Source organism: Pseudomonas sp. MN1F (genome assembly GCF_009391885.1).
Lineage (GTDB): Bacteria > Pseudomonadota > Gammaproteobacteria > Pseudomonadales > Pseudomonadaceae > Aquipseudomonas.
On record NZ_VZII01000011.1, the window covers coordinates 57,672 to 103,758 of the forward strand.

Sequence of the window (46,087 nt, forward strand, 5' to 3'; positions counted from 1 at the left end):
GCCCGGCCTCTTCGCGGGTAAACCCGCGAAGAGGCCGGAACAGGAAGACTCAGAGCTCGCTGACGAAGGTGCCCGTGCCTTCGAGGATGTTCTTCAGCGTCAGCGCCACTTCCTCAAGGTCGGTCCCCGCCGAAGTCAGCACGATCTCCAGCGCCTCATCCCCTTTCAGCGCATCGCGATCCCCGGCCGCCACTTCGATCAGCAGGCGCTGTGCACTCAAGGTCACCTTCAGCCCATCCAGCGTCGACGGCTCGTCATCCAGGGTCAGGTCGACGGTGTCTTCATCCGGGTAGCGTGTCAGCAGAAACATCTGCCCCTTGTCGCTGTGGCAGCACAGGGTCGCCATGTTGTCTTCCTCGTCATCGCAAGGGGTGGCGAACAGCAGGGCGGTCTTGATTTGCATGGCAACGGCTCGGGCTTCTGGAAATGAGAGGGAATTCTGACAGCCTTGCACACATCCATAAACGTAAAGTTGCCAGCCCTTGACCGAAATTGTCGCAGCCTCGCAAGCGGCAATGACCGCTCAGTCGTTAAGCTTCCGCGAGCCCTGAACGTACCTGTCACGTTCTACGTCTGGTTTTTACCGTCCGGCTTGCCATGGGTTGGCTATCGTTGATCCGTACATGGCGGACGTGCGCGACGCTTCAACTATTACAAAGCCCAAGCGGAGTACCACAGATGGCCTTCTTCACCGCAGCCAGCAAAGCCGACTTCCAGCATCAACTGCAAGCGGCCCTGGCGCAGCACATCAGCGAACAGTCCCTGCCACAAGTGGCGCTGTTCGCCGAGCAGTTCTTCGGCATCATCTCTCTGGACGAACTCACCCAGCGCAGGCTTTCGGACCTGGCCGGCTGCACCCTGTCGGCATGGCGCATCATCGAGCGCTTCGACCCCGAATACCCGCAAGTGCGGGTGTACAACCCCGATTACGAACGCAATGGCTGGCAATCGACCCACACCGTGGTCGAAGTGCTGCACCACGACCTGCCGTTTCTGGTCGACTCGGTGCGCACCGAGCTGAACCGCCGCGGCTACAGCATCCACACCCTGCAGACCACGGTGCTCAGCGTGCGCCGGGGCGCCAAGGGCGAGCTGCTCGAACTGCTGCCCAAAGGCACCCAGGGCGAAGGCGTGCGCCATGAGTCGCTGATGTACCTGGAGATCGACCGCTGCGCCAATGCCGCCGAGCTGACCGTGCTGACCCGCGAGATCGAGCAGGTGCTGGCCGAAGTGCGCGTGGCAGTGGCGGATTTCGAGCCGATGAAAGCCAAGCTGCGCGAAGTCGTCGCCGAGGTGGAAAACACCGCCTACGGCCCGGCCCAGCATGAGAAGGGCGAGGTCAAGGCCTTCCTCGAATGGCTGCTGGACAACCACTTCACCTTCCTTGGCTATGAAGAATTCACCGTCCAGGCCGACAGCGACGGTGGCCAGATGGTCTATGACGAGCAGTCGTTCCTCGGCCTGCCGCGCCGCCTGCGGGTGGGGCTGACGGCGGAAGAACTGCGCATCGAAGAATATGCCGTGGCCTATCTCAACGAGCCACTGCTGCTGTCGTTCGCCAAGGCCGCACATCCCAGCCGCGTGCATCGCCCGGCCTATCCGGATTACGTGTCGATTCGCCAGCTGGACGCCGATGGCAAGGTTATCAAAGAGCGCCGCTTCATGGGCTTGTACACCTCGTCGGTGTACGGCGAGAGCGTGCATGCCATCCCTTACATCCGCGTGAAAGTCGCTGAAGTCGAACGCCGTTCCGGCTTCGACCCGAAAGCGCACCTGGGCAAGGAGCTGGCCCAGGTGCTCGAAGTGCTGCCGCGTGACGACCTGTTCCAGACGCCGATCGACGAGCTGTTCAATACCGTGATGTCGATCGTGCAGATTCAGGAGCGCAACAAGATCCGCGTGTTCCTGCGCAAGGACCCGTACGGGCGCTTCTGCTACTGCCTGGCCTACGTGCCGCGGGAGATCTACTCCACCGAAGTGCGGCAGAAGATCCAGCAGGTGCTGATGGAGCGCCTGAAGGCCAGCGACTGCGAGTTCTGGACCTTCTTCTCCGAATCGGTGCTGGCGCGCGTGCAGCTGATTCTGCGGGTCGACCCGAAGAACCGCATCGACATCGACCCGCAGCAACTGGAAAACGAAGTGATCCAGGCCTGCCGCTCGTGGCAAGACGACTACTCGGCGCTGGTCATCGAGAACTTCGGCGAAGCCCAGGGCACCAATATCCTCGCTGACTTCCCCAAAGGCTTCCCGGCGGGCTACCGCGAGCGCTTCCCGGCGCATTCGGCGGTGGTCGACCTGCAGCATGTGGTGGCGCTGTCCGAGAACAAGCCGCTGGCGATGAGTTTCTATCAGCCCCTGACCCGCCTGGGCGACCGCCTGCTGCATTGCAAGCTGTACCACGCCGACACCCCGCTGGCGCTGTCGGATGTGCTGCCAATCCTGGAAAACCTCGGCCTGCGCGTGCTCGGCGAGTTCCCTTACCGCCTGCGCCACGCCAGCGGGCGCGAGTTCTGGATCCACGACTTCGCCTTCACCTACAGCGAAGGCCTGAACCTGGACATCCAGCAGCTCAACGACACCCTGCAGGATGCCTTCATCCACATCGTCAAGGGCGACGCCGAGAACGACGCCTTCAACCGCCTGGTGCTCACCGCCGGCCTGCCATGGCGTGACGTGGCGTTGCTGCGTGCCTATGCCCGGTACCTCAAGCAGATCCGCCTGGGCTTCGACCTTGGCTACATCGCCAGCACCCTGAACAACCACACCGACATCGCTCGCGAGCTGACCCGGTTGTTCAAGACCCGTTTCTACCTGGCGCGCAAGCTCACCAACGAAGACCTGGACGACAAGCAGCAGCGCCTGGAGCAGGCGATCCTCACCGCCCTGGACGATGTCCAGGTACTCAACGAGGACCGCATCCTGCGCCGCTACCTGGACCTGATCAAGGCCACCCTGCGCACCAACTTCTACCAGCCGGATGCCAACGGCCAGAACAAGTCGTACTTCAGCTTCAAGTTCAACCCCAAGCTGATTCCCGAGCTGCCCAAGCCTGTGCCGAAGTTCGAGATCTTCGTCTATTCGCCACGGGTCGAGGGCGTGCACCTGCGCTTCGGCAACGTCGCCCGCGGCGGCCTGCGCTGGTCGGACCGCGAGGAAGACTTCCGCACCGAAGTGCTGGGCCTGGTGAAAGCCCAGCAGGTGAAGAACTCGGTGATCGTGCCGGTCGGCGCCAAGGGCGGCTTCCTGCCGCGCCGGCTGCCGCTGGGCGGTACCCGCGACGAGGTCGCTGCCGAGGGTGTGGCGTGCTATCGCATCTTCATCTGCGGCCTGCTCGACATCACCGACAACCTCAAGGACGGCGGCGTGGTGCCGCCGGCCAACGTGGTGCGTCACGATGACGACGACCCGTACCTGGTGGTGGCGGCCGACAAGGGCACCGCGACCTTCTCCGACATCGCCAACGGCATCGCCATCGACTATGGCTTCTGGCTCGGCGATGCGTTCGCCTCGGGCGGCTCGGCCGGTTATGACCACAAGAAAATGGGCATCACCGCCCGTGGCGCCTGGGTCGGCGTGCAGCGCCACTTCCGCGAGCGCGGCATCAATGTGCAGCAGGACCCGATCACCGTGATCGGCGTCGGCGACATGGCCGGTGACGTGTTCGGCAACGGCCTGCTGATGTCCGACAAGCTGCAACTGGTGGCGGCGTTCAACCACTTGCACATCTTCATCGACCCGAACCCGGACCCGGCCACCAGCTTCGTCGAGCGCAAGCGCCTGTTCGACCTGCCGCGCTCGGCCTGGAGCGACTACGACAGCAGCATCATGTCCGAAGGCGGCGGGATCTTCCCGCGCAGCGCCAAGAGCATCACCATCAGCCCGCAGATGAAGGAACGCTTCGCCATCGAAGCCGACCGCCTGACCCCGACCGAACTGCTGCACGCGCTGCTCAAGGCGCCGGTCGACCTGCTGTGGAACGGCGGTATCGGCACCTACGTCAAGGCCAGCAGCGAAAGCCACGCCGATGTCGGCGACAAGGCCAACGATGCACTGCGGGTCAACGGCAACGAACTGCGCTGCAAGGTGGTGGGCGAGGGCGGCAACCTCGGCATGACCCAGCTCGGCCGTGTCGAATTCGGCCTGCATGGCGGCGCCACCAACACCGACTTCATCGACAACGCCGGTGGTGTGGACTGCTCCGACCACGAGGTCAATATCAAGATCCTGCTCAATGAAGTGGTGCAGGGTGGCGACATGACCGAGAAGCAGCGCAACCAGCTGCTCGGCAGCATGACCGACGAAGTGGCCGGCCTGGTGCTGGGCAACAACTACAAGCAGACCCAGGCGCTGTCGCTGGCTGCCCGCCGCGCCCGCGAGCGGATCGCCGAATACAAGCGCCTGATGGCTGACCTCGAAGGCCGTGGCAAGCTGGACCGGGCCATCGAGTTCCTGCCGTCCGAGGAGCAGCTGGCCGAGCGCCTGGCTGCCGGCCAGGGCCTGACCCGCGCCGAGCTGTCGGTGCTGATCTCGTACAGCAAGATCGACCTCAAGGAACAGCTGCTCAAGTCGCTGGTGCCGGATGACGACTACCTGACCCGCGACATGGAAACCGCCTTCCCGCCGTCGCTGGTCAGCAAGTTTGCCGAAGCCATGCGCCGTCACCGCCTGAAGCGTGAAATTGTCAGCACGCAGATCGCCAACGACCTGGTCAACACCATGGGCATCACGTTTGTCCAGCGCCTGAAGGAGTCGACCGGCATGAGCCCGGCCAACGTCGCCGGCGCCTATGTGATCGTGCGCGACATCTTCCACCTGCCGCACTGGTTCCGCCAGATCGAGGCACTGGACTACCAGGTGCCGGCGGAAATCCAGCTGACCCTGATGGACGAACTGATGCGCCTGGGCCGCCGTGCCACCCGCTGGTTCCTGCGCAGCCGGCGCAACGAACAGGATGCCGGGCGCGACAGCGCGCACTTCGGGCCGAAGATCGCCCAGCTGGGGCTCAAGCTCGACGAGCTGCTGGAAGGCCCGACCCGCGAGCGCTGGATGGTGCGTTACCAGGGCTTCGTCGATGCCGGTGTGCCAGAGCTGCTGGCGCGGATGGTTGCCGGTACCACCCACCTGTACACCCTGCTGCCAATCATCGAGGCCTCGGACGTGACGGGGCATGACCCGGCGCAGGTGGCCAAGGCGTTCTTCGCCGTGGGCAGCGCGCTGGACCTGACCTGGTACCTGCAGGAAATCAGCAACCTGCCGGTGGAAAACAACTGGCAGGCCCTGGCCCGCGAGGCGTTCCGCGACGACATCGACCTGCAGCAGCGGGCGATCACCATCTCGGTCCTGCAGATGGCCGATGCGCCGGAAGACATGGACGCCCGGGTGGCGCTGTGGGCTGAGCAGCACCGGGTGATGGTCGAGCGCTGGCGCGCCATGCTCGACGACCTGCGCAATGCCACCGGCACTGACTATGCGATGTACGCGGTGGCCAACCGCGAGCTGGTCGACCTGGCGATGAGCGGGCAGGCGGCGGTGGTGCCGTCCTGAAACTTTTAGTGAGGTAAAACAAAGCCCCGGCAGCGATGCCGGGGCTTTTTGTATTCCTGTGCTGGCCTCTTCGCGGGTGCAGGCTTACTTGAACCGCCGCTCCACACCTTTCTCGACGAGGATCTTCGCCGAAATCTCTTCCACCGAGAAATGCGTGGAGTTGATGTTGGGAATGTTCTCCCGGCGGAACAGGTTCTCCACCTCGCGCACCTCGAATTCGCACTGGGCAAAGCTCGAATAGCGGCTGTTGGGCTTGCGCTCGTGGCGGATGGCGGTCAGGCGGTCGGGGTCGATGGTCAGGCCGAACAGCTTGCTGTGGTGCTTTTTCAGCACCGCCGGCAACTGCAGGCGCTCCATGTCGTCCTCGGTCAGTGGGTAGTTGGCGGCGCGAATACCGAACTGCATGGCCATGTAAAGGCAGGTCGGGGTCTTGCCGCAGCGTGACACGCCGACCAGGATCAGGTCGGCCTTGTCGTAGTAGTGGGTGCGTGCGCCGTCATCGTTGTCCAGGGCGAAATTCACCGCCTCGATGCGTTCCATGTAGTTGGAATTGCCACCAATGGAGTGCGATTTGCCCACGGAATACGACGAATGGGCAGTCAGTTCCTGCTCGAGCGGGGATAAAAACGAAGAAAAGATGTCGATCATGAAGCCGTTCGACGTCGCCAGGATCTCACGGATGTCCTGATTGACGATGGTGTCGAAGATGATCGGCCGCATGCCGTCGCGCTCTGCGGCAGCGTTGATCTGCTGCACCATGGTCCGCGCTTTTTCCGGGCTGTCGATGTACGGGCGGGTGAATTTATTGAACGGAATGCTCTCGAATTGAGCGAGCAGGCTCTGGCCCAGAGTTTCGGCGGTGATGCCGGTGCCGTCGGAGATGAAGAACGCGGTTCGTTTCATTTGCGATCTGGGCCTTAAGCTGATGTCGTTTCTTGGATATGATAAGTTCGGTTTGCCGAATGCGGCTGTCGGCATTCTGCCATATTTTGCGAACCTATTTTCCAGGTACAGGCCACAAGCGTCCGGCCCAGTCAACGAAGGCAGGCGGGCGCCCTTGAGCTTTTCCAATACAGTTAGTGGAGAGATCACCTTGGTAGAGTACGTAGTTTCCCTCGATAAGCTCGGCGTCCACGATGTGGAGCATGTGGGGGGCAAGAACGCATCCCTCGGCGAGATGATCAGTAACCTCGCTGGTGCCGGCGTGTCGGTGCCGGGCGGCTTTGCCACTACGGCTCAGGCGTACCGTGACTTTCTCGAACAGAGTGGCCTGAACAACCAGATCCATGCGGCCCTCGACGCCCTCGACGTGGATGACGTCAATGCCCTGGCCAAAACCGGCGCGCAGATCCGTCAGTGGGTGATGGAGGCCGAATTCCCGGCCCGCCTGGATGCGGAAATCCGCACCGCCTTCGCCGAAATGTCCCAGGGCAACGACAACATGGCCGTGGCCGTGCGTTCCTCGGCCACCGCCGAAGACCTGCCGGACGCCTCGTTCGCCGGTCAGCAGGAAACCTTCCTCAACATCCGTGGCGTCGATAACGTGATCCGCGCGGCCAAGGAAGTGTTCGCTTCGCTGTTCAACGACCGCGCCATCGCCTACCGCGTGCACCAGGGCTTCGACCACAAGCTGGTGGCCCTGTCCGCCGGCGTGCAGCGCATGGTCCGTTCGGAAACCGGCACCGCCGGCGTCATGTTCACCCTCGACACCGAGTCGGGCTTCCGTGACGTGGTGTTCATCACCGGCGCCTACGGCCTGGGTGAAACCGTGGTGCAGGGTGCGGTCAACCCTGACGAATTCTACGTGCACAAACAAACCCTGGAGGCTGGCCGCCCGGCCATCCTGCGCCGCAACCTGGGTAGCAAGGCGATCAAGATGGTCTATGGCGACGAAGCCAAGGCCGGCCGTTCGGTCAAGACCATCGAGGTCGACCGCGCCGAACGTGCACGCTTCTGCCTGAGCGACGACGAAGTCAACGAGCTGGCCAAGCAGGCGATGATCATCGAGCAGCACTACCAGCGCCCGATGGACATCGAGTGGGCCAAGGACGGTGACGACGGCAAGCTGTACATCGTCCAGGCTCGCCCTGAGACCGTGAAGAGCCGCGCCAGCGCCAACGTCATGGAACGTTACCTGCTGAAAGAGAAGGGTACCGTACTGGTCGAAGGCCGTGCCATCGGCCAGCGCATCGGCGCCGGCAAGGTCCGCGTGATCAACGATGTGTCCGAGATGGACAAGGTGCAGCCAGGCGACGTGCTGGTTTCCGACATGACCGACCCGGACTGGGAACCGGTGATGAAGCGCGCCAGCGCCATCGTCACCAACCGTGGCGGGCGTACCTGCCACGCGGCGATCATCGCCCGTGAGCTGGGCATCCCGGCCGTGGTCGGTTGCGGCAACGCTACCCAGGTGCTGAAAGATGGCCAGGGCGTGACCGTGTCCTGTGCTGAGGGCGATACCGGCTTCATCTTCGAGGGCGAGCTGGGCTTCGACGTCAAGCAGAACTCGGTCGATGCCATGCCCGATCTGCCGTTCAAGATCATGATGAACGTCGGCAACCCGGACCGCGCCTTCGACTTCGCCCAGCTGCCCAACGCCGGTGTCGGCCTGGCGCGTCTGGAGTTCATCATCAACCGCATGATTGGTGTGCACCCCAAGGCGCTGCTGAACTACGCTGGCCTGCCGCCGGAGCTGAAAGAGAGCGTCGACAAGCGTATTGCCGGTTACAACGACCCGGTCGGCTTCTATGTCGAGAAGCTGGTCGAGGGCATCAGCACCCTGGCGGCGGCCTTCTACCCGAAAAAGGTCATCGTGCGCCTGTCGGACTTCAAGTCCAACGAGTACGCCAACCTGATCGGCGGCAAGCTGTACGAGCCGGAAGAAGAAAACCCGATGCTGGGCTTCCGCGGCGCCTCGCGCTACATCAGCGAGTCGTTCCGTGACTGCTTCGAGCTCGAATGCCGTGCGCTGAAGCGCGTGCGCAACGAAATGGGCCTGACCAACGTCGAGATCATGGTGCCGTTCGTGCGCACCCTGGGCGAAGCCAGCCAGGTCGTCGACCTGCTCGCCGAAAACGGCCTGGCCCGTGGCGACAACGGCCTGCGTGTGATCATGATGTGCGAGCTGCCGTCCAACGCCATTCTGGCCGAAGAGTTCCTCGAGTACTTCGACGGCTTCTCGATCGGTTCCAACGACCTGACCCAGCTGACCCTGGGCCTGGACCGTGACTCGGGCATCATCGCCCACCTGTTCGACGAGCGTAACCCGGCGGTGAAGAAGCTGCTGGCCAACGCCATCCAGGCGTGCAACAAGGCTGGCAAGTACATCGGCATCTGCGGCCAGGGCCCTTCGGACCACCCGGACCTGGCCAAATGGCTGATGGAGCAGGGCATCGAGAGCGTGTCGCTGAACCCGGACTCGGTCCTGGAGACCTGGTTCTTCCTGGCCGAAGGCCAGGGCGCGGCCTGATGCGGTAAATTGCGGGGGTGCGTCTGGCGCGCCCCCGCCTGGTTTTTTCCAGGGCGAGTTCCAGTGATGGATCCCGCCCTTTTTTGTGCACCAAGCAACCTTATGCAAAGCAGCAGCAATCTTTTTCCCGTGGCCTTGCTCAGTGCCGAGCGCCGCGGCGACCTCAGCGAAGACGTGTACCGGATCAAGGCCGGCAACAGCGCTGACCCCAGCGTCGAGCTGGCTATTACCCGCCTGGGCCTGGCTGATCAAGGCCGGGCTGTGGGTGTGCCGGTGATTCTGCTGCATGGCAGTTTTTCCAACCGGCGCTTCTGGTATTCGCCCAAAGGTATCGGCCTTGGGGCCCACTTGGCGCGGGCCGGGTTCGACGTGTGGATCCCGGAGATGCGCGGCCATGGCCTGTCACCGCGTAACCGCAACTGGAAACACAACAGCGTGGCTGACTACGCCCGCGACGACCTGCCGCTGATCGCGGCATTCGTGCACGAGCAGTCTGGCCAGGCGCCGCACTGGGTCGGCCACTCCCTGGGTGGCACCACCTTGGTAGCAGCCTTGGGCGGCGGCTTTCTCAAGGCCGAGCAGGTGGCCAGCGTGGCGCTTTTCGGCACCCAGATCAGCCGGGTCTACTGGCCGCTCAAAGTGCCACCGCTGACCTGGGGGGCAAAATGGCTGCTCAAGCGCTGGGGGCAGATTTCCGGGCCGCGGTTCAAGCGTGGCCCGGAGGACGAGCCGATCGGCCTGGCCCTTGAGAGCATGCGCTGGCATGGCCTGTTCGGGCGTTTTGGTGACAAGCAGAACGACTGGTGGACGGGGCTGGCCGAAGTGGATGTGCCGTTGCTGGCGGTGGCGGGTGCGGGGGACTTCCAGGACCCGGTGTGGGCCTGCCGCAAGCTGTTCGATCAGCTTGGCGGGGAGCGCAAGCAGTTCCTGCGCCTGGGGCGTGAAGAAGGCTTCGAGGCCTTTGGGCATGTCGACATGCTGGTGAGCAAGGCGGCGCAGGCGCAGGTCTGGCCGTTGGTGGAGCGCTGGTTGCGCGATCCGCTGCTGCCGGTGCATGAATCGACGGTGGTGCAGGAGCCTGTACCGGTCAGGTGAATGCAAATGACTGCCCGGTCCCGGATGACTGCAACAGCTTGTACGGTGTAGCCTTGGCCGATACCCGCTTTCGTTGTGACTGACAGGAGCTTACCATGCAGCATTACGTAACGCCCGACCTGTGTGACGCCTACCCGGACCTGGTTCAGGTGCTGGAGCCGATGTTCAGCAACTTCGGTGGCCGCGATTCCTTCGGTGGCCAGATCGTCACCATCAAGTGCTTCGAAGACAACTCGCTGGTCAAGGAGCAGGTCGAGCTCGATGGCAAGGGCAAGGTCCTGGTGGTCGACGGTGGTGGCTCGCTGCGCCGTGCGCTGCTCGGTGACATGCTCGCCGAAAAGGCCGCCAAAAACGGTTGGGAAGGCCTGGTGATCTACGGCTGCGTGCGTGACGTCGACGTACTGATCCAGACCGACGTCGGTGTGCAGGCGCTGGCCAGCCACCCGATGAAAACCGACAAGCGCGGCATCGGCGACCTCAACGTGGCCGTGACCTTTGCCGGTGTCACCTTCCGCCCGGGCGAGTACCTGTATGCCGACAACAACGGCGTGATCATCTCGCCAAGCCCGCTGAAGATGCCGGAGTGACGCGCGGTACGCGCTGATGGAGCTTTGATGTTCGAGGAAGACAACGCGCAGTGGGGGCTGGTACATGCCCTGGTGCTCGATGGTAAAGGCGGCGCGCGTTCGATTGCCCGGACCGAGCTGGACGACCTGCAATTGCAGCAACAGGAAAGCCTGTGGCTGCACTGGGATCGCAGCCATCCGCAAACCCGCACCTGGCTACTGCAGGACAGTGGCCTGAGCGAGTTCGCCTGCGACCTGCTGCTGGAGGAAAACACCCGGCCACGGCTGTTGCCGCAGGCCGGTGAGCAGATGCTGCTGTTCCTGCGCGGGGTCAATCTGAACCCGGGCGCCGAGCCCGAGGACATGGTTTCGGTACGCATTCATGCCCAGGCGCAGCGGGTCATTTCGCTGCGTTTGCGGCCATTGCGTGCCAGCGATGAAGTCCTTCAGCAGCTGGAAGAGGGCAGGGGGCCGAAATCGGCGTCCGAGCTGCTGCTGTTGATGGGCGAGCTGCTGACCGAGAAGGTCCAGAGCCTGGTCAGCGACCTCTCGGAACTGGTCGACCTGGAAGAAGAAAAGGTTGAATCCGACGAACGGTACTCTCCGGAGCATGACAGCCTGCAGCAGATTCGCCGTCGCGCCGCGGGCTTGCGCCGGTTTTTGGCGCCACAGCGGGAGATCTATGCCCAGCTGTCGCGCAGCAAATGGAGCTGGTTCTGCGATGCCGACGCCGATTACTGGAACGAGCTGAACAACAGCCTGATCCGTTACCTCGAAGAACTTGAGCTGACCCGCGAGCGGGCGGCGCTGGTGCTGGAAAGCGAAGACCGCCGGCGCAGCGAGCGGATGAACCGGACCATGTACCGCTTCGGCATCATCACCTGCATCTTCCTGCCCATGAGCTTCATCACCGGGCTGCTCGGCATCAACGTCGGCGGCATTCCGGGGGCGAGCAACCCGTATGGCTTCCTGCTGGCCTGCATCGTCGTGCTGGGCCTGGCGGTGGGGCAGTGGTGGTTGTTCCGGCGGTTGCGCTGGGTATGAACATGCCGAGTCATCTCGAAACATTCGTTCCACTGCGATGTGTGACCCATCGCCCGGCCACCTCGTCTCTGAGTGACACTGCGCGAGGTGCCCATGCACGATCCGTTTGAAGAATCCCTGCGTGACCTGCTCAAGGCGTCGCCCTCCGGTGAGGAGCGAGACGATGCCGCGTGCCTGGGGCGCGTGCTGAAAACCGCCAACCGCCAGGTCGGTGCCGGTGATCTGTTCAGCCTGCTTGGCCGCTGGAGCCAGGCGCTGCTGATCGCCGTGAACAATGGCTCGGCGCACGTTGCACCGGTGCGTCGACACTCTACCCGCAACGCTGCCAATGGCAGCAAAGCAGATAAGGCCGATTGAATATGGAACTCGATCTCTGGACCCAGAGCCTGGTCACTGCCATGACCGCCCTATGGACCAAGGTGGCGAACTTCATCCCCAACCTGTTCGGCGCGCTGGTCGTGGTGCTGCTCGGTTTTGTGGTGGCCAAGCTACTCGATACACTGCTTTCCAAGCTCCTGGCCAAGGTCGGCCTGGACCGCCTGATGGCCGGCACCGGGCTGACCAAGATGCTTGGCCGGGTTGGCATCCAGGTGCCGATCTCGACCTTGATCGGCAAGGTCGTCTACTGGTTCGTGTTGCTGATCTTCCTCGTCTCTGCCGCTGAATCGCTGGGCCTGGAGCGGGTTTCGGCCACCCTCGACATGCTTGCCCTGTACCTGCCCAAGGTGTTCGGCGCAGCCCTGGTGCTGCTGGCCGGGGTGCTGCTGGCGCAGGTGGCCAACGGCCTGGTGCGCGGCGCGGCCGAAGGTATCGGCCTGGAATATTCTGCAGGCCTGGGGCGCATCACCCAGGGCCTGGTGATCATCATCAGCATCTCGGTGGCCATCAGCCAGCTGGAGGTCAAGACCGACCTGCTCAACCACGTAATCGTCATTGGGCTGATTACCGTTGGTCTGGCCGTTGCGCTTGCCATGGGCCTGGGCAGCCGCGAAATCGCTGGGCAGATCCTGGCCGGCATCTACGTTCGCGAACTCTACCAGGTCGGCCAGCAGGTGCGGATTGGAGAGGTTGAAGGGATGATCGAAGAGATCGGCACGGTCAAGACGACGCTGTTGACCGATGATGGCGAACTGGTGTCGCTGTCCAATCGCGTGCTCCTTGAGCAGCGAGTCAATAGCCGCTAACCGCACAAAAGCTGTTAATGTATGCCGCCGCGAAAATCGCCCCATGGGGCTGAGCGGCGACATTGACCTGACTGTCGGCCAGATCCGTTTTGAATAAAGTTCATTCGCCGCCCATGCGTTACGACCCCCGCGAACTCACCGACGAGGAGTTGGTGGCGCGTTCGCATGAGGAGCTGTATCACGTAACCCGCGCCTATGAGGAACTCATGCGGCGCTACCAGCGGACCCTGTTCAACGTCTGTGCGCGTTATCTGGGGAACGACCGCGACGCTGATGATGTCTGTCAGGAAGTGATGCTGAAGGTGCTGTACGGTCTGAAGAACTTCGAGGGCAAGTCCAAGTTCAAGACCTGGCTCTACAGCATTACCTACAACGAATGCATTACCCAGTACCGCAAGGAGCGTCGTAAACGCCGGTTGATGGATGCCTTGAGCCTGGACCCTGTCGAAGAGGCGTCCGAAGAGAAGGCTCCGAAACCGGAAGAAAAGGGCGGGCTGGACAAGTGGCTGGTGCATGTGAACCCGATCGACCGGGAAATCCTGGTGCTGCGTTTTGTCGCAGAGCTGGAATTTCAGGAGATCGCCGATATCATGCACATGGGCTTGAGCGCAACGAAAATGCGCTACAAGCGCGCGCTAGACAAGCTTCGTGAGAAATTTGCAGGCCTGGATGAAACTTAGTCCCTTGTAAATATCTCTAACGGATCGGCGAGTTCTGCTAGACTTGCCGTCGAGTTGTCCCCCGGATGTTGGTGGGACTGCTTAACTATCACCAGATGGGGATTTAACGGATGAAATTGAAAAACACCTTGGGCTTGGCCATTGGCTCGCTCGTCGCAGCTACTTCGTTCGGCGTTATGGCTCAGGGCCAGGGCGCAGTCGAAGTCGAAGGCAACGTGACCAAGCAGTACTACGACAGCGAACGTAACTTCAAGAACGACGGCACCAACCCTGGTGTTCGTCTGGGTTACTTCCTGACTGACGACGTATCCCTGGACCTGGGCTACAACGAGACTCACAACGCTCGTGGCGAAGTCTTCAACAAAGACATCAAAGGTTCCAAGGCCAAGCTGGACGCTACCTACCACTTCGGTACCGTCGGCGACGCTCTGCGTCCGTACGTTTCCGCTGGTTTCGCTCACGAGAGCCTGGGCCAGGCCACTCGTGGCGGCCGTGACCACTCCACCTTCGCCAACGTTGGCGCTGGCGCCAAGTGGTACATCACCGACATGTTCTTCGCCCGTGCCGGCGTTGAAGCCATGTACAACATCGACAACGGCAACACCGAGTGGGGCCCAAGCGTTGGTGTTGGTCTGAACTTCGGTGGCAGCGGTGGCAAAGTTGCTGCTGCTCCGGCTCCAGTTGCTGAAGTCTGCTCCGACTCCGACAACGACGGCGTTTGCGACAACGTCGACAAGTGCCCAGACACCCCAGCCAACGTTACCGTTGACGCTGATGGCTGCCCGGCTGTTGCCGAAGTCGTTCGCGTTGAGCTGGACGTCAAGTTCGACTTCGACAAGTCGGTCGTCAAGCCAAACAGCTACGGCGACATCAAGAACCTGGCTGACTTCATGAAGCAGTACCCACAGACCACCACCGTGGTTGAAGGTCACACTGACTCCGTCGGCCCAGACGCCTACAACCAGAAGCTGTCCGAGCGTCGTGCCAATGCTGTCAAGCAGGTTCTGACCCAGCAGTACGGTGTTGAATCCAGCCGCGTTCAGTCGGTTGGCTACGGCGAAACCCGTCCGGTTGCCGACAACGCCACCGAAGAAGGCCGTGCTGTCAACCGTCGCGTTGAAGCTCAGGTAGAAGCTCAGTCCAAGTAATTGGCTTGAAGCTTCAATGAAAAACCCGGCCTCGGCCGGGTTTTTCTTTGCCTGTCATTTGTGCAGGCAGCGCATCACACGGCCTCAGCCAGCCATTCCTGCATCACCTGTTCCCCAACCACCTCGCCGATTACCAGAATTGCCGGGCTGCACAGCCCGAATGCCTGGGCGTCTTCGAGCATTCCCGATACATCGCTGCGGCACTCCCGTTGCTGCGGCAATGACGCATTCTCGATCATTGCCACCGGCATCCCTGGCGCCATGCCGCCCTCCAGCAGCCCCCGGCGGATCTGCTCCAGCCGCGCCACGCCCATGTACACCACCAGGGTCGTGCCGCCTTGCGCCAGTGCTGCCCAGTTTAGTTCGCTGTCATCCTGGGTGTGGGCCGTCACCAGCGTGACCCCGCGGCTGACCCCACGGGAGGTCAGCGAGATCCCGCATTGGGTCGCACCGGCCAAGCCTGCGGTAATGCCGTTGACCAGCTCCACCTCGATGCCATGCCCTTGCAGCCACGCGGCCTCCTCGCCACCACGGCCAAAGATGCATGGGTCTCCGCCCTTGAGGCGCACCACGCAACGCCCCTGCCGTGCATGGCGTAGCATCAGGCGCTGGATGAAGGCCTGGGGGGTGGAGCGACAGCCGCCGCGCTTGCCCACGGCAATCACCCTGGCTTGTGGGCAATGCACGAGCACCTGCGGATTCACCAGGTCGTCGATCATCACCACCTCGGCCATTTGCAGTGCACGCACGGCCTTGAGGGTGAGCAGTTCAGGGTCGCCGGGGCCTGCGCCGACCAGCCAGACTTTTGCATTCATCAGTGTTTCCTCATCGGCAAGGCGCGTTCAGCCCTTGAGCAGGGCGAACAGCAGAATCAGGTTGAGCAACAGGGACAGCAGCGCCAGGGTGCGCCACACCTTCAACGGTTCACGCTCCAGCAGCGGGCGTGGGCGGCTGGGCAGCTCCTGGCGGTCACCGCGTTCGAGCAACAGCAACCATTGCTCGGCGGTTTCGAAGCGTTGTGCCGGGTCCGCCACAACGGCTTGCAGCAGGTTGTGCTGCAGCCATTCGGGCAGGTCGGGGCGGTAGCGGGAGGGGTTTACGGCCTGACCAAAGCGCGGGCGCTGGAAGGCCTCGATCTCCCCGTAAGGATAGTGCCCGGTCAGCAAGCGATAGAGCGTGACACCGACGGCGTACAAGTCCTGGCGCGGGCTCGGTGGCTGGCCTTCGAAGGCCTCGGGGGCGATGTACGAGGGCGTGCCGGGCAATTCGTGCAACGGGTCCTGGGACAGGCCTGGGCAATACGCCAGGCCAAAGTCCAGCAGGCGCACCTGGCCATCATCACCCAGGTGCAGGTTTTCCGGTTTGATGTCGCGGTGCAGCAGGTTGCGCCGATGCAGCACGCCGACGGCCTGGAGCAGCTGGCGGGCGATTTCCAGCCACTGTGCCAGCGCTAACGGGCCATGGTCGTCGAGGTGCGTGGCGAGGGTCTTGCCGCTGTGCTCGCGCATCACGTAATACAGGTGCTGGCGCTGGCTGGCGGCATGCAGCTCGGGGAAATGGCGGCCAGCGACCCGGCGCAGGAACCACTCTTCCAGCAGCAGGCCCTGGGCGGCCCCCGGTTCCTGTTCGCGCTCGCCGGGCAGGGTTTTCAGCAGCCAGGGTTGGCCTTGGGCATCGCGTACGCGGTAGAGCAGTGACTGGCGGCTGTGTGCCAGGCGCGTCTCGACCTGCCAGCCATCGAGCGCCTGGCCCTCGCGCAGCGGGCCAGGCAAGGGCCACTGCTGCAGTTGCGCGAGGGTGTCGCCGAGGTTGGCCGGGCCCAGTTGCTCGACCCGCACCAACAAGGCGCTGGCGTTGTCCTGGCTGCCGTTGTGGTGGGCGCTGGCAACCAGGGTGTCGGCGACCGACTGCAGGTCGGGCTGCTCGCGCAGCACAGCCTGGATGTGCTGGTCGCCAAGGCTGGCCCAGACGCCGTCGCTGAGCAGCAGGTAGCACTCGCCGGCTTGCAGTTCACCGTCCAGGTAGTCGACCAGCAGGTGCTGGTCCAGGCCCAGTGCGCGCTTGAGCACGTGCTGCATGCCGGGCTGGTCCCAGACGTGGTCTTCGCTCAGGCATTGCAGGTGACCGGCGTGCCAGCGATAGGCCCGGCAATCGCCCACGTGGGCCAGAGTAAAGCGGCGCCCGCGCAGCACCAGGGCGCTCAGGGTGGTCAGCAGCGGCTGGCTGCCTTGGGCGCGCAACCAGCGGTTCTGTGCCAGTAGCAGGCGGTCCAGGGCCTGGGCCACGCCCCAGGTGGCGGGCGTGGCGTAATAGTCCATGGCCAGCGCCTGCAGGCTGGCGCGGGCTGCCAGGCCACCGTCGGCACACTGGCTGACGCCATCGGCGAGGGCGAACAGGTAGCCCTTGCTGGCGGCCAGCTCCGGCGCCGGGGTGACCAGGCGCAGGGCGTCCTGGTTCTCCGTGCGTGGCCCGGTGGCGCTGGCCTGGGCGAAGCTGAGCTGCAGGCTCATCGTCATGCCTCAGACCCGTGCAGCGGTAACCGCTGCCGAGCCCCAAGTGGTGCGCCAGCGTTGCTTGACCCCGTGCAGGCCGAACCAGGCGAGCAGGCCGAGGCTGGCGAACAGCCACAGGCCCAGCTGATAGTCGCCGGTGTGCTGCTTGATGGCGCCGAGCCCTGCCGCCAGCAGGAAGCCGCCGATGCCACCGGCCATGCCGATCAGCCCGGTCATCACACCGATCTCCTGGCGGAAGCGTTGGGGTACCAGTTGGAACACCGCGCCATTGCCGGCACCGAGGCCGAGCATGGCACTGACGAACAGTGCCAGGGCGGCTGCGGCGCTCGGCAGGTTGAAGCCGACTGCGGCGATGCAGATGGCGGCCACGCTGTACATGCCGAGCAGGGTGCGGATGCCGCCGAAGCGGTCGGCCAGGGCGCCACCCAGCGGGCGCATCAGGCTGCCGGCGAACACGCAGGCGGCGGTGTAGTAGCCAGCGGTGATCGGGCTCAGGGCGTACTGGTCGCTGAAGTAGCCAGGCAGGGCGCTGGCCAGGCCGATGAAGCCGCCGAAGGTGACACTGTAGAAGAACATGAACCACCAGCTGTCACGATCGCCCAGGGCCTTGAGGTAGTCGGCTGCCGCCTTGGGCTTGGGCCGCTGCGGGGCATTGCGGGCAAGCAGGGCGAACAGCGCCAGGGCCAGCAACAGCGGGAGCACGGCAAAGCCGAATACGTTGTTCCAGCCAAACCCGGCGGCCAGCACCGGGGCGAGCAGGGCGGCGAACACCGTACCGGAGTTGCCTGCGCCGGCGATGCCCATGGCCTTGCCCTGGTGTTGTGGCGGATACCACTGCGAGGCGAGCGGCAGCGACACGGCGAACGAGGCGCCGGCCACGCCGAGGAACACACCCAGCAGCAGGGCTTGCTCATAAGTGTGCACACCCAGGTACCAGGCGCAGGCCAAGGCGAGGATGACGATCACCTGGCCGATCAGGCCAGCGGTCTTCGGCGACAGGCGATCGACCAGTACACCCATGATGAAGCGCAGCACTGCACCGGCAAGGATTGGCGTGGCCACCATCAGCCCGCGCTGCTGGGCGCTCAGTTGCAGGTCGGCGGCGATCTGCACTGCCAGCGGGCCAAGCAGGTACCAGACCATGAAGCTCAGGTCGAAATACAGGAACGCGGCGAACAGCGTGGGCACATGCCCGGATTTCCAGAAGCTGGTACTCATCGAACACCTCACTCGGCAATGCAACGGAAACGAAAAAGACGCCGCTACCCGGTCCACTGGCGTGGAGGGGAGAGCGACGTCTTTGTCGGGAGTTTTATGAGGCAACCGCCGTTGGCTACCGGTGGATTATCTTCAGCAAGAGCTGGGCCAACTTTTTGGATCTGGCAGCCCTGTCGATACTGCCGGGCTAGCCGAGCATTTCATGCATGGCGATGATCTGCTCGGCCACCTGGATCAACTTCTGCTGCCGGCTCATGGCCTGCCGGCGCATCAGGGTGTAGGCCTGTTCCTCGTTGCAGTCCTTCATCTTCATCAGCAGCCCCTTGGCCTGCTCGATGCGCTTGCGCTCGGCCAGTTGCTGGTCGCGGGCCAGCAGCAGGGCCTTGAGCGCCTGGTCGCTCTCGAAGCGCGCCATGGCTACATCGAGAATGGGCTGCAGCCGCGCCGCATGGATGCCTTCGACGATGTAAGCGCTGACCCCGGCCTGGATCGCCTGGCGCATCACCGCCGGGTCGTGCTCGTCGGTGAACAGCACGATTGGCCGTGGCTGGTCGCGGCTGACCAGCACCACCTGTTCCATCACGTCACGGTCGGGTGAGTCGGTATCGATCAGCACCACGTCCGGACGCACTGTTTCGACGCAGGCCGGCAAGTCGATGGTCAGGTCTGGGGCCTCGATCACTTCGAACCCGGCTTCGCGCAGTGCGGCCTTGAGACGGCCAAGTTTCTTCTGGGTGTCGTCGATCAGCAGTATGCGCAGCATGGCGAAGGCCCTCACAGACCGATCCGGGCATCGGGCGTATCGCCCAAGGCGTGCAGGCGGAAGCTGCGGGCGTAGGCATACGGATCACTGCCGTCCCAGCGTATGCCGTCGATCAGCAGGCTGCTGCGCATGGCTGACTCGGGGCAGGGCACGCCGAGTGCGCTGGCGGCCTCGCGGTACAGCTGCAACAGCTGCACCTGGCGAGCCACACCGAGGTAGTCGGGGTCGTCGCGCAGCAGGCCCCAGCGGCGGAATTGGGTCATGAACCACATGCCATCCGACAGGTAAGGCAGGTTGGCGCGGCCTTGGTCGTATAGGCGCAGAGCGTGCCGGTCATGCCAGGCATTGCCGAGGCCGTCCTGATAGTCGCCTAGCAGGCGCGGCTCGACGTTTTCCAGCGGTGTGTCGAGGTAGGCACTACCGCTGAGCAGTTGCGCGGTGCTGCGCAGGTTCTCCGGGCTCTGCTCGATGAACCGGCTGGCAGCGAGTACCGCCTTGACCAGTGCGCGTGCGCTATTGGGGTAGTGCTCGACAAAGGCGCGGGTGCTGGCCAGTACCTTCTCCGGGTGGTCGGGCCAGATCGACTGGCTGGTGGCCAGGGTGAAGCCCTGGCCCTGGCTGACGGCGGCAGCCGCCCAAGGCTCGCCCACGCAGAAACCGTCGATGCGCCCGGCCTGGATATGTGCCGCCATCTGGGCCGGCGGCACCACCACGCTGGTGACGTCATGCAACGGGTGGATGCCCTGGCTGGCCAGCCAGTAATACAGCCACATGGCGTGGGTGCCGGTGGGAAAGGTCTGGGCGAAGGTCAGCCGTGCGCCATGCTGGTGCACCCGTTGCGCCAGTGCCTCAGGGCTGGTCACACCCTGGTGCTGCAAAGCCGGCGACAGGTTGATGGCCTGGGCATTCTGGTTCAGCCCCATCAGCACCGCCATGTCGCTGGCCGGAACACCGCCGATGCCCAGGTGCACGGCGTAGACCAGGCCGTACAGGCAATGGGCAGCATCCAGCTCGCCGCTGGCCAGCTTGTCGCGCAGGCCGGCCCAGGAGCCCTGGCGTTTGAGGTTGAGGGTCAGGCCGTGCTGCTGGGCGAAGCCCTGAGTGGCGGCGACTACCACCGAGGCGCAATCGGTCAGGGCCATGTAGCCGATGTTGAGGCTGGGTTTTTCCGGTGCATCGCTGCCGTTTACCCAGGCTAGAGGTGCTGTATTCACGAAGGTCCTCGCCCGTACTGAATAGGCTGTAGGCAAGGGAAGTTGCAACCCATGTGCCAAGCCCCTGTCATGCCGGGCGCGCGCTGGCTATAATCGCTGCCTCACTCACCCCGAGCCTTGCCCGCCCATGTATACCCTGGCCCGCCAGCTGCTGTTCAAGCTTTCCCCGGAAACCTCCCATGACCTGTCCCTGGACCTGATCGGCGCCGGTGGCCGGCTTGGGCTCAACGGTGTGCTGTGCAAGCAGCCGGCCGCGCTGCCGGTGACCGTGATGGGCTTGAACTTCGCCAACCCGGTGGGGCTGGCGGCGGGCCTGGACAAGAACGGCGCGGCCATCGACGGCTTCGCCCAGCTGGGCTTCGGCTTCGTCGAGATCGGCACGGTGACCCCGCGTCCGCAGCCGGGCAACCCCAAGCCACGGTTGTTCCGCCTGCCGCAGGCGACGGCGATCATCAACCGCATGGGCTTCAACAACCTGGGCGTCGATCACCTGCTCGAGCGCGTGCGTGCTTCGCGCTACGACGGCGTGTTGGGCATCAATATCGGCAAGAACTTCGACACCCCGGTCGAGCGTGCGGTCGACGATTACCTGATCTGCCTGAACAAGGTCTATACCGAGGCCAGCTACATCACCGTCAACGTCAGCTCGCCGAACACCCCGGGCCTGCGCAGCCTGCAGTTCGGCGACTCGCTCAAGCAACTGCTCGATGCCTTGGCCGAACGCCGTGAGCAACTGGCCACCGAGCATGGCAAGCGGGTGCCGCTGGCGATCAAGATTGCGCCAGACATGAGCGACGAGGAAACCGCGCTGGTGGCAGCGGCCCTGATGCAATCGGGAATGGATGCGGTGATTGCCACCAACACCACCCTGGGCCGCGAGGGCGTCGAAGGGCTGGAGCATGGTGGCGAGGCCGGTGGCCTGTCGGGTGCGCCGGTGCTGGAGAAGAGCACACACATTGTGAAGGTGCTGGCGGGCGAGCTGGGTGGCAAGCTGCCGATCATCGCCGCCGGAGGCATTACCGAAGGCCGCCATGCGGCAGAGAAGATCGCCGCTGGGGCGAGCCTGGTGCAGATCTACTCGGGCTTCATTTATAAAGGCCCGGCGCTGATTCGTGAAGCGGTGGATGCGATCGCGGCAATGCCCAAGGCCTGAAGGCGGCCATAAAAAAGGGCCCCGTCAAGGGGCCCCTGGGCCGAAGCCCGCCGCCCGGATAGGGCGCGCATGGTAACTCGAATTCAGTGTCCTCGTTCAGCCAACGGCGTGATTTTCGTTGAGTCTATGGATGCCAGCGGTGCCAGTCATTCCGTCCCAGTTATCACCGCGACCTTCGCGCCAGCCGTTGATCCAGGCTTGGCGAACAGAAGGAAGTGTAAAGGGGCAAAGTTCGCGGGATTTGCCGGTGACCCCGTATTGGTAGCCACGTGAATATGCTCTTTCCAACGGATCACGCTTAAGTCTTCTCATAGGGTGTTGCCCTCACTTGTTGACTGTAATGTCCCGTCGGCCTCTCCGAGGCCGGGCAGAGTCTTTCTGCCGGTTTTGCGCTCGCTGCCGGCGTGGCGAGCTGAAGGTGCCGCCTCGTTGCGAAGCGGCCTGAGACCAGTTCTAACGAATGCAGGTCACCCTGTGAATGATCGATTTGTCATAAGCACGTAACCTTTCCAAGGGTGAAGGGATAAGTAAATAAATGCGACTCAACCTTGTTTGGCGTTGAGCCCGCTATGATCAGGGTTTGCCGAACCTTGACGTCATTTCGCCAGCGTTGCGACGAGATGGCAGAAATATCTGGTAATGCGACGAAGGGTCACACGGGCTCTGAAGTCGACGGAAATTATTGGTACTGCCTGATGATCTAAGCTGTTTTTGCCACCTGGTGAGCGGCAGATCGATCAGGCGGCCCGGCCCCCGGCTGCGATGACGCAGTCGGGAAGGCCACTCGGACGCTTGCTGGAAGGGCGTTCGGGCAAACATCGGCAAGGCGATGCGTCGCCTCGTCACTTACATAGCCCAAGGCGCTGGAAAACTCATGTCGGACCGTTTCGAACTCTATCTCACCTGCCCCAAAGGCCTGGAAGGCCTGCTTGCCGAAGAGGCCCGAGGCCTCGGCCTGGATGAAGTGCGTGAGCACACCTCGGCCATTCGCGGCGCCGCCGACATGGAAACCGCCTACCGCCTGTGCCTCTGGTCACGCCTGGCCAACCGCGTGTTGCTGGTGCTCAAGCGCTTTTCGATGAAGAACGCCGACGACCTCTACGATGGCGTGAACGCTGTCGATTGGGCTGACCACCTGGCCGCCGATGGCACCCTGGCCGTGGAATTCAGCGGCCATGGCTCGGGCATCGACAACACCCATTTCGGTGCGCTCAAGGTCAAGGACGCAATCGTCGACAAGCTGCGCAACCGTGAGGGCCTGCGCCCTTCGGTAGAAAAGGTCGACCCGGATGTACGCGTGCACCTGCGCCTGGACCGTGGCGAGGCGATCCTCTCGCTCGACCTGTCAGGCCACAGCCTGCACCAGCGTGGCTACCGCCTGCAGCAAGGCGCCGCGCCGCTGAAGGAAAACCTGGCGGCGGCGGTGCTGATCCGCGCCGGCTGGCCGCGCATTGCCGCCGAAGGCGGCGCCCTGGCCGACCCGATGTGCGGTGTCGGTACCTTCCTGGTGGAGGCGGCGATGATTGCCGCCGACATCGCGCCCAACCTCAAGCGTGAGCGCTGGGGCTTCAGTGCCTGGCTCGGCCATGTGCCGGCCACCTGGCGCAAGGTCCACGAAGAGGGCCTGGCCCGCGCGCAAGCGGGCCTTGCCAAGCCGCCACTGTGGATTCGCGGTTATGAGGCCGACCCACGGCTGATCCAGCCGGGGCGCAACAACGTCGAGCGTGCTGGCCTGGGCGACTGGGTGAAGATCTACCAGGGCGAAGTCAGCACCTTCGAGCCACGCCCGGACCAGAACCAGAAAGGCCTGGTCATCAGCAACCCGCCATACGGTGAGCGCCTGGGTGACGAGGCCAGCCTGTTGTACCTCTACCAGAACTTTGGCGAGCGCCTGCGCCAGGCCTGCATGGGCTGGGAAGCGGCGGTGTTCACTGGCGCACCGGAGCTGGGCAAGCGCATGGGCATCCGCAGCCACAAGCAATATGCCTTCTGGAACGGCGCCTTGCCGTGCAAGCTGCTGCTGTTCAAGGTCCAGCCTGACCAGTTCGTCACCGGCGAGCGCCGCGAGGCCCAGGCCGACAATGGCGAGACGCGTCGCCCAGCGGCGGTTGCCAGCGAGCCGGCACGCCTGTCGGAAGGCGCGCAGATGTTCGCCAACCGCCTGCAGAAGAACCTCAAGCAGCTTGGCAAGTGGGCCCGCCGCGAGCAGGTCGACTGCTACCGCCTGTACGATGCCGACATGCCTGAGTATGCCCTGGCAGTCGACCTCTACCAGGACTGGGTGCACGTGCAGGAATACGCCGCCCCGCGCTCCATCGACCCGGACAAGGCCCAGGCACGCCTGCTCGATGCCCTGGCGGCAATCCCCCAGGCACTGAACATCGACCCGCAGCGCGTGGTGCTCAAGCGCCGCGAGCGCCAGAGCGGCACCCGCCAGTACGAGCGCCAGGCCACCGAAGGTCGCTTCCAGGAAGTGAACGAAGGCGGCGTCAAGCTGCTGGTCAACCTTACCGACTACCTCGATACCGGGCTGTTCCTCGACCACCGCCCGATGCGCATGCGCATCCAGCGCGAGGCCAACGGCAAACGCTTCCTCAACCTGTTCTGCTACACCGCCACGGCTACCGTGCACGCGGCCAAGGGCGGTGCCCGCAGCACCACCAGCGTCGACCTGTCGAAAACCTACCTGGACTGGGCACGGCGCAACCTGTCGTTGAACGGCTTCTCCGAGCGTAACCGCCTGGAGCAGGGCGATGTCATGGCCTGGCTGGAGGCCAACCGCGACAGTTACGACCTGATCTTCATCGACCCGCCGACCTTCTCCAACTCCAAACGCATGGAAGGGGTGTTCGACGTCCAGCGCGACCATGTGCAACTGCTCGACCTGGCCATGGCCCGCCTGGCGCCCGGTGGCGTGCTGTATTTCTCCAACAACTTCCGCAAGTTCCGGCTCGATGAGCATGTGAGCACGCGCTATGCGGTGGAGGAGATCAGCGCCCAGACCCTGGACCCGGACTTCGCCCGCAACAACCGCATCCACCGCGCCTGGCGCCTGCAGTTGCGTTAATTCGACGAGGCGCATTGCGCGCCTAATGGCCAATAGCTATAACTCAGCACAGGGCCAGAAGATTCGCAGGACGCTGACGTGATGAGATCGATCTATGTCGAAGTGGGGCGTGCGTGCGAAGGTGCTGGGCCTGTGCAGCGAGGCGATGGCTGCCTGGGCGGTGGCGCTGGTCGCGTTGGTGGCCGGCGTCCTGCTGTCGGCGGGCCTGGCGCTGGCCGCGCAGGCGTTCTACAAGCAGCAGTTGCGTCAGCGCTTCGAGCTGCTGGCCAGCGAGCGCCATAGCCGCATCGCCGAGCGCTTCGACGACCAGGAGCAACGCCTGGATGGTTTGCGGCGCTTCTTCACCTACTCCAGCGAAATCACCCCGAGCGAGTTCAATGGCTATGCCCGGCCCTTGCTGCAGCGGACCCAGGCCTATTCCTGGGCGCCGCGGGTCGAGGCCGCGCAGCGGCGCGAGTTCGAGCGCCAGGCCAGTGCCTGGCTGGGGCAGGATTACCAGATCCGCGAGGAGGACGGCGCCGGTAACTGGCACCCTTCGCCACAGCGCGCCTATTACTACCCCGTGCTCTATACCCAGGCCGGCGATATGCAGGGGCAACCCTACGGGCTCGACCTGCGCAGCCAGCCGGCCCGCGAGCAGACCTTGGCCCGGGCACTGCAGCCAGGCAGCATGGCGGTTTCCGAACCGCTGGACATGCTCAACGTCGCCCCCGACTTCAGCCGCGGGCTGCTCATGGTCGCACCGGTGTTCTCCGATGCACGGCCGAATGACCCGCCAGCGGGTTATGTCATGGCCTTGCTGAACATGCGCCAGTTGGTCACTGAAGGCCTGCCTGTCGTTGCGGATGACAACCTGGTGGTGCGCATCATCGACCCGAGCGGGCGCGATGGCCATGAAGTGCTGTTTGATTCGCAGAACCCGGTGGCGGCACTGGCCTTGGTCAGCACCCAGTTGCTGCGCCTTGCCGACCACCACTTCCAGCTCGACATTCGCCCTAGCCAGGCATTCCTGCAGGCCAACCAGTCCACCGCCGCCTTGGCTGTGGGGTTGCTCGGCGGCTTGCTGAGCCTGTTGCTGAGCACGTTGCTGTACAACCTGTTCAGCCAGCGCCAGCGAGCCTTGACCCTGGTCGAGCAGCGCACGGCGCAACTGCGGGTCAGCGAGCAATCGTTGCGTGAGACCCACAACCAGTTGCGCAGCGTACTGGATGCCGCGACCCAGGTGGCGATCATCGCGACCAGCCTCAAGGGCGAGGTCAGCACCTTCAACGCCGGTGCCGAACGCATGCTCGGCTATTCGGCCAGTGAAGCCATCGGGCACCTGCAGCTGGAAGATCTGGTGATGCCTGAAGAGCTCAGCCAGCGCGCCCATGCCTTGAGCCTGCGCTATGGGCGGCATATCGCTGGAGGCCAGGCGATGTTCGCCGAGACCATTCAGGAAAGTGGCGGCGAGCCGGGCGAGTGGACCCTGGTGCGCAAGGATGGCAGCCATTTGCTGGCCAACATGCTGGTCACTGCCGTGCTCGATGAGCAGGGGCTCTGGGTCGGCTACCTGGCGATCTGCATCGATGTGACCGAGCGGCGCCGGGTGCACGAGGCCCTGGCCCTGCGTGATCGCTTGCTGGAGAAGCTCAGCGCGGAAGTGCCGGGCGGGATCTATCAATACCGTCTGGACGCCGATGGCCACTCGTGCTTCCCCTATGCCAGCCAGGGGCTGTTCGACATCTACGAGGTCGACCTGCAGTTGCTGCGCGAGGATGCCTCGGTGGTATTCGAGCGCATTCATCCTGATGACCTGGAGCGGGTGCGCCGTTCGGTGCGTTATTCCGCCGAACACCTTTCACCGTGGCGCGAAGAGTACCGGGTGCGCCTGCCGCGTGCCGGGTTGCGTTGGGTGCGCGGCGAGGCAACGCCGGAGGTCGGCGAAAACGGCTGCACGCTGTGGCATGGCTATCTGACCGATATCTCCGACCTCAAAGGGGTGGAGGAAGAGCTGCGAGCGCTGTCGGTGACCGATGCGCTGACCGGCATTCATAACCGCCGCTATTTTCAGGAACGACTTAAGGTCGAACTGGATCGCGCCCAGCGTGATGAGCTAGACCTGGCCGTGATCATGCTCGACATCGACCATTTCAAACGGATCAACGATCAGTACGGTCATGCCGTGGGTGACCATGTGCTGCGCTGTTTGTGCCAACGGATTGGTCAGCGCTTGCGCCGCACCGATGTGTTCTGCCGGTTGGGTGGGGAGGAGTTCATGGTGCTGTGCCCGGGCAGCAATGCCGAGCAGGCGCGGATGCTGGCCATGGAATTGTGGCAAGGGGTGCGCAGCGTGCCGGTCGATGGGGTGGGCAAAGTGACTGCGAGCTTTGGCGTGGCCGGGTGGCGGTTGGGGGAGGGGGCGGATGCCTTGTTGCTGAGGGCGGACGCGGGGGTGTATGCAGCCAAGCAGGCAGGCCGGGACCGGGTTGAGGCAGAACTGACCTGAAGCCTGTACCGGTCGCTGCGCGGGAAGCCCGCGAAGAGACCGGTACAGGCTATCGAAGCATCAAGGCGCTGCAGCCGTCGCGCTGTTGTTCAGCTTCGGCTGGCGATACAGGTCCAGCAGCACCTGATCAAGCACCTGCGAGGCACCCCACGGCTTCGGATCATTGAGGATCGCCGCCACCGCCCAGGTATTGCCGTTGCTGTCGCGGCTGAAGCCGGCAATCGCCCGCACGGTGTTCAGGGTGCCGGTCTTGATGTGCCCTTCGCCGGTCATGGCGGTGCGCTTCAGGCGTTTGCGCATGGTGCCGTCCATGCCCACCAGTGGCATCGAGCTCATGAACTCGGCGGCATACGGGCTGTTCCACGCCGCCTGCAGCAGCGCTGCCATCTCGCGGGTGCTGACCCGCTCGGCGCGTGACAGCCCTGAGCCGTTTTCCATTACCAGGTGCGGCGCGGTGATGCCCTTCTTCGCCAGCCACTGGCGCACCACGCGCTGGGCGGCACGGGCGTCGTCACCATCGGCGTCGGTACGGAACTGCGCACCCAGGCTCAGGAACAGCTGCTGGGCCATGGTGTTGTTGCTGTACTTGTTGATGTCGCGGATGACTTCCACCAGGTCGGGCGAGAAGGCCCGGGCCAGCAGGCGAGCGCTTTTCGGTACGTTCTCGATGCGGTCACGGCCCTGGATGCTGCCACCCAGCTCGTTCCAGATGGCCCGTACGGCGCCGGCAGCGTAGGTCGGGTGGTCGAGCAACGACAGGTAGGTCTGCGAGTTGCAGCCATCGCCCAACTGGCCGGTGACGGTCACGCTGATGCCGTCGGCTTGCTGCACCGGGTTGTAGCGCACGTCGCCGCTGCACTGCTTGGAGGCCACGGCCTTGACCTGGTTGTCGATGTGGATGCTGGCGATCGGTGGCTCGACCGCGACGGTGACCTTGCCGCCGTCGTTGCGGGTAACGAAGCGCAGGGCCTTGAGGTTGATCATCAGCGAGTCGGGCTTGACCAGGAACGGCTTGTTGACGTCGCCGCCGTCATCGTCGAACTGCGGTAGGTTGGGCTGCACGAAGTGGCTGCGGTCCAGCACCAGGTCGCCGGTAACGGTGCGTACGCCATTGGCGCGCAGGTCACGCATCAATAGCCAGAGCTTTTCCATGTTCAGCTTGGGGTCGCCGCCGCCCTTGAGGTACAGGTTGCCATTGAGCACACCGTTGCTCAGGGTGCCATCGGTGTAGAACTCGGTTTTCCACTGGAAGGTCGGGCCGAGCAGTTCGAGGGCGGCGTAGGTGGTGACCAGCTTCATGGTCGAGGCCGGGTTGACCGATACATCGGCGTTGAACACGGTGGCCGAGCCTGGGCCGTTGAGCGGCAGCATGACCAGCGACAGTGCACTGTCCTGCAGCTTGTTGGCCTTGAGCGCCTGCTGGACTTTCGGCGGCAGGGAGGTATTGACGGCAGCTGCGTGGCTGGGCAAAGCAAGCGGCAGCAGCAGGCCGGCGAGAACGAGGGGGCGGAGCTTTTTGATCATATGGATTAAATACCCTACGGACGAGGGGAAAAGACAATGGGGCTGTAAGAGATGATCACCCCAGGGTGAAATATAGAGCGCATTATGCCCCAAGCGCAGCGTTCATGCGCCACGTTCGACGGAAAAGCGCCTTTATAGCGCGGAAACTGGTAAAGTGCCGCGCGTTAATACTCAAGAGGATTGTTTCATGGCTACCAACCGTTCCCGTCGTCTGCGCAAGAAGCTGTGCGTTGATGAATTCCAGGAGCTGGGTTTCGAACTGAACCTGGGTTTCAAGGAAGACCTGTCCGACGAAGCCATCGATGCCTTCCTCGACGCGTTCCTGGCAGAAGCCATGGATGCCAACGGCCTGGACTACGTCGGCGGCGATGACTTCGGTCTGGTTTGCCTGGCCAACCGTGGTTCGGTCAGCGAAGAGCAGCGTGCCACTGTTGAAGCCTGGCTCAAGGGCCGCAGCGAACTGACCACCATCGAAGTCAGCCCGCTGCTGGACGCATGGTATCCGGAAAAGCCGATCAACCCGGCTTCCTGATCTGTGCTTGAGCGGCGCCCTGCGCGGGCGTCGCTCAGTCAAGCCTGGGTCAATTCGCTGGCCAGCGCTTTCTCCACTCGGCGCATATGCCGAGCCAGTACCTGCCGCTGCAGTTTGATGCAGGCTGCAGGCGACGTTGCTACCTCCAGGGCCTCGCAGGCCTTCATCATGCCCTTCGCTTCCAGCAGCCGTGCCGCGCTGAGGATCTTGTGCGCCTGCTCGCGAATCTCGGCGGCCTGATGCTGGGGATCAAGGCTCATGAGCAATGCCAGGTCTTCCTGCAGGCTTGTGTGCACGGCGGTGAGAAAACGGGTGCGGCTGCTGGCATTGTTGCCGACGATGCCGGCCAGGCCCGCCAGGCTGAACGGTGGGGCATTGGCTTGCCGTCGCCGGGGTGCGATCTTGGCCAGGCATTGGCTGAGGGTGCGCAGGCTGATGGGCTTGAGCAGGCAATCGTCCATGCCGGCGCTGAGGCACTTTTGCCTGACTTCAGGTTGCGCGTTCGCTGTGTAGCCCAGGATGACGCACCGCGGGCGCCCGCGCTTGCGTTCCTCGCTGCGTACGGCAGTGGCTAGCTGGTAGCCGTTCATGTGCGGCATGTTGCAATCGAGCACCAGAACGTCGAACGGCGCTTGCCGCCATTTTTCCAGGCCTTCGCGGCCATTGCTGGCGCTGGCATGGTTGAGCCCCAGGTAGCCCAGTTGTTGAGCCATCAACATCAGGTTGGCAGGGTGATCGTCGATGACCAGCACCTTCAGGTCGGGGGCAGGGGCCTCGAGTTCTTCAACTTCCGGTACCGGGGACGCCGGGGCATCGACGCGCTCCAGCGGCATCATCAGGCGAACCTGTGTGCCCAACCCCGGCAGACTCTTGATGCTCAGGTTTCCACCCATCATCTCGCTCAGGCTGCGGCAGATGGCCAAGCCCAACCCGGTGCCTGCACGTGCACCCTCGCTGTGCAGGTTGGCCTGGACGAACGGGTTGAACAGCCGCTGCAGGTCATCTTCATGAATGCCCATGCCACTGTCACGCACCTCGAGCTCCAGCGTAGGGGGGATGCCAGGGCCTTCCTCGCGCAAGCCGAGCGTGACGTGGACCTGCCCTTGCTCGGTGAACTTGATGGCATTGCTGACAAGGTTGGACAAGATCTGTTTGAAGCGCAGTGGATCGAGCATTCCATGGCCGCGGGCACTGGGGCTGATACTGATGTCCAGGGCCAGGCCCTTCTGCCGGGCCTGGCCATCGAACACGCGGCCAACCGCCTCGACCAGTGCTGCGGGATCGACCGCTTCCGGGCTGAGGGACAGGTGGCCTGACTCGATACGCACGATATCCAGAATATCGCCGATCAGGCCAAGCAGGTCCCTGGCCGAGTGATGGGCGACCTCCAGTGAGGTGGGGTCCACCTGCCCCTGCAGGGCACGCCTCAACGCCAGTTCGAGCATGCCGATGACCGCGTTCATCGGTGTGCGGATCTCGTGGCTGATGGTGGCGAGGAAGGTGCTCTTGGCGCGGTTGGCGTCGTCGGCCAGGCGCTTGGCATCGCGCAATTCCTGAACCAGCTTGCGGCGCTCGCTGATGTCGATCCAGCCGCCGATGATCCCTTGCACTTCACCCAGCGAATCACGATAGGGCAGGATCCAGTGGTAGAGGGTGATTTCCCGACCCCTGACGCGCAAAGGACGGTCGATGATCAGCGGCATGCCGGCAGCCATCACCTGTTGGTAGTCGGCCTGGATCTGGCGCGTGTGCTCGGCGTCGGCGAACAGGCTCTCGTCCAGGCGCTTGCCAATCACGTCTTCAAGGCGGGACTGGACGGCTTCCAGGTAGCTGGCGTTGCAGCTTTGCAAGTGGCCTTCCCGGTCGCGCACGTACATCGGGTGCGGGGTGCCGTTGAGCAGCGCTTCCATGAACTTCAGCTGATCGCTCAGCGCGCGCTCGGCGCTTTGGCGCTGTTTGATCTGCCCCCGCAGGCGGGCGTTCCAGATCAGCGCCAGCAACAGTAACACGCCGGTGCCCAGCAGCACCTGCAGGATCAGGCGGCGCAAGGCTCGCCAGCTGGCATCTTCATGCAGATCGTAGCCGCGCCAACGGTTGTTGATGACCCCCAGCTCTTCCGGCGAAATACTCAGCAGGGCCTTGTCGAGGATCGAGGCAAGTGGCATGTCCTGTTCGCGGGTGGCCATGGCGAAGATCGCCGGCTCGCTGCCTACCGTGTTGCGAATGATCAGGTCGGTATTGCCGGCCAAGGCGTGGTTGGCATCGATCAAGGGGGTGATCATCGCGTCAACGGCGCCACTGTTGAGCAGCGCGACGGAAAAATAGGGGCTTTCGGTCTCGATCCAGCCAACCTGCGGGTAGCGGGTTGCCAGCAAGTCGTCCAGATTGCTGTAACGGGAGATGGCAACGCGGTGCCCGTTCAGTTGCATCAGTGAACCGTACTGTTCATCTGCGGCGCGGGTAACCAGCACATGTGGGCTTTCGAGGTAGGGGCGGCTCAGGTGCAGGTGTTTGTTGGTGGTACCGTCGCTGGCAAGTGCGGCGATCATGTTCACGTGGCCGGTTTCCAGCCGGGCGAGCATGTCGGCGATGCCATTGGCCCGCTGTACCTCAAAGCGCAGGCCGGTACGCAGGCGTATCAGGTCAAGCAGGTCGGCGGTTATCCCGCGAAAATGGCCATTGCCGTCGAAATAGGACAGGGGAGCCGCCGTTTCGTCGACGGCGACCTGCATCATCGGATGGCTGGCCAGCCACTGCTCCTCCTCGGGTGTCAGCCGCAGCTGACGATCACTCAGCAGCAGGTCACTGCCAGCACTCCAGCGCTTGAGGATGCTGGTGCGCACGGCGCCCGACTGGCGGTCGAGGGTTGCATTGACCAGCTCCTTGAGCTGCACGTCCTCGGCGCGCATGGCAAAACTGAAGCCGAAGTGCTCGTGCTGGCCGAAACTGGCCATGCGCAGGCGTGGCAGGTGCCCGCGATTGAGCTGGTAGTGGGTCGAAATGGTGTCGCCGATGAACACGTCGGCCTGGCCAAAAGCCACGGCGTTGAGGGCCTGGGTGGAGGAGCCGAAAACCAGTACTTCGGCGTTGGGGTAGGCGGCATGGACTTCCTCCTGGGGCAGGTAGTGGTAGAGCATGCCCAGGCGCATGCCATTCAGGCCGCCATTGAGGGCGCGCGGTTCATCCTCCCGCGTGACCAGCACAGGCTGGTCAACGGCATAAGGGTGTGAAAGCGTCAGCCCTTCGGTTGCCGCTTCGTATCCATTGGCGCTGCCGAGCAGGTCGATGTCGCCACGCTTGAGCGCCTGCAGCGCCGCCTGCCTGTGGGGGTAGCGCATGACCTGAATCGGCAGGTTCAGTGCCCTGCCGATCAGGTTGGCATATTCGGCGGTGAGGCCTTGGTAGATCTGCCCGCCACTGGTGATGTCGAAGGGCGGGTAGTCGGGCGCCGAGGTGCCCAGGACCAGGGCATGACGGCCCTGCACCCATTGCCGTTGCTGTTCCGTCAGTTGCGGGTGCAGCGGCATCGTCGCAGAGCGAGCCAGCAGGGTGTAGGGCACCACTTCATGGGATGAGGCCTGCGCCAGGTCGCAGGCCAATGCCAGGACTAGCGCCAGGCAGGCGATCAATTGCACCATCGAAAACCTCAGACCAGGGCGTTGCGTTTGGCCATTTCAATCAGGTCGACCAACGTATCGACCTGTAGTTTCTGCATGAGCCGCTTCTTGTAGGTACTGACGGTCTTGTTGCTGAGGAACATGCCTTTGGCGATCTGCTGGTTACTGCGGCCTTGGGCGAAAAGTTGCAGAACCATAAGTTCGCGATCGTTAACGAGTCGGAAAAGTCGCAAATCGGAGTCCGCTGTTTCGTGATTGCTATGGATCGCCTGACTGGGGAAGTAATTGTATCCGGCGAGTACGGCCTTGATTGCGCTGAGCAGTTCGCTCAGGTCCTCCTCCTTGCAGACATAACCTGCTGCGCCCGAGTGCATGCAGCGCACGGCGAACAGCGCCGGAGACTGTGCAGTGAGGATCAGGACTTTCAGCGGCAGGGCCATGGCCTGGAAGCGCGAAAGGACCTCAAGGCCGTCGAGCTTGGGGATGCTGATGTCCAGAATGACCAGCTCAGGCTGGGTTTCACGAATCAACTGCATGGCTTCCACGCCGTTGTCCGATTCGCCCACGACCTTGTAGTTCTGGTTTTCAAGCAACATGCGGACAGCCAGGCGGATGACAGGATGGTCATCGACAATAAATACAGTATTCATGTTCAGGTTTCCTGCGGCGGATGACGGAGGCAGGAGGCACCTTACCCCAGTTACAAGTCGGCAGGGATACGTAGCAGGGAGATTCGCTATATATGGGAAACGGCTTACAGCTGAGTACAAATTTGGCTACGAAGTGTAAGAGCATGCTTCGTTGTCAAAGCTGTTTTGGTAACTTTTTATCAGCTTGTTTAGTTGGCGTTTAATGAGCAGGTGTTGTTTGTAGGAAGTTTCCTAAGGTCAAGCGTCGCTCGGTATTGCACCGGGCGACGCTGCCGTGTCTTCAGGTCGGGCTTGAGCGCCCGGTCATTTCCCGGGCCATCTCGCTGGCATAGCTGTCGGTCATGCCGGCGATGAAATCGATCATCCGCAGGAACGCCTTGTGCAGCGAGTCTTGCGGGGTGGGTGCATTGTTGCCGATCAGATCGAGCACGCGGCGGCTCTTGAACGAAGGGGTACCTCCGCCGTGCTGTTCCAGGGCGGCACCGCAGAACGTGTTGAGGAGGATTTCCAGTGTGGTATAGGCGCCTATCTCATGCAGCGTCTTGCGCTTGTCCTGGAAAATCTTGTTGCGTGCCATGTCCTTGGCCTGCAGTACGCAGCGCTTGGCCGGGCCGTGCATGTGCTCGACCAGGTCACCGCTCAGGCGCCCGCTCAGCAGTGCTTGCTGCTGCTCGACGAAGGCGCGCGCAGCGGCATTGGTCAGATGCTCGATAGCCTTGCCACGCAGGATTGCCAGTTTGCGTCGCCGGGAATCGGCAGGGCCAAGCTGGCGATAGGTTTCCGGCAAATCGTCACCGACCAGGTCGAGCAACAGCGCCTCGACTTCTGCGTAGTCCAGCAGCTCCATTTCCAGGCCGTCTTCCAGGTCGATCAGGGCGTAGCAGATGTCATCTGCCGCCTCCATCAGGTAGACCAGCGGGTGGCGCGCCCAGCGTTGTTCTTCGAGCAGCGGCAGGCCGAGCTTGCGGGCGATCTGTTCGAGCAGCGGCAACTCGCTCTGGTAGCAGCCGAACTTGTGCTTCTTGTACCCGAGGGCATCGGCATGCCGGGCCGTCCAAGGGTACTTGAGGTAGGTGCCAAGAGTGGCGTAGGTGAGCCGGGTGCCGCCATCGAACTGGTGGTATTCGAGTTGGGTGAGCACGCGAAAGCCTTGGGCGTTGCCTTCGAAATTGAGGAAGTCGGCGCGCTCGTCGTCGCTCATGTCGTCCAGCCAGCCACGCCCGGCGGCCTGCTGGAACCAGTGGCGAATGGCATCTTCGCCGGAGTGGCCGAACGGCGGGTTGCCAATGTCGTGGGCCAGGCAGGCCGACTGCACGATCATGCCCAGGTCGCTGGGCTCGCACCACTCGGGCAGGCTGGCGCGCAGTGTTTCGCCCACGCGCATGCCCAGCGAGCGGCCAACGCAGCTGACTTCCAGTGAATGGGTCAGGCGCGTATGGATATGGTCGTTGCTGGAAACGGGATGGACCTGGGTCTTGCGCCCGAGGCGGCGAAAAGCCCCTGAGAAGATGATCCGGTCATGGTCTTTGTGGAAAGGGCTGCGGCCCAGTTCTTCGGCGCTGTAGAGGGCTTTGCCGAGGCGTTCGCGGGTGAGCAGGGTGTGCCAGTCCAAGGCGCGGTCTCCTTCGATCGAAGGGTATAGCTTCCGGTGTCGTGAGCAGGCGTGCAAGGGGCAGATCGAGACCGGCCCTGTGGGATCAGGGCCGGTGAGCGTTCAAGGGCGACGATTGCCCTGCAGGTAGAGGCGCACCAGGGGTAACAGGCTGGTTCCCAGGCGGACCAGGCGGTGCAGGTTACCGCTGCGCACTCCCTTGCCGGTCAGAAAGCCCAACGCCACGACGGCGCCGATGCCCCACAACGGCGCGTGTTTGATACCCAGCCCGTCATGCAGCGAGCTGCCCATGCCGCGCAGGCGCTGCAAGGGTTGCAGCAGCTGCCCGGACTCATGGCGAATCTCCTGGCGGTGCATTTCCATGCGCAGGCGCAGCAACGCTTTGCGCAGTTCCCGTGGGTTACGGGTATTCGGTAGTTCAGGCAGGCTCATGGCAACAGGCGCTCCCGGTCCTTGGCCAGTTCATCGAGGGTCGCACCAAAGGGTGAGGACTCATCGAACACGGCTGCTTTCAGGCGCAGGCCGCAATACAGCGCCGCCGCTCCATAGAAGACGCACAGGCCAATGATGCCAGCCAGGCGATAGCTGTCCCACAGCAGCACCAGCAACAAGCCGGACAAGGCCGTCAGCAGCAGCAGCGCGAACACCAGTGCCAGGCCGGCGAACAGCAGCAGGCTCAGGGTGCGGGCTTTCTGTTCCTGCAGCTCGATGCCGAACAGTTCGATGTGGCTGTGCAGCAGCCCCAGCAGCGCCGCGCCCAGGCGTTTGCCCGAGGCGCTGGTGCCAATGCTGTCATTCTCCATGGGGACTCCTCAGCGCCGATTGGCCAGCAGGCCGATCAACAGGCCGACGCCTGCGGCAATACCAATGGCCTGCCAGGGTTTTTCCTGGACGTACTGTTCGGCGCTGCCAAGGGCTGCCTGGCCGCGCTCACGCACCGAGTCCTGAGTCAGTTGCAAGGTTTCACGGGCTTGGGTCAGGCGATCGTGGATCTGCTCGCGCAGCTCGTCGGCCTGGTCGCCCGCCAGGTTGGCGGTATCGGCCAGCAATCGCTCGGTATCACGAACCAAGGCCTGGAAGTCAGCCATCAATATCTCTTGTGCAGTCTTTGCCGATTTGCTGGCCATGGGGCTCTCCCTATGCAGGTGTGCAGGTGTGTAGGTTATTCGAGTGACCGGGTGTGTGGAAGGTTCACTGGCAGTGCTGGTATGGGCCTTGCTACTGAGATTTGCCACAACGCGGGGCGTAACCCGGGGCGGTGCGCCGAACCAGGGCGTCGATCCTGGCGGATACCGATAAACCTTAACCCAATCCACGACAAACCCAAGAAAAAACCACGCAGGCCGCGCCCGGTTCGGCAAAACAGGGCAAAAGCTGGCACCGATTCGGTGCAGGGATGCAGGTTCTTGAACTGTCCTGGTGCTTTTTTTCAGCAGGTCTGCCTCTTTCATGGAAAACATGCACAGCGCGATGGACTCTCTTGTCCACGGCTCCAACACCCTGTTCATCCTCATGGGCGCCATTCTGGTGCTCGCCATGCACGCCGGCTTCGCTTTTCTCGAAGTGGGCACCGTGCGCCACAAGAACCAGGTCAACGCGCTGTCGAAGATCCTCAGCGATTTCGCCATCTCCGCGCTGGTGTATTTCTTCATCGGCTACTGGATCGCCTATGGCGTGAATTTCCTGCAGCCTGCATCGCAACTGGCTGCCGAGCACGGCTATGCGCTGGTCAAATGCTTCTTCCTGCTGACCTTCGCTGCCGCGATTCCCGCGATCATCTCGGGGGGGATCGCCGAACGTGCGCGCTTCGCACCGCAGCTGTGCGCCACGGCGCTGATCGTGGCGTTCATCTACCCATTCTTCGAAGGTGTGGTGTGGAATGGCAATTTCGGCGTGCAGGCTTGGCTGCAGGCCCGCTTCGGTGCGCCGTTCCATGACTTTGCCGGCTCGGTGGTGGTGCATGCCATGGGCGGCTGGCTGGCGCTGGCGGCGGTGCTGTTGCTGGGCGCGCGGCGGGGGCGCTATCGCGACGGCCGCCTGGTGGCCTTTGCCCCGTCGAGCATTCCGTTCCTGGCGCTGGGCTCGTGGATCCTGATCATCGGCTGGTTCGGCTTCAACGTGATGAGCGCCCAGACGTTGCAGGGTGTCAGCGGCCTGGTGGCGATCAACTCGCTGATGGCCATGGTCGGCGGTACCCTGGCCGCCTTGCTGGCCGGGCGCAACGACCCGGGCTTCCTGCACAACGGGCCGTTGGCCGGGCTGGTGGCAATCTGTGCCGGCTCTGACCTCATGCACCCCATTGGTGCGCTGGTCACCGGGCTGGTGGCCGGGGTGCTGTTCGTCTGGAGTTTCACGGCCGCACAGAACCGCTGGAAGATCGATGATGTGCTCGGTGTCTGGCCACTGCACGGTTTGTGCGGCCTGTGGGGGGGAATCGCTTGTGGTGTGTTTGGTCAGGCAGCGCTGGGGGGGATGGGCGGGGTCAGCCTGATAAGCCAACTGCTGGGCAGCCTGGCGGGCGTGCTGGTCGCACTGGTCGGAGGCTTTGCCGTGTACGGACTGATTCGCCAGGTAAATGGCTTGCGTTTGAGCCATGAACAGGAGTTCCAGGGCGCGGACCTGTCGCTGCACCGCATCGGTGCCACCAGTCAGGATTGAGCAGGGTCAGGTGCAGAGGGGGCAGGACAGACTTAGAATGAGTTTCTTCCTACAGCCAAATCGGGACTTGCCCTCCATGCTGCCTGAATGCCAACTCTTCAGCACCGTCGGGTGCCACTTGTGCGAAGTGGCCGAAGACGTGCTGATGCCCTTCGTTGAACACGGCTTGCTGATCGAGTTGGTCGACATCGCCGATGACCAGGCGTTGTTCGAGCGGTACGGTCTGGTCATTCCGGTGTTGCGGCGCAGCGATACGTCGGCAGAGCTGCATTGGCCATTCGATGCCGAGCAGGTAGTGGCCTTCCTCGCCCAGTGACGGGCAGAGGGAAGGCCTGCCCTCGTGCATCGCCGGCGGGCCAGAAATGATGATGTCGCACCGTTGAATGGTCATCGGTACTTTTGCATTGTCATCGAGAGCCCCGTCATGCTGATCACGCCACATTTCTCCCTGGAAGAACTGATTACTTCGCAAATTGCCGCGAGAGATGGGTTGGATAACACCCCTACGCCTGCAGTCCTGAGTAATTTGCGCCTGCTTTGCCAAGTGCTGGAGCAGGTCCGGGTGTTGTTGGGTTGCCCCATCATCGTCAGCAGCGGATACCGCAGCGCGGCAGTCAATGCGCGCGTCGGCGGGGCGCGAGGCAGCCAGCACGTGCAAGGCCTGGCAGCGGATTTCACGGTGATCGGCGTCGACAACCGGGAAGTGGTCAGGCAGATAAGCAAGAGTGACGTGGCGTTCGACCAGTTGATCCTCGAGTTCGACAGCTGGGTTCACCTGTCGGTGTCAGCCGTCGCGCCGCGCCGCGAAGTGCTGACCATTCGCAAGGGTACGGGCTACCTGCCAGGCTTGCAGTGACGTCCTGGCCGATTGACGCAGCGGTGTCACTCTTCGTATGCTGTATATAAATACAGTATCGAGGTGGAACCATGCTCAACGTCGAGCAACTCAAGTACAGCATCAACCGCATGCCGGTCGAGCGGGTGTGCGATGCCGTGCTGGAATTGCGCCTCGAAGGTCTGGTCACCGATGACCGTACGCCATTCGGCAAGGTGCATTTCAATACCTGTTTTGCAGAAATCGAGGCCTTGTTCCAGCGTGCCGGTTACCATCGGGGGCTGGATGTGGTGGGTTACCAGGGCCTGGTCTATGCACTCTATGACCCCGGGCGTTGGGAACCCGTGCAGGTCCTGCGCTGGTTGAAGGCGCATAGCGAGGGGATGGTCGAGGCTGGTTGAGGCACCGGGCTTGGGGGATAATGCTTGGCTTTGATTGCTCGAGCCCTGCCATGACTACGCCTTTCGACCCCGCCCACCAGCAAGCCAGTACGGTTTGCCTGCCGCCCGGCAACTGGGCCACGGTGCTCGATTGCCTGTGCGACCATTTCAAGGCCATCGAGCGCGCGCAGTGGCTCGACCGCTTCGCGCGCGGTCGGGTGCTGGATGCCGAGGGCAGGGCGATTGCCGCCGACTTGCCATACCGTCGCGGCATGCGCCTTCACTATTTTCGCGAGGTACCCAACGAGCGGCCGATCCCGGTGCAGGAGACCATCCTGCATGTGGACGAGCACCTGGTGGTGGCTGACAAACCGCACTTTCTGCCGGTGACACCCACGGGTGAATACGTCGAGCAAACCCTGTTGCGCCGCCTGATCCGGCGCCTGGACAACCCGCATCTGGTGCCGTTGCACCGCATCGACCGGCACACGGCCGGGTTGGTGCTGTTCTCTGCCAATCCACAGACGCGCAGCGCGTATCAGCGGTTGTTCCCGGAGCGGCGGATCGACAAGCGCTATCAAGCCATTGCTGCCGCGTTGCCGCAGCAGGCATTCCCCTTGGTGCACAAAAGTCGCCTGGTGCATGGCGAGCCGTTCTTCCGCATGCACGAAGTGGCGGGGGAGGCCAACAGCGAGACCTTTGCCGAAGTGCTGGAGAAGCATGGCGAGTTGTGGCGTTACGGGCTGTCGCCGGTAACGGGCAAGACGCATCAGTTGCGGGTGCACATGGCGGCGTTGGGGGCGGGGATCTGCAATGACCCGTTCTATCCCGAATTGCTCAAGGAAGAAGACGACTATCAGCGGCCGTTGAAACTGCTGGCGCAGAGCTTGCGCTTTGCCGACCCGTTGACCGGCGAGGAGCGTTACTTCGAGAGCCGGCTGGCCCTGGACTGGTAAGGTGAACTGCGCCCCTGACGTTGGACAAAAAGTCCAGCCTCAGGGGCGCAGTTCAGTGACCGCCTAGGCCAGAACTAGCGGTTGAACCGCTCCACCAGCGAATACTGCCCGCCGGCAGTGGTGGTCAGCTCCTCGCTGAGCAGCGCCGAATGCTGCGCCTGCTCGGCTGTCTGGTCGGCCAGTTCGGCGATGGTGCTGATGTTGCGGCTGATCTCGTCGGCCACTGCAGTCTGCTCTTCGGTGGCGGCGGCAATCTGGGTCGCCATGTCGGTGATATTGGCCACGGCTTCGCTGATCCCGACCAGTGCCTGGTCGGCCTGCATGACGCGGTCAACGCCTTCCTGGGCCTGGCGGTGGCCGGTTTCCATGGTCAGTACGGCGTTGTTGGCCGTTTGTTGCAGTTTGGCGATCAGGCCGTGGATCTGCCCCGTCGATTCGGCGGTGCGCTGGGCCAGCTGGCGCACTTCGTCGGCGACCACGGCGAAACCACGGCCCATCTCGCCGGCACGCGCCGCTTCGATGGCGGCGTTCAGTGCCAGCAGGTTGGTCTGGTCGGCAATGCCCTTGATCACATCGACCACGCCACCGATCTCGTCACTGTCCTTGGCCAGCTGGGTCACGGTCTGGCCGGTTTCGCCCACGGCGGTCGACAGGCGCTCGATGGCATCGCGGGTTTCCCCGGCGATCTGCCGGCCCTGGCTGGTCAGGCGGTTGGCTTCCTGAGTGGCGTCTGCGGTGCGCTGCACGTGGTTGGCCACTTCCTGCGTGGTAGCGGCCATCTGGTTGACGGCGGCGGCGACCTGCTCGGTCTCCACGCGCTGGCGCTCCAGGCCCGAGGAGCTCTTGTGCGCCAGGACATCGGACTGGCGCGCCTGCTCGCTGAGGTGCTCGGCGCTGTCCTGCAGGCGGGTCAGGCAGGTCTTCATGCGCGCGTCCTGGCTGAGCATGGCCATCTCCAGGCGTGCCTGTACCCCACGGCTGTCGGTGTACATCTGCGCGATCAGCGGGTCGGAGGTGGTCTGTTCGGCCAGGCGCAGCAAGCGTTTCAGGCCACGCTGCTGCCAGCTCAGGCCGAGCAGGCCGAGCGGTACCGACAGGCCGGCGGCCAGGGCGAAGCCCCACGAGTGGCCGAGCCAGTTGCCAATCAGGAAACCGACCTGGCTGATCAGGATGAACGGCAGCCAGTCCTGCAGCACCGGTAGCCAGCGATCACGCCGCGGGATGGCGGTCTTGCCATCGTTGATGCGCTGGTACAAGGCCTCGGCACGGCGGATCTGTTCGGCGCTAGGCTTGACCCGCACCGACTCGAAGCCAACGACCTGGTTGTTCTCGAAAATCGGGGTGACGTAGGCGTTTACCCAGTAGTGATCGCCGGATTTGCAACGGTTCTTGACGATGCCCATCCACGGCAAGCCCTGCTTGAGGGTTTGCCACATGTGGGCAAACACCGCAGTCGGCACATCGGGGTGGCGCACCAGGTTGTGGGGGGCGCCAATCAGCTCCTCGCGGGTGAAACCGCTGATCTCGATGAATGCATCGTTGCAGTAGGTGATCACACCCTTGGCATTGGTGGTGGAGATCAACCGTTGTTGGGCAGGGAAGGTCCGTTCCCTCTGGGTAATCGGCTGGTTGTTACGCATGGGTTGAATAATCCGCAAGGCTTTCGACTGATATCGGCAAGCCACTGGTTTTATTGAATGGATATTTAATTTAGTTGATCTGTGGCAATTGGCCGCTATTGCGGGTGCGCTATGGGAAACTGGATATTCGCAGCAGATTGTCCATATTTGTGACCATATTGTGGCAAATCGGGGGCATGATGACTGACCGGCCATTAAAGTGCTACTGCCGGGTGCCTGATGTTTTTCTGTGGTGGAGCGAAGATCGAGCGCCCCCCGCGCGGCGCTCGATCTTCGCCGACGCTACAACTGCCAAGCCAATCAGCTGCGAATCATCTGCCGCAGTACGTAGTGCAAGATCCCGCCTGACTTGAAGTACTCCACCTCATTGAGCGTATCGATCCGGCACAGCACCTCGATCTGCTGCTGTTGCCCATCCTCGCGAGTGATACGCAGCGGCAGGCTCATGCCCGGTCTGATCTGCGCGCCAGCGAGCCCCAGCAGGTCGATCTGTTCCTTGCCGGTCAGCGCCAATTGCTTACGATCCTGCCCGGCCTTGAACTGCAACGGCAGCACGCCCATGCCCACCAGGTTGGAGCGGTGGATGCGTTCGAAACTCTCCGCCAGCACCGCCTTGACCCCCAGCAGGTTGGTGCCCTTGGCCGCCCAGTCGCGGCTGGAGCCGGTGCCGTACTCCTGGCCGGCGATTACCACCAGCGGCGTGCCTTCGGCCTGATAGCGCATGGCGGCGTCATAGATCGACAGCTTCTCGCCACTGGGCACATGCACGGTGTTGCCACCTTCCTCGCCAGCCAGCATCTCGTTGCGGATGCGGATATTGGCGAAGGTGCCGCGCATCATCACTTCGTGGTTGCCGCGCCGCGAGCCGTAAGAGTTGAAGTCCCGGGGTTCCACGCCCTTGCTGCGCAGGTAGCGCCCGGCGGGGCTGTCGGCCTTGATGTTGCCGGCCGGGGAGATGTGGTCGGTGGTCACCGAGTCGCCGAGCAGGGCGAGGATGCGCGCACCCTGGATGTCCCGGATCTCGGGCAGCGGCCCGCCGATGCCATCGAAGAACGGTGGGTGCTGGATGTAGGTGGAGTCGTCCTGCCACACATAAGTGGCCGCTTGTGGCACCTCGATAGCCTGCCATTGCGCATCGCCGGCGAACACTTCGGCGTATTCCTTGTGGAACATCGTGGTGTCGACCTTGGCCACGGCGTCGGCAATTTCCTGCTGGCTTGGCCAGATATCGCGCAGGTAGACGGGCTGGCCGTCCTTGCCCGTCCCCAGTGCATCCTGGGTCAGGTCGACGCGCACGCTGCCGGCCAGCGCGTAGGCCACTACCAGCGGCGGTGAGGCCAGCCAGTTGGTCTTGACCAGCGGATGCACGCGGCCTTCGAAGTTGCGGTTGCCCGACAGCACCGAAGCGACCGTGAGGTCGGCGCTGCCGATGGCTTTTTCGATGGCATCGTCCAGTGGCCCGGAGTTGCCGATGCAAGTGGTGCAGCCATAACCGACCAGGTCGAAGCCAAGCTGGTCGAGGTAAGGGGTAAGCCCTGCGGCCTTGTAATAATCGGTCACTACCTTGGAGCCGGGGGCCAGTGAACTCTTCACCCAGGGTTTGCGTTGCAGGCCTTTTTCCAGGGCCTTTTTCGCCACCAGGCCGGCCGCCATCATCACGCTGGGATTGGACGTGTTGGTGCATGAGGTAATCGCGGCGATCACCACGGCGCCGTCGCGCAAGGTGTAGGTCTGTCCTTCATGGCTGTAGTCGATTTCGCCGGCCTGATCGGCGTTGCCGACCGCCACTCCGCCGCCACCTTCACTCTCCAGGCGGCCGACCTCCTTGGCCAACGGCTTGGGTTGCAGCTCGATGAAGTGGTCGAAGGCCTGGCCAACCTGGCCCAGGGCAACCCGGTCCTGTGGCCGCTTGGGCCCGGCCAGGCTGGCCTCGACGTCATGCATGTCCAGGGCTAGCGTGTCGCTGAACAGCGGTTCCTGCCCAGGCAGGCGCCACAGGCCTTGCGCCTTGCAATACTGTTCGACCAGCTGCACCGTCTCGCTTGGGCGGCCAGACAGGCGCAGGTAGTCGAGGGTGACCTCGTCGACCGGGAAGAAGCCGCAGGTGGCGCCGTACTCAGGTGCCATGTTGGCGATAGTGGCACGGTCGGCCAACGGCAGGTCGGCCAGGCCATCGCCGTAGAATTCGACGAATTTGCCCACGACGCCTTTCTTGCGCAGCATCTGCGTCACGGTCAGCACCAGGTCGGTGGCGGTGATGCCTTCGCGCAGCTTGCCAGTGAGCTTGAAGCCAATCACTTCGGGGATCAGCATCGACACCGGCTGGCCGAGCATGGCTGCTTCCGCCTCGATGCCGCCCACGCCCCAGCCGAGTACGCCAAGGCCGTTGATCATGGTGGTGTGCGAGTCGGTGCCGACCAGGGTGTCGGGGAAGGCATAGGTGCGACCATCGTCGTCGCGGGTCCAGACTGTGCGCCCGAGGTATTCCAGGTTGACCTGGTGGCAGATGCCGGTGCCTGGCGGTACCACGCGGAAGTTGTCGAACGCGCTCTGGCCCCAGCGCAGGAAGGCATAGCGCTCGCCGTTGCGTTGCATTTCGATGTCGACATTCTGGGTGAAGGCTTGTGGCGTGGCGTAGCGGTCGACCATCACCGAGTGGTCGATCACCAGGTCCACTGGCGACAGTGGGTTGATTCGCTGAGGGTCGCCACCGGCCTTGGCCATGGCCGCGCGCATGGCGGCGAGGTCGACGACAGCTGGTACGCCAGTGAAGTCCTGCATCAGCACCCGCGCCGGGCGGTACTGGATTTCGCGGTCGGAGCGGCGTTCCTGCAGCCAGCCGGCGAGGGCGCGCAGGTCATCGCTGGCGACGGTCTTGCCGTCTTCCCAGCGCAGCAGGTTTTCCAGCAGTACCTTGAGCGACATGGGCAGGCGCTGCAGGTCGCCCAGCTGCCGACCGGCTTCGGCGAGGCTGTAATAGTGATAGGTGCGGTCAGCCACCTGGAGGGTCTGGAGGGTGTTCAGGCTATCGAGCGAGGGCATTGCCAACTCCTTGTGCGGCGGGGCCCGGCACTGCGGGTTATGGCCGGTGCCAGCGCGCTGTTTCGGCCCGTACGGCACGGGCCTGGCTGAAGGGTCAGGGTAGCTCTGTTTGCTGCCCCTGACTCTTTTCTGGACCGGCGGGGCATGTCGCAGGTTCCGATCTTCCTTTATCATCGCCGCCCTGCCGGCGCCCGTAGTGCGCCAGCCGTAGTGGAGTGAGAGATGAATACCCTGTTCATGCATTGCCGGCCCGGTTTCGAGGGTGAGGTCTGCGCCGAGATCAGCGAATATGCCGCCGTGTTGGGCGTGGCCGGCTATGCCAAGGGCAAGCCGCAGAGCGCTTGTGCCGAGTTCGTCTGTGCCGAGGCCGAAGGTGCCGAACGCCTGATGGCCCAACTGCGCTTCGCGCAACTGATCTTCCCGCGCCAGTGGGCGCGAGGCACTTATATCGAGCTGCCAGAGAGCGACCGTATCAGCGTGCTGCTGGAGCATCTGGCTGGGCAGCCGGTATTTGGCAGCCTTTGGCTGGAAGTGCTGGACAGCAACGACGGCAAGGAGCTGTCGACGTTCTGTCGCAAGTTCGAAGTGCCTCTGCGCAAGGCCCTGGAAAAGGCTGGTCGCCTGGTCGACAACCCCAGCTTGCCGCGGCTGCTGCTGACTTTCATCAGCGGTCGTCGGGTGTTCGTTGGCATGGCTGAGGCGAACAACAGCGCCTTGTGGCCGATGGGCATCCCGCGCCTGAAGTTCCCGCGTGAGGCGCCCAGCCGTTCGACGCTCAAGCTGGAAGAGGCCTGGCACCAGTTCATCCCGCGTGAGCAGTGGGAGCAGCGCCTTGGCGACGACATGAAGGGTGTCGACCTGGGCGCTTCGCCAGGCGGCTGGACTTACCAGTTGGTGCGCCGTGGCATGCTGGTCACCGCCATCGACAATGGGCCGATGGCCGAAAGCCTGATGGAGACTGGGCTGGTAGAGCACCTGATGGCGGACGGTTTTACGTGGCAGCCCAAGCAGCCGGTGGACTGGATGGTCTGCGACATCGTCGAGAAGCCGGCGCGGACCACCTCGCTGATCGAGACGTGGCTGGGGGAGGGGTTGTGCCGAGAGGCGGTGGTCAACCTGAAGTTGCCAATGAAGCAGCGCTATGCCGAGGTGCGTCGTTTGCTTGACCGCATGGAGGCGACGTTCAAGGCACGCAAGATCAAGGTATCGATTGCCTGCAAGCAGCTGTATCACGACCGTGAGGAAGTGACTTGCCACCTGCGCAGGCTGGACCTTAAGCCACGCTGATCCGCGATCCGCGATCCGCGATCCGCTTGCCTCTTGCTCTTGCTCTTGCTCTTGCTCTTGCTCTTGCTCTTGCTTCTAAGCGCGCGGTAGTTCAGGCGACGCAGATTGCGACTTCAGGAGGCCGAGCGCAGGTCTTGCGGAGGGAGGTGACGGGCATGGATGCCCGTCAAGCGCTGGGCCCCAGGATGGGGCCTGCAGCGCGGTCCTC

General features: G+C 63.3%; 36 protein-coding genes. 19 read left to right on the forward strand and 17 right to left on the reverse strand.

From position 1 onward, the window contains the following. Positions 1–49: 49 nt before the first annotated feature. Entirely contained in the window at positions 50–403 is a 354-nt protein-coding gene (locus F6X59_RS08205) for a hypothetical protein (protein WP_152955802.1), read from the reverse strand. A 275-nt stretch (positions 404–678) separates the two neighbouring features. Here F6X59_RS08205 and F6X59_RS08210 point away from each other — a divergent pair, with 275 nt between their 5' ends. Next, on the forward strand, positions 679–5,544 hold the full coding sequence (locus F6X59_RS08210; RefSeq protein WP_152955803.1) for an NAD-glutamate dehydrogenase: 4,866 nt from the start codon (positions 679–681) through the stop codon (positions 5,542–5,544). A gap of 84 nt (positions 5,545–5,628) precedes the next feature. On the opposite strand, the gene F6X59_RS08215 is transcribed toward F6X59_RS08210, so the two are convergent. After that, entirely contained in the window at positions 5,629–6,447 is an 819-nt protein-coding gene (locus tag F6X59_RS08215; protein ID WP_054885785.1) for a pyruvate, water dikinase regulatory protein, read from the reverse strand. 190 nt (positions 6,448–6,637) lie between these two features. Between F6X59_RS08215 and ppsA the strand changes: the two genes are divergently transcribed. From ppsA to F6X59_RS08255, 8 genes are all read left to right on the forward strand, one after another. Then, positions 6,638–9,013, forward strand: coding sequence for a phosphoenolpyruvate synthase (gene ppsA, locus F6X59_RS08220; protein ID WP_152955804.1), 2,376 nt, complete (start codon positions 6,638–6,640; stop codon positions 9,011–9,013). A 102-nt stretch (positions 9,014–9,115) separates the two neighbouring features. Then, positions 9,116–10,108: an alpha/beta hydrolase gene (locus F6X59_RS08225; RefSeq protein ID WP_256669144.1), complete on the forward strand. Its 993-nt coding sequence runs from the start codon at positions 9,116–9,118 to the stop codon at positions 10,106–10,108. A 95-nt stretch (positions 10,109–10,203) separates the two neighbouring features. Beyond that, positions 10,204–10,695 carry a ribonuclease E activity regulator RraA gene (gene rraA, locus F6X59_RS08230; protein WP_054883439.1) on the forward strand — a complete coding sequence of 164 codons (492 nt, stop codon included), beginning with the start codon at positions 10,204–10,206 and terminating at the stop codon, positions 10,693–10,695. Between the two features lie 27 nt (positions 10,696–10,722). Continuing rightward, on the forward strand, positions 10,723–11,718 hold the full coding sequence (locus F6X59_RS08235; RefSeq protein WP_152955806.1) for a zinc transporter ZntB: 996 nt from the start codon (positions 10,723–10,725) through the stop codon (positions 11,716–11,718). 93 nt (positions 11,719–11,811) lie between these two features. Further along, on the forward strand, positions 11,812–12,075 hold the full coding sequence (locus F6X59_RS08240) for a CrfX protein (RefSeq protein WP_103449775.1): 264 nt from the start codon (positions 11,812–11,814) through the stop codon (positions 12,073–12,075). 2 nt (positions 12,076–12,077) lie between these two features. Next, positions 12,078–12,902, forward strand: a complete 825-nt coding sequence (locus F6X59_RS08245; RefSeq protein ID WP_027919410.1) for a mechanosensitive ion channel domain-containing protein — start codon at positions 12,078–12,080, stop codon at positions 12,900–12,902. Positions 12,903–13,015: 113 nt separating this feature from the next. Further along, positions 13,016–13,582, forward strand: a complete 567-nt coding sequence (gene sigX, locus F6X59_RS08250; RefSeq protein ID WP_033696348.1) for an RNA polymerase sigma factor SigX — start codon at positions 13,016–13,018, stop codon at positions 13,580–13,582. Positions 13,583–13,692: 110 nt separating this feature from the next. Next, the gene (locus F6X59_RS08255) at positions 13,693–14,730 is read left to right on the forward strand and encodes an OmpA family protein (RefSeq protein WP_152955807.1); all 1,038 of its coding nucleotides are present in this window, start codon (positions 13,693–13,695) and stop codon (positions 14,728–14,730) included. 74 nt (positions 14,731–14,804) lie between these two features. Here the strand turns inward: F6X59_RS08255 and cobA are convergent, their stop codons facing one another. The 5 genes from cobA to F6X59_RS08280 all read right to left on the reverse strand — a co-directional run bounded on the left by cobA (position 14,805) and on the right by F6X59_RS08280 (position 20,438). Next, a complete protein-coding gene (cobA, locus tag F6X59_RS08260; RefSeq protein ID WP_152955808.1) occupies positions 14,805–15,545 on the reverse strand; it encodes a uroporphyrinogen-III C-methyltransferase in 741 nt (246 codons plus the stop codon). A gap of 27 nt (positions 15,546–15,572) precedes the next feature. Next, a complete protein-coding gene (locus F6X59_RS08265) occupies positions 15,573–17,240 on the reverse strand; it encodes a bifunctional protein-serine/threonine kinase/phosphatase (protein ID WP_152955809.1) in 1,668 nt (555 codons plus the stop codon). A 9-nt stretch (positions 17,241–17,249) separates the two neighbouring features. After that, the gene (locus F6X59_RS08270; RefSeq protein WP_152955810.1) at positions 17,250–18,461 is read right to left on the reverse strand and encodes a NarK/NasA family nitrate transporter; all 1,212 of its coding nucleotides are present in this window, start codon (positions 18,459–18,461) and stop codon (positions 17,250–17,252) included. 187 nt (positions 18,462–18,648) lie between these two features. Then, the gene (locus F6X59_RS08275; protein ID WP_152955811.1) at positions 18,649–19,224 is read right to left on the reverse strand and encodes an ANTAR domain-containing response regulator; all 576 of its coding nucleotides are present in this window, start codon (positions 19,222–19,224) and stop codon (positions 18,649–18,651) included. An 11-nt stretch (positions 19,225–19,235) separates the two neighbouring features. After that, positions 19,236–20,438 (reverse strand): CmpA/NrtA family ABC transporter substrate-binding protein, encoded by a 1,203-nt coding sequence (locus F6X59_RS08280; protein ID WP_372240330.1) that lies wholly within the window; start codon positions 20,436–20,438, stop codon positions 19,236–19,238. 127 nt (positions 20,439–20,565) lie between these two features. Here F6X59_RS08280 and F6X59_RS08285 point away from each other — a divergent pair, with 127 nt between their 5' ends. Then, on the forward strand, positions 20,566–21,591 hold the full coding sequence (locus tag F6X59_RS08285; RefSeq protein ID WP_152955813.1) for a quinone-dependent dihydroorotate dehydrogenase: 1,026 nt from the start codon (positions 20,566–20,568) through the stop codon (positions 21,589–21,591). 96 nt (positions 21,592–21,687) lie between these two features. Here F6X59_RS08285 and rmf read toward each other — a convergent pair whose 3' ends face one another. Continuing rightward, the gene (gene rmf, locus F6X59_RS08290) at positions 21,688–21,903 is read right to left on the reverse strand and encodes a ribosome modulation factor (RefSeq protein ID WP_079227119.1); all 216 of its coding nucleotides are present in this window, start codon (positions 21,901–21,903) and stop codon (positions 21,688–21,690) included. A 562-nt stretch (positions 21,904–22,465) separates the two neighbouring features. Between rmf and rlmKL the strand changes: the two genes are divergently transcribed. Then, the gene (gene rlmKL / locus F6X59_RS08295) at positions 22,466–24,658 is read left to right on the forward strand and encodes a bifunctional 23S rRNA (guanine(2069)-N(7))-methyltransferase RlmK/23S rRNA (guanine(2445)-N(2))-methyltransferase RlmL (RefSeq protein WP_152955814.1); all 2,193 of its coding nucleotides are present in this window, start codon (positions 22,466–22,468) and stop codon (positions 24,656–24,658) included. A 94-nt stretch (positions 24,659–24,752) separates the two neighbouring features. After that, positions 24,753–27,146, forward strand: coding sequence for a diguanylate cyclase (locus F6X59_RS08300; RefSeq protein ID WP_152955815.1), 2,394 nt, complete (start codon positions 24,753–24,755; stop codon positions 27,144–27,146). A 60-nt stretch (positions 27,147–27,206) separates the two neighbouring features. On the opposite strand, the gene dacB is transcribed toward F6X59_RS08300, so the two are convergent. Then, positions 27,207–28,670, reverse strand: a complete 1,464-nt coding sequence (gene dacB / locus F6X59_RS08305) for a D-alanyl-D-alanine carboxypeptidase/D-alanyl-D-alanine-endopeptidase (RefSeq protein ID WP_152955816.1) — start codon at positions 28,668–28,670, stop codon at positions 27,207–27,209. A gap of 187 nt (positions 28,671–28,857) precedes the next feature. Here dacB and F6X59_RS08310 point away from each other — a divergent pair, with 187 nt between their 5' ends. Beyond that, positions 28,858–29,202 (forward strand): YggL family protein, encoded by a 345-nt coding sequence (locus F6X59_RS08310; RefSeq protein WP_027919421.1) that lies wholly within the window; start codon positions 28,858–28,860, stop codon positions 29,200–29,202. 38 nt (positions 29,203–29,240) lie between these two features. On the opposite strand, the gene F6X59_RS08315 is transcribed toward F6X59_RS08310, so the two are convergent. From F6X59_RS08315 to F6X59_RS08340, 6 genes are all read right to left on the reverse strand, one after another. Beyond that, a complete protein-coding gene (locus F6X59_RS08315) occupies positions 29,241–32,840 on the reverse strand; it encodes a transporter substrate-binding domain-containing protein (protein WP_152955817.1) in 3,600 nt (1,199 codons plus the stop codon). 8 nt (positions 32,841–32,848) lie between these two features. Further along, entirely contained in the window at positions 32,849–33,469 is a 621-nt protein-coding gene (locus F6X59_RS08320) for a response regulator transcription factor (protein ID WP_152955818.1), read from the reverse strand. A gap of 280 nt (positions 33,470–33,749) precedes the next feature. Next, positions 33,750–35,081, reverse strand: a complete 1,332-nt coding sequence (locus F6X59_RS08325; protein ID WP_152955819.1) for a deoxyguanosinetriphosphate triphosphohydrolase — start codon at positions 35,079–35,081, stop codon at positions 33,750–33,752. 102 nt (positions 35,082–35,183) lie between these two features. Further along, on the reverse strand, positions 35,184–35,513 hold the full coding sequence (locus tag F6X59_RS08330) for a hypothetical protein (RefSeq protein WP_152955820.1): 330 nt from the start codon (positions 35,511–35,513) through the stop codon (positions 35,184–35,186). Next, positions 35,510–35,884: a phage holin family protein gene (locus F6X59_RS08335; protein ID WP_152955821.1), complete on the reverse strand. Its 375-nt coding sequence runs from the start codon at positions 35,882–35,884 to the stop codon at positions 35,510–35,512. The genes F6X59_RS08330 and F6X59_RS08335 overlap by 4 nt, the downstream gene beginning before the upstream one ends. Positions 35,885–35,893: 9 nt before the next feature. Further along, positions 35,894–36,208: a YqjD family protein gene (locus F6X59_RS08340; RefSeq protein ID WP_110631147.1), complete on the reverse strand. Its 315-nt coding sequence runs from the start codon at positions 36,206–36,208 to the stop codon at positions 35,894–35,896. 322 nt (positions 36,209–36,530) lie between these two features. On the opposite strand from F6X59_RS08340, the gene F6X59_RS08345 reads away from it, so the two are divergent. The 5 genes from F6X59_RS08345 to F6X59_RS08365 all read left to right on the forward strand — a co-directional run bounded on the left by F6X59_RS08345 (position 36,531) and on the right by F6X59_RS08365 (position 39,910). Next, positions 36,531–37,739 (forward strand): ammonium transporter, encoded by a 1,209-nt coding sequence (locus F6X59_RS08345; RefSeq protein WP_152955822.1) that lies wholly within the window; start codon positions 36,531–36,533, stop codon positions 37,737–37,739. Positions 37,740–37,815: 76 nt separating this feature from the next. Next, entirely contained in the window at positions 37,816–38,055 is a 240-nt protein-coding gene (locus tag F6X59_RS08350; RefSeq protein ID WP_152955823.1) for a glutaredoxin family protein, read from the forward strand. Positions 38,056–38,163: 108 nt separating this feature from the next. Next, positions 38,164–38,595, forward strand: coding sequence for a D-Ala-D-Ala carboxypeptidase family metallohydrolase (locus F6X59_RS08355; protein WP_152955824.1), 432 nt, complete (start codon positions 38,164–38,166; stop codon positions 38,593–38,595). A gap of 71 nt (positions 38,596–38,666) precedes the next feature. After that, on the forward strand, positions 38,667–38,975 hold the full coding sequence (locus F6X59_RS08360) for a transcriptional regulator (RefSeq protein ID WP_152955825.1): 309 nt from the start codon (positions 38,667–38,669) through the stop codon (positions 38,973–38,975). 50 nt (positions 38,976–39,025) lie between these two features. Then, positions 39,026–39,910, forward strand: a complete 885-nt coding sequence (locus tag F6X59_RS08365; RefSeq protein WP_152955826.1) for a pseudouridine synthase — start codon at positions 39,026–39,028, stop codon at positions 39,908–39,910. A 74-nt stretch (positions 39,911–39,984) separates the two neighbouring features. Here F6X59_RS08365 and F6X59_RS08370 read toward each other — a convergent pair whose 3' ends face one another. Together F6X59_RS08370 and acnA are read right to left on the reverse strand one after the other, a co-directional pair. Beyond that, complete coding sequence (locus F6X59_RS08370; RefSeq protein ID WP_152955827.1) at positions 39,985–41,550, reverse strand: PAS domain-containing methyl-accepting chemotaxis protein; 1,566 nt, start codon at positions 41,548–41,550, stop codon at positions 39,985–39,987. Between the two features lie 300 nt (positions 41,551–41,850). Beyond that, on the reverse strand, positions 41,851–44,592 hold the full coding sequence (gene acnA, locus F6X59_RS08375) for an aconitate hydratase AcnA (RefSeq protein WP_152955828.1): 2,742 nt from the start codon (positions 44,590–44,592) through the stop codon (positions 41,851–41,853). 222 nt (positions 44,593–44,814) lie between these two features. Here acnA and rlmM point away from each other — a divergent pair, with 222 nt between their 5' ends. Then, positions 44,815–45,879 carry a 23S rRNA (cytidine(2498)-2'-O)-methyltransferase RlmM gene (rlmM, locus tag F6X59_RS08380; protein WP_152955829.1) on the forward strand — a complete coding sequence of 355 codons (1,065 nt, stop codon included), beginning with the start codon at positions 44,815–44,817 and terminating at the stop codon, positions 45,877–45,879. The last annotated feature ends 208 nt before the right edge of the window (positions 45,880–46,087 follow it).

Bases quoted from the DNA above. Each gene is read 5' to 3' on its own strand.
- F6X59_RS08205 (WP_152955802.1), bottom strand. From the start codon at position 403: ATGCAAATCAAGACCGCCCTGCTGTTCGCCACCCCTTGCGATGACGAG.
- F6X59_RS08210 (WP_152955803.1), top strand. From the start codon at position 679: ATGGCCTTCTTCACCGCAGCCAGCAAAGCCGACTTCCAGCATCAACTG.
- F6X59_RS08215 (WP_054885785.1), bottom strand. From the start codon at position 6,447: ATGAAACGAACCGCGTTCTTCATCTCCGACGGCACCGGCATCACCGCC.
- F6X59_RS08225 (WP_256669144.1), top strand. From the start codon at position 9,116: ATGCAAAGCAGCAGCAATCTTTTTCCCGTGGCCTTGCTCAGTGCCGAG.
- rraA (WP_054883439.1), top strand. From the start codon at position 10,204: ATGCAGCATTACGTAACGCCCGACCTGTGTGACGCCTACCCGGACCTG.
- F6X59_RS08235 (WP_152955806.1), top strand. From the start codon at position 10,723: ATGTTCGAGGAAGACAACGCGCAGTGGGGGCTGGTACATGCCCTGGTG.
- F6X59_RS08240 (WP_103449775.1), top strand. From the start codon at position 11,812: ATGCACGATCCGTTTGAAGAATCCCTGCGTGACCTGCTCAAGGCGTCG.
- F6X59_RS08245 (WP_027919410.1), top strand. From the start codon at position 12,078: ATGGAACTCGATCTCTGGACCCAGAGCCTGGTCACTGCCATGACCGCC.
- sigX (WP_033696348.1), top strand. From the start codon at position 13,016: ATGCGTTACGACCCCCGCGAACTCACCGACGAGGAGTTGGTGGCGCGT.
- F6X59_RS08255 (WP_152955807.1), top strand. From the start codon at position 13,693: ATGAAATTGAAAAACACCTTGGGCTTGGCCATTGGCTCGCTCGTCGCA.
- cobA (WP_152955808.1), bottom strand. From the start codon at position 15,545: ATGAATGCAAAAGTCTGGCTGGTCGGCGCAGGCCCCGGCGACCCTGAA.
- F6X59_RS08265 (WP_152955809.1), bottom strand. From the start codon at position 17,240: ATGAGCCTGCAGCTCAGCTTCGCCCAGGCCAGCGCCACCGGGCCACGC.
- F6X59_RS08270 (WP_152955810.1), bottom strand. From the start codon at position 18,461: ATGAGTACCAGCTTCTGGAAATCCGGGCATGTGCCCACGCTGTTCGCC.
- F6X59_RS08275 (WP_152955811.1), bottom strand. From the start codon at position 19,224: ATGCTGCGCATACTGCTGATCGACGACACCCAGAAGAAACTTGGCCGT.
- F6X59_RS08285 (WP_152955813.1), top strand. From the start codon at position 20,566: ATGTATACCCTGGCCCGCCAGCTGCTGTTCAAGCTTTCCCCGGAAACC.
- rmf (WP_079227119.1), bottom strand. From the start codon at position 21,903: ATGAGAAGACTTAAGCGTGATCCGTTGGAAAGAGCATATTCACGTGGC.
- rlmKL (WP_152955814.1), top strand. From the start codon at position 22,466: ATGTCGGACCGTTTCGAACTCTATCTCACCTGCCCCAAAGGCCTGGAA.
- F6X59_RS08300 (WP_152955815.1), top strand. From the start codon at position 24,753: ATGTCGAAGTGGGGCGTGCGTGCGAAGGTGCTGGGCCTGTGCAGCGAG.
- dacB (WP_152955816.1), bottom strand. From the start codon at position 28,670: ATGATCAAAAAGCTCCGCCCCCTCGTTCTCGCCGGCCTGCTGCTGCCG.
- F6X59_RS08310 (WP_027919421.1), top strand. From the start codon at position 28,858: ATGGCTACCAACCGTTCCCGTCGTCTGCGCAAGAAGCTGTGCGTTGAT.
- F6X59_RS08315 (WP_152955817.1), bottom strand. From the start codon at position 32,840: ATGGTGCAATTGATCGCCTGCCTGGCGCTAGTCCTGGCATTGGCCTGC.
- F6X59_RS08320 (WP_152955818.1), bottom strand. From the start codon at position 33,469: ATGAATACTGTATTTATTGTCGATGACCATCCTGTCATCCGCCTGGCT.
- F6X59_RS08330 (WP_152955820.1), bottom strand. From the start codon at position 35,513: ATGAGCCTGCCTGAACTACCGAATACCCGTAACCCACGGGAACTGCGC.
- F6X59_RS08335 (WP_152955821.1), bottom strand. From the start codon at position 35,884: ATGGAGAATGACAGCATTGGCACCAGCGCCTCGGGCAAACGCCTGGGC.
- F6X59_RS08340 (WP_110631147.1), bottom strand. From the start codon at position 36,208: ATGGCCAGCAAATCGGCAAAGACTGCACAAGAGATATTGATGGCTGAC.
- F6X59_RS08345 (WP_152955822.1), top strand. From the start codon at position 36,531: ATGGAAAACATGCACAGCGCGATGGACTCTCTTGTCCACGGCTCCAAC.
- F6X59_RS08350 (WP_152955823.1), top strand. From the start codon at position 37,816: ATGCTGCCTGAATGCCAACTCTTCAGCACCGTCGGGTGCCACTTGTGC.
- F6X59_RS08355 (WP_152955824.1), top strand. From the start codon at position 38,164: ATGCTGATCACGCCACATTTCTCCCTGGAAGAACTGATTACTTCGCAA.
- F6X59_RS08360 (WP_152955825.1), top strand. From the start codon at position 38,667: ATGCTCAACGTCGAGCAACTCAAGTACAGCATCAACCGCATGCCGGTC.
- F6X59_RS08365 (WP_152955826.1), top strand. From the start codon at position 39,026: ATGACTACGCCTTTCGACCCCGCCCACCAGCAAGCCAGTACGGTTTGC.
- F6X59_RS08370 (WP_152955827.1), bottom strand. From the start codon at position 41,550: ATGCGTAACAACCAGCCGATTACCCAGAGGGAACGGACCTTCCCTGCC.
- acnA (WP_152955828.1), bottom strand. From the start codon at position 44,592: ATGCCCTCGCTCGATAGCCTGAACACCCTCCAGACCCTCCAGGTGGCT.
- rlmM (WP_152955829.1), top strand. From the start codon at position 44,815: ATGAATACCCTGTTCATGCATTGCCGGCCCGGTTTCGAGGGTGAGGTC.